This window comes from Paenirhodobacter hankyongi (assembly GCF_003664585.1).
Classification (GTDB): domain Bacteria; phylum Pseudomonadota; class Alphaproteobacteria; order Rhodobacterales; family Rhodobacteraceae; genus Rhodobacter; species Rhodobacter hankyongi.
This window is the reverse complement of the sequence record NZ_RCHI01000023.1, coordinates 1-43,042: the sequence shown is the minus strand read 5'-3', so window position 1 is coordinate 43,042 and position 43,042 is coordinate 1. Positions and strand designations below refer to the sequence as shown.

Here is a 43,042-nt window from a genome sequence, read left to right as displayed (position 1 = left end):
TTTTTCACTTTTCCCGACGATTTCTCGCCCAGGAGCCAAAATCCCCTGCTTTCATTGACCCCAGACAGAACGGCGCCCGGAACCGAAATCCGGAAAAACTGCCTGCAGGAAAGATCGTTGCGCGAACAGGCCGTCAAACGAAAGAAATTCAGCAGCCCCGGCCGCTCACCCCCGACTCGACCACCGAAACCCCGGGAATCGAACCGCCAGAAGAACACCAAAAGCACCACACCACGCCCAGCCAGGGGAGAATCGCGCCCTTGCGGCGCTGTCCGGTGCCCGGTGATTCCGGGCCACGGGAATCACCGGGCGGGCGCCCCGCGCTCGGACGGTCATCCCCCGGATGGCGGCAGGAAGCTTGCGCGGGCCTGCGCCGCGCTCGCCCGCAGGAAGCCCTGATCCGATCCGGTGAGGAAGCCCGTCGCCCCGCGCTCGCGCAGATGCGCCAGCTCGACCGGATTGGCGGCCAGGATCAGCACCGGCAGACCCACGGCCACGGCCGCCGCCATCACCCGGTGCACCGCCGCCTCGAGCTCCCCCGCCCTGGCCGCGGCGCCCATCGACACCGCCAGATCGGCGCGCCCGATGAAGATCGCATCGAGCCCCTCGACCGCGACGATCTCGTCGATCGCCCCGATCGCTGCGGCATCCTCGATCATCGCGATCACCGCACAGCGCGCATCCTGCTGCGCGATGTGCTGCGCCATGCCAATCGCACCGAAGGCTCCCGCCCGCGTGGTCGGGGAGAAGCCCCGCTCGCCGCAATAGCGCGCCCGCGCCACCGCGAGACGCGCGGCCGGCGCGTCGGTCACATGCGGCACCAGAACACCATCGGCACCGCTGTCGAGCACGCGCAGGATCTCGGCCGGGCTGCGCACGCGCACCAGCCCGGCCATGCCCTGTGCCCGGCAGGCAAGCACGATGGCATCCGTGGTCTCGGGGTTCAGCGGGGCGTGCTCCTCGTCGATCACCGCGAAGTCGAAGCCGAGCTGACCGAGAATCTCGGCCGGCTGCGTCGAGGGGATCTTCAGGAAGGTGCCCAGCAGCGGCTCGGCGGCGCGCAGGCGGGCGCGGAAACCGGTCAGCCTGGCGGCACCGGCATTGGGGTGGGTCGGCATGGTCACTCCTTTCGGCGAGGACCGGCCCGGAAGGTTCCGGGCCGGCCGGGGTCAGAACACCTTGACGAGGCGCAGCTGCACGGCGCTGTCGTATTTGAAGCCACCCTCCACGTTGAAATCGCGCGCCAGCATCCCCTGGATCTGGGTCGTGGGATCGACGAAATGCGTCAGGTAGAGACGCAGCTGGTCGCGGTGGGTCTTCAGGCCGGTCTCGACGCCATCCACCTTCTGCTCGCCGCCGCGCTGGCCGGAATAGCCGACCGTCAGCGAGGTCGCCGGCCCCCATTGCTTGCGCAACATCGCCTGCAGCTGCCACGACGGGCGGCGCGACTGCTCGGCCCCGGCCTCGGTGTGATCGCCCTGGAAGGCGACATCGAGCGCCCCGTCGAAGAAGAAGCCGCCGCCCAGCCCCTGGATCACGCCGATCTGCGGCGTCAGCGACCAGGTGCCCTCGCCGATGCCGATGCGCCCCGCCTCATGGCCGCCGGTGGGCAGCGTCGCGAAGAGCGAGACGCCGAAGCTGGTGCCGGTCTCGGGCGCGTCGGGTTGCACCGGCCAGACGGTCAGGCCGAGCGTGGTGTCGCCAAGGCCGCTGGTGGTGGGCTGATCCGCGCCGCCGATCCGGGCGGTGCCGATCTCGGCAAAGGGGATGACGAGGTGATAGGCCGCCGGCAGATCGCCGAAGGCGGTGTAATAGAGGCCGCGCAGGATCCCCACATTCGCCTCGAAGGACGAGCCGGGCACGGCGGTGCCGTTCACCTCGAGGCTGTCGGCGCTCAGGTGCTGCAGATAGAGCATGGCAAGCGCCGTGCCGCTTGGCAGGATCGTGTAATCGGCCGGGCCGACGTCGATCGCGCGGGCGGGCGGCGCGGCAAGCGCAAGCGCAACCGCGCCGGCGCCCAGGGTACAGGTCATCTTCATCAAGGTCTCCTCCCTTATGATGTGCGACGAAGGTCAGGGCGCGGCGGCCTGCGGGTGCGGCTGCGCCAGCGAATAGGCGCCGCGGTGGTACAGCAGCGGGTCGGCGTCGGTCTGCGCAAAGCCGGTGACCCGCCCGATCAGCAGCCAGTGGTCACCGCCGTCGAGAACCGCCTCGCGCGCGCATTCGATGCTGGCGCAGGTGCCCGGCAGCAGCAGGCAGCCGCCCTGCCCCTCGCGCAGGGCAAGGCCGGCGAACTTGTCCCCGCCCCGCGCGGCAAAGGCGCGGCACAGCGCGATCTGGTCATGGGCAAGAATGTTCACCGCGAAATGGCTGGCGGCCTCGAACACCGGATAGCTGGCCGAGGTCTTCACCAGGCTCCACAGGATCAGCGGCGGATCGAGGGAAAGCGAATTGAAGCTGTTCGCGGTGACGCCGACACGGCGACCGCCGGCCTGGGCGGTGATCACCGTGATGCCGGTGGCAAAGCAGCCAAGCGCGGCGCGGAAGGCGCGCGGATCGAACCCGGTCGCGGCGGGGGAAGAAAGATCGGTCATGGGAACTCCTGTCAGGACGACGCGCGCAGGGCGCGCCGGCGCGGGGGCCCGGCCCGGGGGGAGGCCGGGCCGGACGGGCTCAGAACAGGGACGGGTCCGGCTCGAGCCCCATCAGCGCACGGCCGAGGATCTGCGCGCAGATGTCATAGTCGGTATAGGCATGGGCGGCGGTCATGTGGCTGTTGCGGAACAGCCGCTGCGCCTCGGCGTCGTCGAACCAGGCCGAACCGCCCGAGGCCTCGAACAGCCGGTCCACCGCGGCGACGAACATCTTCACCGCATAGGCCTGGTTGGTGCGCCAATAGGCCATCTTCTGCGCATCGGGGAAAACCCGGCGCTCGGCGTGGTCGCGCATGTCCTCCCAGGTCTTTTCCAGGAAGGCGCGGCCCGCCGCCACCTGATGCGCGCTTTCGGCCAGACGCATGCAGGCGGGGATCGACTGGCCGACCTTCGCGCCGGTATAGGCGCGCACGCGGCCCTGGGTGCGCTCGGTGTAAAGCGCGATCATCCGCTCCGCGATGCCGAGGCTGACCGAGGAGAAGCAGCTTGCGAAGACATAGATGAAGGGGACGTGGAAGATCTTGCTGTCGGGATACAGATGCCCCCCCGCCGAGGTCAGGCTCATCAGCGCCGGGACGCTCTCGATGCGGTGGTTCGGCACGAAGGCGTCCTTGACCACCAGCGTCTTCGAGCCGGTGCCGCGCATCCCCTGGGTGAACCAGGTGTCGCGGATCTCGTAATCGGCGCGCGGCAGGATCGCGAAGCTGTAGACCTTGCCGCCCTCGGGCGCGTCGCGCAGGAAGCCGAGGATCGCCCATTGCGCATGGTCGCAGCCCGAGGACCAGCCGAATTCCCCCGAAAAGCGCACCCCGCCCTCGACCTCGACCGACTTGCCATAGGGCGCGATCGAGGAGGAGGCGACGGTGTCCGGGTCCTCGCCCCAGATCTCGTCCTGCAGTTCGCGCGAATAGAGCGCGATCTGGTGGTTGTGCTCGGCCAGCAGCGAGAAGGCCCAGGCGGTCGAGCCGCAGGCGGTGGCGATCAGCGCGATGCAGTTCTCGAACTCGGGCACCCGCATCTCGAGCCCGCCATAGGCCCTGGGCTGGAAGGCGCGGTGCAGACCGGTGGCCTTCAGCAGGTCGATGTTCTCCTTCGGGACCATGCGGTCCCCTTCGGCCTGCACGGCATTGGCCGCGATCTGCGGCAGGATCGCGCGGATGCGCTCGATCATGGTGGTGGACGCGTCGAACATGGGTCTCCTCCCTTTGGTTGGTGTCGTGGTCTGCCGGCGGCGTCAGCCCCGGCTCAGAAAGGCAAGCGCGGCGTCGCGGAAGCGGATGTCGGAGGTCAGGCCGACATGGCCGGTGCCGTCGATCAGCCGATGCGTGGCGCCGGGCAGCGCGGCACACAGGCGGGTGTCGGGCTGCGCCACCGCGTCGGCGCGGCTGTTGAAGATCAGAATCGGCGTGCGCACCTGCGCGAGCCGAGCCTCGGTCAGCACCGGATTCGCCGGCCGCTCCAGCACGGCCGCAAGGCAGGCCGGGTCGGAGCCGCTGCGCCGCGCATAGTCGAGCAGCGCCGCGACCTGCGGCGTGGGCGGTTCCTGCGCCGCGCCGCGCAGCGCGGCGACAAGCACGGGGCCGGCCTGTTCCGGCGCGAAGAGATTGTCGCCGATGCCGCCCAGCACCAGCCGCCCGTTCGCCCCCGGCCGCCGCACTTCCAGCTCGAGCAGCAGCTTCGTGCCCAGCGAGAAGCCGATGGCGCCGAACAGATCGTCCGGCAGCCGCGCCGCCAGATCGCCGGCGAGATCGGCGTAATCGGCCGGATCGTGCGAGCCGCCCTGCGGCCCATGCCCGGCGATGTCGAACCCCACCGGCTCGAACCCCGCCGCGCGCAGCGCGTCGTCCCAGCCGTCGGCCTGCCAGGTCGCGGCGTAGGAGCCGCCCCAGCCATGGATCAGCGCAACCTTTCTCATGTCGTCTCTCCCCTTGCCGCGGCGGCGGCCTGCTTCAGGTCGGGCGTGTCGGCGCCGGCGAAGATCAGCGCGCCGGTGACGCGGGCAAGGCGCCAGCCCGCGGCCGTCTCGACACAGTCGAAGGTGAAATCGGCCAGCGACGAGGGCGGCCCAAGCGCGACCGGGCGTGCCCCGCTGCCGGAAAACACCGTGATCGTCGCCGCCAGTCGCACACCCGCGCCGGGCAGCAACCGCAGGTTGGTGCACAGATGGCGGGTGAGGCGCCCGCGCTCGGCCGAGAGCGCGCGGCGCGCGGTGAAATAGCGCGCCAGCGCCGCCTGCCCCTCGGCGCGGAAGCTCTCGATGACCAGCGCACCGTCCGCGGTGAACAGCTCCGGCCCCTCGATCGGCGCCGTTTCATCGACGCAGGCCCAGAAGCGCAGGACCAGATCCTCGAGCGCATGGAACTGCTGCCAGGTGATCGTCATGGAATGCCCTCCGTCGGGCGTCTCCCCGCACGGGGAGACCGCCCTGCGCCCGTGGTCAGGACCCGACCGTCATGAAGGTCTCGGCCATCTCGTAGCCCCAGCCGTTCATCACCTCGGGCATCTGCGCCGGCACGATGTCGACGCTGAGCGGCGTCGCGTCGTCGGCGAACTGCTCCATCCCCGAGGAGAACTCGTTGCGGTTGCCGAAGGGGTCGAAGATGTAGGCGTAATTGTTGGTGCCGAAGCCGGTCGAGGAGCCAAGCCCCGCGTTGTGGCGCCCGGGGCCGAATTCCCAGCGGTGGCCGGTGTCCATCAGCCGGTCCGAGAGGCGGAAATAATGGTTGCCGTCCTCGACCGCGAAGGCGACGTGGTGCAGCCGGTGCGCCGGGTTCACCGCCTTCATGTAGGCGATGTCGTGGTCATAGGCCGAGCCGCGCAGCCAGATCCCGGCGAGCTTGCCCTCGACCGAGATGTTCAGCGACGACTTGAACCCGATCATCATCAGGAAGTCGCGCATCACCTCGGGCTCCACCTCGCCGAGCAGGTTGATGTGGTCCATGTCGCACGGCACATGCGAGCCGCGGGCGTCGAAATCCGAGATCCCGGCGCGCCGCTCGGCCCCGCCGGTGGCCAGGCGCAGCTGATGCCCCGAGGGCAGGTGGAATTTCAGCGCCGCGCCCTCGCCCGGGCGGCTGTCGCCGGCGAAACGTTCATGCGCCACGCCCTCGCGCGTCAGGATCGCGCCGACCCGGTCGAGATCCTCCTCGTCGTCGACGCCGAAGGTGAAATTGTCGAGCGAGCAGGTGCCCTTCACCAGCGTCAGATCGGCGGCCGCGCCGCGGCAGGCCAGATGCGCGCTGTCGTCGCTGCGGCTCAGCACCGTCAAGCCCAGCACGTCCTCGTACCAGCTCAGCGCCTTGCCGATGTCGCCCACGTAGATCGCGGCGTGATCGATGCGGTTGATCCCCATGTCTTGGTCCTTCCCGTGTTCAGTCAATGATGCTCGCTGCGGCGGCCACGGGATGTGGCGCCGGATGTCGCAAGTGGCGGTGGCAGAGGGCCCGCCCGGGGCACACCCCGGCCGTCACACGTCATGTGCGCGCAGCCCACTGCGAAATGTCATGGAATGTTCAGCCCGCAGCCCCGCACCGACCGGCGCAGGCCCCACGCGGCACGGACCGGCTCAGCCCGGTCGCGGTGCGTCAGCCATCGTGATCTCCTCCGTTCGGCTCTCCCGGGCCGATCCTCTCCCTCGCAGCCCTCCAAGCTGCCTGGAAAGACTACGACAGAATGTCAAAATGACAAATCGTCATTTTACAAATTCCACCAGACGGAATAACTTCTGGGAACATTCCATCTTCCACCGCCCTCAGAGGGGCCTTGGGGCGCTTTTGCAGGACGTGATTTCAAATGGTTGACAGAACACGGCCGCGCCGGGGCGAGCCGCCAGCCACCCCCACCCGGGACGGCCCTCCCCCTGCGCGCGGCGGGGCCTCCGGGCCTGTCCCGCCTGCGCAAAGCTGGACCTCGGAGACAATCCAGACCATACCGGAGGGGGCGGCCGGCACCGCGCCGCAATGCGGCAAGCCGGGCGATTCTCCCGCGCAGATGCAAGGGCAGCAAGACCGGTTCATGGCGGAAAACGACGACAGCCAGCTTTCGACCCTCGGTTACCGGACCGCCGGCAGCGGGCGCCGCGCCGAGATCGGCGCCGCCCGCCGGGCGCGCTCGCGCAACACCCTCCTGACCGCCGCCTTCACCTGCTTTGGCCAGGAGACCGGTCAGGCCTCGCGCATCGAGGACATCTGCAAATGCGCCGGCGTCGCGCGCGGCACCTTCTACAATCACTTCGACGATCTCGAGCAGCTGAAATACCAGCTTCAGGAGGAACTGACCGGCGAGTTCGACCGCGCCGTTCACCTGATGCTCGCCGCACTCGACAGCCCGGCCGAACAGACCGCCGTGGCGATTCGCTACTATCTGCACGCGGCCGAGAAGAACCCGGCCTGGGGCTGGGCGATGATCCATTCGAGCGCGCCGGGCCACACCTTCGGCGAAACGGTCTGGCACAATTCGCTGGTGACGATCCGGCGCGGTCTCGATCAGGGGGTGTTCTCGATCAGCACCGCCGAGATCGGCCGCGACATCCTGATGGGGGCGGTGGCGGCGGCCATGGTCTCGATCACCCAGGGGTGCACGCCCGCGGATTACCCCGAGCAGATCGCGCGCCACATCCTGCTTGCCTTCGGCATGAGTGCAGCCGAAGCGCAGCAGATCTGCACCCGGCCGCTGCCGGCGCTGCCGGCGATCGCGCATGAAAAGATCGTCATCGCCAGCATGCCCGCGCTTGGCGAGATCGGCGGCCCGGAGCCGCCCGGCGGCGGGCGCTGAGCGCCGCGCGCTATTCGATCTCGGTGCGCGCCATCGGATAGTCCTCCGCATTCAGGACCCAGCCCGCGCGCTGCGAGAAATCCATCCGCGGCGGCGCGAAGATGTCGACGATCTGCGACTCGGGCGACAGCCAGAGCGTGGTGTGCAGCGCCGGCGGCGGCAGCACCGTGGCCGAGGGGCTGGAACAGGCGATGCGCAGATCGGGCAACCAGTGCGCCTGATCCGGCGTCCAGGGCCAGCGCAGGAAATGCTCGAACTCCCCCGCCAGCGTCAGCGAGACCTGTTCGAAGCTCGCGTGGAAATGCGGCGAGACCTTCGCGGCGTCGCGCGGCGCGGTGAAGCGCGGCAAGATGTTCACCATCAGCGTCGTGCAGCGGAAGATGCGGCCAAAGCGCCCCTCCTGCACCGGCACATCCAGATCATAGGCCCGCAGCCGGAAGCCGCCGGGCGGGTCGGGCCAGGGCTGGAACGGCGGGATGCAGGGATTGGGCGCGGCGGGCCGCGCCGCGGGCGGACATTGCGCCACTAGGTCGGCGGAACGGGCGGTGAAGACGAAGGTCACCGTGCCACGGCCCTGCAGCGTCACCCGGCTGTCGCCCGGCGGCACGATGAACAGATGGTTGCCCGGGTGATCCTCGACCGCGCCCGCGCCGGTGGTGATGGTGAAGCGCACCGAGGGTTCGAGCGCGAACACCATGTATTCGTCAAGCTGCCCCGAGCGCGCGAACTCGGCCGTGCCATCCAGCTCGACCACCCGCAGCACCATCCGCGACGCGCCGAGCATCCACGCCCGCCAGCCGGTGCCCGTCGCAAGCGGCGGGTCCTCGTGGAAGCGCCCGACCTGCGGCAGGCAGAACGGACCGGTCGCCGTCGCCTCGGCCGGGGCGGTCCTGAGAAGCGCCTTGCGCGGATCGCTGTCGTCGAACATGGCCATCTCCCTGCATCGTCCTGTCCGCTCCACAGCTCTCACGGGAGCGCATGCGGCGCACGCGAAACCTGCGCCAGTTCCACGAGGCGGAATTGGCGTCCGGCCCGCTTGAGCCACCGTCCGCGCGGTGAGACGGTGCCCCGAACGAGGGGAGAAGAGAGATGGCAGGCACGCTGGTGATCGTTGCGCATCCGGACCTGGCGCACAGCCGGGTCAACGCCGCCTGGGCCGCGGCGGCCCGCGACTGCGCGACCTGCACGGTCCACGACCTTTACGCAACCTATCCGGACGGCCCGATCGACGGCGCGCACGAGCGCGCGCTGCTCGAGGCCCACGACCGGATCGTGCTGCAATTCCCGCTGACCTGGTATTCCTGCCCGCCGCGACTGTCGGAATGGATGGTCACGATCCTGAAACGGGGCTGGGCCTATGGTCCGGGGGGGCGGGCGCTGCAGCTCAAGACGCTCGGCATCGCGGTCTCGACCGGCTCGAACGGCGCGGATTACAGCCCCGATGGCCGCTACGGGCACACGCTCGACGCGGTCACCCTGCCCTTCGAGCTGCTCGCGATCCATACCGGGATGCACTACCTGCCCGCCTTCACCCTGACGGGGGTGCGCGACTGCGACGACGCGGCGCTGGCGCAATCGGCTATGCACTATGTCCGGCATCTGCGTCATGCCGCGCCCCGCCGCTGCGCCTCGGGGCAGGACGACGACCGCGCGAAGACCCGTTACCCGACCGGCTGAGCGCCGGTTTCGCAAGCCGCAACGGCGGCCCGCAACTCGGCCTTCAGCGCCGGCACATCGACCTGCGCACGGGCGAAATAGGTGACGCCCAGCGTGCCGACGAGCTTTGCCCCAAGCCGCAGCGGCAGCGCGAGGGAATGGGTCTCGGGCTGGACATTGCCGCTGCGCTCGCCAAAGCCGCTGGCGCGGGTCATCGCCACCACCGCCGCCGCGCGTTCCTCGATCGCCTGCGACTCGGCCGGGGTCGCGGCCGATTGCTGCAGCAGCGCGACCAGATGGCGCCGCTCGGCCGTCGGACAGAAGGCGAGATAGGCGCGGCCATGGGCGTAGTCGAGCAGCGTCATCCGCCGGTTGATCGTCGACTGATAATGCGACAGCGGGCTCATCGGGATGGTGCTGAAGCGGATCACCAGCGCGTCGACGTCCAGCGTGGCAAGCGCTGCCGGCCACAAAGTGCGCCGGGTCAGCGCCTCGGCGGCCTGTCGCGCGGCATCGAAAACCTGCGGCAGCCCGTGATGCCCCGCCCCGAGCGCCGCAACCCTCTCGGTCACGCAATAGCCAGCCGTCCGGCCCAGCTTGCGCACATAGCCCGCGGCGATCAGTGTCTCGAGCAGACGCACCACCGTCGGCGCCGGCAGGCCGGTCTGCGCCGCCAGATCCTGAACCCGGGCCACGGCGACCCGGTTCATGAATTCGAGCAGTTGCAGGGTGCGTTCGACCGAGCGCACGGTTTTCGAGGGCGTTGGCGTCATCGGATCGGTCCGGGCAGGGCATCGGAACTCTGATTCGATACTCCGGACGCAAAAATTGCAAGCTGCCCGGCTTTTCGGGGAAGCAATGCCGATCGCGCGGCCGCGCCGCGCGTCGGCCCGGGCCGCTCAGGCGCCGACGAATCCCCAGCCGTCGGGGATGAAGCCATAGACCGCGGCGAGCAGGGTGAGCTTCTCTTCCTCGGCCCAAAGCCCCTCGGCCGTCAGCGCCATCTCGGGCGTGATGATCTCGAGGCAGTCTTCCTCGTCTTCGTCCACCGCCTCGAAGCCCTCGGCGTCATAGCCCAGGTCCTCGACCGCCTCGCCGAATCCGTCCCAATCGGCGCCCGGATCCTCGGCGACGAACTGGAAGGCCACGCGGCCACGCTCGGGCAGCGGCTCCATCGCAGCGATCTCGCGGAAGGTCCGCAGCGTCTCCGCCTTCTGCTGTGCCATGTCCATCACCGTCTCCTTCGTCGTGCGGGCAGGTTCCAATGAAAAACGCCCCGGCCTGGCCGGGGCGCTTTCGTTCGTCGCGAAGGGCGCTCAGCCGCGCTCTTCGATGATCTTCACGAGGTGCGAGATCTTGGTGACCATGCCGCGGATCGCCGGGGTATCTTCCAGCTCACGGGTGCGGCGGATCTTGTTCAGGCCGAGACCCTTCAGGGTCGCGGTCTGGATCGCGGGACGGCGGGCGGCCGAGGCCACCTGCTGCACGACGATGGTTTTCTTCGTCATCGGTCAGTCTCCTCAGGCTTCGGCCGAAGCGTCGGCTTCGGGCTTGGCGAGGATGTCCGCCACCTTCTTGCCGCGGCGAGCCGCAACGTGACGGGGCGAGGCTTCCTTCTTCAGGCCGTCGAGCGTGGCCCGGATCATGTTGTACGGGTTCTGCGAGCCGATCGACTTCGCAACCACGTCCTGCACGCCCAGCATCTCGAAGACGGCACGCATCGGGCCGCCGGCGATGATCCCGGTACCGGCAACGGCGGTGCGCATGACCACCTTGCCGGCGCCGTGACGGCCCTCGACGTCGTGGTGCAGCGTGCGGCCGTCGCGCAGCGGAACGCGGACGAGCGAACGCTTCGCCTGTTCGGTCGCCTTGCGGATCGCTTCCGGAACTTCCTTGGCCTTGCCCTTGCCGAAGCCGACGCGGCCGCGCTGGTCACCGACCACCACGAGCGCGGCGAAACCGAAGCGCTTGCCGCCCTTCACGGTTTTCGACACACGGTTGATCGCAACCAGACGATCGGCGAATTCCGGGGTTTCCTCGCGCTCGGCGCGGCGGTCCCGGCGATGTTCACGTTCTGCCATGAGGCATTCCTTTTCGTGATGGCGTGCGCACACGCCGTTTTGTCCAATCCTGGTGAACGACCCGAAGCGGCGAACCGCCGGGCCATTCCCGGATCATCGGGGGGACGCGGACGTCCCCCACCGGATCAGAACTTCAGGCCGCCTTCGCGGGCCGCATCGGCAAGCGCCTTGATCTTCCCGTGGAAGAGGAAGCCGCCACGGTCGAAGTAGCATTCTTCGACACCCGCCGCCTTCGCGCGCTCGGCAATCGCCGCACCGATCTTCGCCGCCGCTTCGACGTTGTTCTTGCCAACGACGCCGAGCTCTTTTTCGAGAGTCGAGGCCGAGGCAAGGGTCACGCCCTTGACGTCGTCGATCAGCTGGACGCTGATGTTCTTCGAGGACCGATGGACCGAGAGGCGCAGGCGCCCGTTGGCCATCGAACGAAGCTTGTTCCGCACGCGCAGGCGGCGCTTGAGGAACAGTTCGCGTTTGTTGTTCGCCATTTTTGCCACCCTTACTTCTTCTTGCCTTCCTTGCGGAAGACGTACTCGCCCTTGTAGCGGATGCCCTTGCCCTTGTAGGGCTCCGGCTGCCGCCACTCGCGGATGTTGGCCGCGACCTGACCGACCAGCTGCTGGTCGATGCCTTCGACGGTGATTTCCGTGGGCTTCGCCGACGTGACGGTCACGCCTTCGGGCACCTCGAAGTTCACTTCGTGCGAATAGCCGAGCGAGAGCTTCAGAATCTTGCCCTGCACCGCGGCGCGGTAACCCACGCCCTGGATCTCGAGCTCTTTCTTGAAGCCGGTGGTGACGCCGACGCCGAGGTTTTCGATCATCGAGCGGGCCATGCCCCACTGCTGACGCGCCCGCTTGGACGTGCCACGCGGGGTGACCTTGACGGTGTTGCCCTCGAGCGTGAGGGTCACGTCGTCGGTGGCGGTGAAGCTGCGGCTCCCTTTCGGGCCCTTCACTTCGATGGTCTGACCGTCCAGCGTGGCAGTGGTGCCAGCGGGCAGCTCGACCGGTTTTTTACCAATACGAGACATGCTTCCCTCCTTAGAACACGGTGCAGAGCACTTCACCGCCAACGTTGGCAGTGCGCGCAGCCGCGTCCGTCATGACGCCCTTGGGCGTGGAGACGATCGAGATGCCCAGGCCCTGACGGACCGTCGGGATCTCCTTGACCGAAGCGTAGACGCGACGGCCGGGGGTCGAGACGCGCTTGAGTTCGCGGATCACCGGGGTGCCCTCGAAGTACTTGAGCGAGATCTCGAGTTCCGGCAGGCCGAGCGTGCCTTCCTTCTTCTCGTAGCCACGGATGTAGCCTTCCGCCGCCAGCACGTCGAGCACCCAGGCACGAAGCTTGGACGCGGGGGTGCGCACGGTGGACTTGCCGCGCATTTGCGCGTTGCGGATGCGGGTCAGCATATCGCCGAGAGGATCGTTCACAGACATTCCCGTCTCTCCCTTACCAGCTCGACTTCACCATGCCCGGGATCCGGCCGAACGAGGCCAGGTCACGGAGCATGATCCGCGAGAGTTTGAGCTTACGATAGTAAGCATGCGGACGACCGGTCAGCTGGCACCGGTTGTGCAGCCGGGTCGCCGACGAGTTGCGGGGCAGTTCCGCGAGCTTCAGAGTCGCCTTGAAGCGCTCTTCCATCGGCTTGGACTGATCTTCGATGATCGCTTTCAGCGAGGCGCGCTTGGTGGCGTACTGTTTCACCAGCTTCGCGCGCTTCACTTCGCGTTCAACCATGGATTTCTTGGCCATAAATTCTCTCCGGCGATCAGCTGTTGAACGGCATGTTGAAATGCTTCAACAGCGCCTTCGCTTCCGCGTCCACGCTCGAGGTGGTGCAGATGATGATGTCCATGCCGAGCACCTCGTCGACCTTGTCGAAGTCGATTTCGGGGAACACGATCTGCTCTTTGAGCCCCATCGCGTAGTTGCCACGGCCATCGAACGAAGAGCCCTTCACGCCGCGGAAGTCGCGGACGCGCGGCAGGGCCACGTTGATCAGGCGGTCGAGGAATTCATACATGCGGTCACCGCGCAGGGTCACCTTGCAGCCAAGCGGCATCTCTTCACGAACGCGGAAGCCGGCGACCGACTTCTTGGCGTGGGTGATGACAGCCTTCTGACCGGCGATGAGCGTCAGCTCTTCGGCGGCCTGCTTGACCTTCTTGGTGTCCTTGACGGCTTCGCCGACGCCCATGTTCAGGACGATCTTGTCCAGACGCGGGATCTGCATGTCGTTCTTGAAGCCAAACTCTTCCTTCATCGCCGGACGGATCGTGTCCTTGTACAGCGTTTTCAGGCGGGGCGTGTAGGTTGCCTGGTCGAGCATCAGATCGCCTCCCCGGTGGTCTTGGCGTAACGGACCTTGGCCTCGCCTTCGATACGGAAGCCGACGCGGGTCGCCTTGCCGTTGGCATCGACGAGCGCGAGGTTCGACAGGTCGATCGGCATCGCCTTGGCGATGCGGCCACCCTGCGAGGTCTGGGTCTGGCGGGTATGGCGGATCGCCATGTTCACGCCTTCGACGACGGCCTTGTTGTCCTTCGGCATGACAGCGGTGATTTCACCCTGCTTGCCTTTGTCCTTGCCGGCGAGAACGACGACCTTGTCGCCTTTGCGGAGCTTCGCAGCCATTACAGCACCTCCGGAGCGAGCGAGATGATCTTCATGAAGTTCTTCGCGCGCAGTTCGCGAACGACCGGCCCGAAGATACGGGTGCCGACCGGTTCGCCCTGGTTGTTCAGGATGACGGCGGCGTTGCGGTCGAAGCGGATGGCGGTGCCATCTTCGCGACGGACTTCCTTGGCGGTGCGAACGACGACGGCCTTGCGGACGTCCCCCTTCTTCACGCGGCCCTTCGGAATCGCCTCCTTGACCGACACCACGATGATGTCGCCCACGGATGCGTAGCGGCGATGCGAGCCGCCCAGGACCTTGATGCACTGAACTCGGCGTGCGCCGGAGTTGTCAGCGACATCCAGATTGGTCTGCATCTGGATCATTTGGTTACTCCCGACCTTTGGGGACGAGCCCCAGGGTTTCGATAAACTGAACGTTTATCGCCGGGACCTGACAGAAGTCAGGCCTCGACGACAACCTTCCAGCGTTTCGTTTTCGAGATCGGCGCGCACTCTTCGATGCGAACGGTGTCACCGGTCTTGAAAGTGTTCTCCGCGTCATGGGCGCGGTATTTCTTCGACTTCCGCACCGTCTTCTGGAGAAGCGGATGCTTGAAGCGGCGTTCCACGAGGACGGTGACCGTCTGGTCATTCTTGTCCGAGGTGACGACGCCTTGCAGGATACGTTTGGGCATCGGAAGACTCCTTACTTCGCGGCTTCAGCGGCTTTGGCGTTCAGCACCGTCTGGATGCGGGCGACGTCGCGACGGACATTGCGCATGCGGGCGGTGTTCTCGAGCTGGCCGGTGGCCTGCTGGAAGCGGAGGTTGAAGGCTTCCTTCTTCAGCGCGATCAGCGCGTCGCGGAGCTCATCAGGCGTCTTCGCCTTGAGTTCTTGGGCTTTCATGCCACGGTCCTTTTTTGGCACCAGAGGGCCCCTTGGGGTGACCCTGATCCTGGTGGGTTATGTATGTCCGGAGGTCCGGACCCGCGGCCTATAGCACCACACCCCCAATCTGGCAATGCCAAATGCCCCGAATTCACGGAAGCGCGACAAAATGCAATTTCCCGGTTGACGTCGGTCGCACAACCCCTTACTTGGGCCCGCAAGAAGACCGAAGCCGCTCGCGGCGAAGCACTTCTCCCTGTTGCCCTCTCGTCTAGCGGCAGGACGCCTGATTCTGACTCAGGTAAGCGTGGTTCGAATCCACGGAGGGCAGCCAACCTTCCCCAGCATCTATGTTGATCTGCTTGGCTCCGGCTCACCCGCGATTCGTCGCGGGTTTTCGCGTTTTCGCGCCTGCACCGCCGCCAGGCCCCCGGCCCCCGGCCCCCGGCCCCGCAGCCCCCGGAACATCGAACCGCCAAAAGAAAAGGCCCCCCGATTCGCTCGGGGGGCCTGATCTCCTGACGGGAAGACCGGATTACCAGTCTTCGCGCGCCACGATGCGGGTCAGCACCGGCAGCTTGTTGGCGCCAAGGCGCAGGGCCTCGCGCGCAACGACTTCCGACACACCGTCGATCTCGAACATGATCCGGCCCGGCTTCACCTTGGCCGCCCAGTAATCGACCGAGCCCTTACCTTTACCCATACGGACTTCGGTGGGCTTCGACGACACCGGCACATCCGGGAACACGCGGATCCAGACCCGGCCCTGACGCTTCATGTGACGGGTGATCGCACGACGCGCAGCTTCGATCTGGCGCGCGGTCACACGCTCCGGCTCGGTGGCTTTCAGCGCGAAGGACCCGAAGTTCAGGTTGAAGCCGCCCTTGGCTTCACCGTGAATACGGCCCTTGTGCTGTTTGCGGAACTTCGTCCGTTTCGGTTGCAGCATCTCTCATACCCCTCAACGAGCGTCGCGACGCGGGCCACGCGGCGCCGGGCCTTCCTGGGCCTCGGCGGCCTTGCGGTCGCGTGCTTGCGGATCATGTTCCATGATCTCGCCTTTGAAGATCCAGACCTTCACGCCGATGATCCCGTAGGGGGTCGACGCTTCGGACAGCGCATAGTCGATGTCGGCACGCAGGGTGTGCAGCGGCACGCGACCTTCACGGTACCATTCGGTACGGGCGATTTCCGCGCCGCCGAGACGGCCGGCAACGTTCACCCGGATGCCGAGGGCGCCCATGCGCATCGCGTTCTGCACGGCGCGCTTCATCGCACGACGGAAGGACACGCGGCGCTCGAGCTGCTGCGCGATCGATTCGGCGACCAGCTGGGCGTCGAGTTCGGGCTTGCGGACCTCGACGATGTTGAGGTGCAGTTCCGACTTCGTGAAGTTCGCCAGCTTCTTGCGCAGGACTTCGATGTCCGCGCCCTTCTTGCCGATGATGACGCCCGGACGCGCAGCGTGAATGGTCACGCGGCACTTCTTGTGCGGACGCTCGATGATCACGCGGCTGATGCCGGCCTGCTTGGCTTCTTCATGGATGAAGTCGCGCATCTTCAGGTCTTCGAGCAGCATGTCACCATAGTCTTTCGACTCGGCGAACCAGCGGCTGTCCCAGGTGCGGTTGACCTGGAGGCGCATCCCGATCGGGTTGACCTTCTGTCCCATTACGCACGCTCCTCGATCTGACGCACCTTGATGGTGATTTCCGAAAACGGCTTCATGATCTTGCCGAAACGACCACGGGCGCGCGGACGACCGCGTTTCATGACCAGGTTCTTGCCGACCCAGGCTTCCGCGACGACCAGGTTGTCGACGTCGAGGCCGTGGTTGTTCTCGGCATTGGCGATGGCCGACTGCAGGCACTTCTTCACGTCACCGGCGATGCGGCGCTTCGAGAAGGTGAGATCGGCGAGAGCCTTGTCGACCTTCTTGCCGCGGATCATCGCAGCGACGAGGTTCAGCTTCTGCGGCGAGGTGCGAAGCATCTTCGTCTTGGCGAAAGCTTCGTTGTCCGCCACGCGGCGCGGATTGTTTTCCTTACCCATGGCTCTTACTTCCTCTTGGCTTTCTTGTCGGCGGCGTGACCGTAATAGGTCCGGGTCGGCGAATATTCACCGAACTTCTGGCCGATCATTTCCTCGGTCACGTTGACCGGGATGTGCTTCTGGCCGTTGTAGACGCCGAAGGTCAGACCGACGAACTGCGGCAGGATGGTGGAGCGGCGCGACCAGATCTTGATCACGTCCGATTTGCCCGAAGCTTTCGCCTTCTCCGCCTTCTTCAGCAGATAGGCGTCGACGAAGGGGCCTTTCCAGATAGAACGTGCCATGTGTTAGCGACCCTTCTTGGCGTTGCGCGAACGGAGAATGTACTTGTCCGTCTTCTTGTTCGAGCGAGTCTTCTTGCCCTTGGTGTCCTTGCCCCACGGGGTCACCGGGGTACGGCCACCCGAGGTCCGGCCTTCACCACCGCCATGCGGGTGGTCGATCGGGTTCATCGCGACGCCGCGGACGGTCGGACGCACGCCCTTGTGGCGCATACGACCGGCTTTACCGAAGTTCTGGTTCGAGTGGTCGGCGTTCGACACGGCACCGATGGTGGCCATGCACTCCTGACGCACGATGCGCAGCTCGCCCGACGAGAGGCGGATCTGAGCATAGCCGCCGTCACGGCCGACGAACTGGGCGTAGGTGCCGGCGGCACGGGCCAGCTGACCGCCCTTGCCCGGCTTCAGCTCGACGTTGTGCACGATCGTGCCGATCGGCATGCCCGAGAACGGCATCGCGTTGCCCGGCTTGATGTCGTGCTTCGGGCCCGAGTAGACGGTGTCGCCGACAGCGAGGCGCTGCGGCGCCAGGATGTAGGCGAGCTCGCCGTCCTGGTACTTGATCAGCGCGATGAAGGCGGTACGGTTCGGATCGTATTCGATCCGCTCGACGACCGCCGGAACGTCGAACTTGCGACGCTTGAAATCGACGACGCGGTAGAGACGCTTGGCGCCGCCACCCTTGTGCCACATCGTGACGCGCCCGGTATTGTTCCGGCCACCGGTCTTGATCAGGCCCTCAGTGAGGGCTTTGACCGGACGGCCTTTCCAAAGCTCCGAACGGTCGATCAGAACCAGCCCACGCTGGCCCGGCGTCGTCGGCTTATACGACTTGAGTGCCATGCTTTCTGTCTTCCGTTAGCTTGCGGCGGGTTGCCCCGCCTGTCTGTGTGTAAAGGGCCCCGAAGGTCCCCGAGTTCAATAGTCAAGCGCCCCGGAACGAATCCGGGGCTGCGGGACTGGCGCGATGTAGCAGGGTTGGGGGGGCGAGTCTATAGGTTAGATAGAACCGCCCCCAACGGATCGGGCCGTGAGCAAAGAGCACCGCCCCGAAGTAGCTATCCGGCGCTTCTCGAGACTCCGAGAAACCTCGACATCAACTCTCGCCGATCACCAGGGGTGCCTACCCTCCACCTCGCAGTGAGACGAAACAGCACGCCGACAAAGACTAAGCAGACCAAAATAGCCGCCCCGACATTCCTTTCCTGCAGCGTGAACCCAAGAAAAGTCGGCGCGGGAGCAATCCCCAGAAACTTCGCCACTCCATCAAGCCCGACAGCCACCAGCCACGTCCCCACACTGGCGGAAATGCCCGACATTGCGTCCATGATTGCAGCGCCACAGAAGATCTTTCCAAACAGTGCGGTCAACGCACTCACCAAAGTGGCTAGCAGAGAAAAATTCCCAAGAATAAGCGCACCGACATAGGTGGACGAAAGCGTTCCGGCCACATACCCGCCGACGGAAGTAGACGCGATCCATGCGCCTGAAGAGTGCAAAACCGGGTATGCTATAGGGAAGAATGGCAAGGGCATGGGAAATCTCCTGCGGTGATATAGCCAATTCCACACGCGTCAGTTGGGAGCGCATAACGCCCCCTTCAAGTCCTCGACGCTTTTCCTGATGACAACGACATGGGCCCATCCACCTTAGGAAGACAGACACGCCTCCCCAAACGAAAAGGCCCCCGCTCACGCGAGGGCCTTTCCAGGTTCTGACAGATCGGCTCAGAGGCCGGTCGAGACGTCGATCGTCTGACCGTCTTCCAGCGTCACATAGGCCTTCTTCACGTCCGAGCGCACGCCGGCCATGCCGCGGAAACGCTTGGTCTTGCCCTTGGTGATGGTGGTGTTGACCGCCTTCACCTTGACGCCGAAGAGGGTCTCGACGGCTTCCTTGATCGCCGGCTTCGTAGCCGTTTTCGCGACCTGGAAGACCACCGCGCCGTTCTCCGAGGCCATGGTGGCCTTTTCGGTGATGATCGGCTTCACGATCACGTCGTAGTGTTCGGGTTTCGCGCTCATTTCAGGCGAGCCTCCAGAGCTTCGACACCCGCCTTCGTGAGGACCAGGGTCTCACGCTTGAGGATGTCATAGACGTTGGCGCCCATCGACGGCAGCACGTCGATGCCTTCGATGTTGCGCGCGGCTTTGGCGAAGTTCTCGTTCACGGCGGAGCCGTCGATCACCAGAACCTTCTTCCAGCCAAGCTCCTTCGCGGCCTTGGCAAGCAGCTTGGTCTTGGCTTCGGCCATGTCGGCCGCGTCCAGAACCACGAGGTTGCCGGCTTTCGCCTTGGCCGAGAGCGCGTGGCGCAGGCCGAGCGCGCGGAACTTCTTCGTCAGGTCATGGGCGTGCGACCGCGGGGTCGGGCCCTTGTAGACGCCACCGTGACGGAAGATCGGGGCCTTCTTGGACCCGTGGCGAGCGCCGCCGGTGCCCTTCTGGCGATAGATCTTCTTGGTCGAGTAGCTGACGTCCGACTTGCCGAGCACCGAGTGGGTGCCGGCCTGGGCCTTCGCGCGCTGCCAGCGCACGACGCGATGCAGGATGTCGGCGCGCGGCTCGAGGCCGAACAGCGCATCGTCCAGATCGATCGAGCCGGCCTTGCCGCCGTCAAGCGTGATCACATCGAGTTTCATGCTTCACCCCCTTCGACCGAGACTTCTTCGGCCGGAGCAGCGGCAGCCGTCTTCAGACCGGCCGGCATCGGAACGTCCGACGGCAGCGGCTTCTTGACGGCGTCCTTGATGGTGACCCAGCCACCCTTGGCGCCGGGCACGGAGCCCTTCACCAGGATCAGGCCGCGGTCGGCATCGGTCTTGACGACCTGGATGTTCTGCGTGGTGACACGCACGGCACCCAGATGGCCAGCCATCTTCTTGCCCTTGAACACCTTGCCCGGGTCCTGGCACTGGCCGGTCGAACCGTGCGAACGGTGCGAGATCGACACGCCGTGCGAGGCGCGCAGACCGCCGAAGTTGTGGCGCTTCATGACGCCCGCAAAGCCCTTACCGATCGAGGTGCCGGCGATGTCGACGAACTGGCCGGCATTGTAGTGCTCGGCCGAGATCTCGGCACCGACGTCGATCAGGTTTTCCGGGTCCACGCGGAACTCGGCCAGCTTGCGCTTCGGAGCGACGTTCGCCTTCGCGAAGTGACCACGCATCGCAGCCGACACGCGCTTCGCCTTGGCTTCGCCGGCGCCGAGCTGAACGGCGGTGTAGCCGTCGGTTTCGACGGTGCGCTGCGCGACGACCTGGAGGTTGTCGAGCTGCAGCACGGTCACCGGGACCTGCTTGCCGTCTTCGAGGAACAGCCGGGTCATGCCCAGCTTCTTGGCGATAACACCAGAACGTTGAGTCATGGCGTGCCTCCTCAGACCTTGATCTCGACGTCGACGCCAGCGGCGAGGTCGAGCTTCATCAGCGCGTCCACGGTCTGGGGGGTCGGGTCGACGATGTCGAGCAGACGCTTGTGCGTGCGGATTTCCCACTGGTCGCGCGACTTCTTGTCGATGTGCGGACCACGGAGAACCGTGAATTTCTCGATCTTGTTGGGCAGCGGGATCGGCCCGCGGACCTGTGCACCGGTACGCTTGGCGGTGTTCACGATTTCCTGGGTGCTGGCGTCCAGCACGCGGTAATCGAACGCCTTGAGCCGGATGCGGATGTTCTGACCACTCATTTAGTCTTGCCTCTCGCAGGGGCTATCAGGTTGAGAGGCAGACACCGCCGAATGCGACGCCTGCATCGAACCACAATCTCTTGGAGATCCGGGGCGCTCTACGGGAGGCACCCGAGTCTGTCAAGAGCAAATGGTGCGCCCGCAGGCGCACCATTCATTCGCATCTCGATGTCGGTGGCGGGTTGCCCCGCCGCCCGATCACTTGAGGATCTTGGAGACGACGCCAGCGCCGACGGTGCGGCCGCCTTCACGGATGGCGAAGCGGAGCTTCTCTTCCATCGCGATCGGGGCGATCAGCTCGACGGTGAACTTCAGGTTGTCGCCCGGCATCACCATCTCGGTGCCTTCCGGCAGCTTCACGGTGCCGGTGACGTCGGTGGTGCGGAAGTAGAACTGCGGACGGTAGTTCGCGAAGAACGGCGTGTGACGGCCGCCTTCTTCCTTCGTCAGGATGTAGGCTTCCGCCTCGAACTCGGTGTGCGGGGTCACCGAGCCCGGCTTCGCCAGGACCTGACCACGTTCCACGCCCTCACGGTCGATGCCGCGCAGCAGCGCGCCGATGTTGTCGCCGGCTTCACCGCGATCCAGCAGCTTGCGGAACATCTCGACGCCGGTGCAGGTCGTCTTCTTCGTCGGACGGATGCCGACGATTTCGAGTTCGTCGCCCACGTTCACCGCGCCACGCTCGACACGGCCGGTCACAACCGTGCCGCGGCCCGAGATCGAGAACACGTCTTCGATCGGCATCAGGAACGGCTGGTCGACAGCGCGCACCGGGGTCGGGATGTAGTCGTCGACAGCGGCCAGCAGCGCGCGGATCGAGTTCTCGCCGATTTCCGGATCACGGCCTTCGAGCGCGGCCAGAGCCGAGCCCTTGATGATCGGGGTGTCGTCGCCCGGGTAGCCGTAGGCCGACAGAAGTTCGCGGATTTCCATCTCCACGAGCTCCAGCAGCTCTTCGTCGTCAACCTGGTCGACCTTGTTCATGTACACCACGATGTACGGGATGCCGACCTGACGGCCGAGCAGGATGTGCTCGCGGGTCTGCGGCATCGGGCCGTCGGCCGCCGAAACCACCAGGATCGCGCCGTCCATCTGCGCCGCGCCGGTGATCATGTTCTTCACGTAGTCCGCGTGGCCGGGGCAGTCGACGTGCGCATAGTGACGCGCAGCCGTCTCGTATTCCACGTGCGCCGTCGAGATCGTGATCCCGCGGGCTTTCTCTTCCGGCGCGCCGTCGATCTGGTCGTAGGCCTTGAATTCACCGAAGTACTTGGTGATCGCAGCCGTCAGCGTCGTCTTGCCGTGGTCAACGTGGCCGATCGTGCCGATGTTGACGTGCGGTTTCGTCCGTTCAAACTTTGCCTTTGCCATACTGGCCTCCTGTAGTCCGTGAACCTGGGAAGAGGCGCCCGGGGTCACCCCCGGACGCCGTCAGCCTCAGGCGTATTTCTTCTGGATCTCGTCCGAGATGTTCTGCGGCACGGCTTCGTAGTGATCGAAGATCATGGTGAAGACCGCGCGGCCCGAGGACATCGACCGCAGGTTGTTGATGTAGCCGAACATGTTCGCGAGCGGCACGAAGGCGTTGATCACGTTCGCGTTGCCGCGGGTGTCCTGGCCCTGCACCATGCCGCGACGGCTGGTGAGGTCACCGATGATGCCGCCGGTGTATTCTTCCGGGGTCACCACTTCGACCTTCATGATCGGCTCGAGCAGCTTGGCGCCGGCCTTCTTCAGGCCTTCGCGCATCGCCGCGCGGGTCGCGATTTCGAAGGCGAGCACCGAGGAGTCGACGTCGTGGAACGCACCGTCGATCAGCGCGACCTTGAAGTCGATCACCGGGAAGCCCGCGAGCGGACCCGAGTCCATCACCGACTTGATGCCCTTTTCGACGCCGGGGATGTATTCCTTCGGCACCGCACCGCCCACGATCTTCGACTCGAACGAATAGCCTTCGCCCGGTTCGGTCGGGGTGATGACGAGCTTGACGCGCGCGAACTGGCCGGTACCACCGGTCTGCTTCTTGTGCGTGTAGTCGATTTCGGCTTCGCGCGAGATCGTCTCGCGATAGGCCACCTGCGGCGCACCGATGTTCGCCTCGACCTTGAACTCGCGCCGCATGCGGTCGACGAGGATGTCGAGGTGGAGTTCGCCCATCCCCTTCATGATCGTCTGGCCCGATTCGAAGTTGGTCTCGACGCGGAAGGACGGATCCTCGGCCGCGAGACGCGCCAGAGCGATGCCCATCTTTTCCTGGTCAGCCTTCGACTTCGGCTCGACGGCGATCTCGATCACCGGCTCGGGGAAGGTCATGGTTTCCAGCACGACCGGTTTCGCCGGATCGCACAGGGTGTCGCCCGTGGTGGTTTCCTTCAGGCCGGCCAGCGCGATGATGTCGCCCGCGAAGGCTTCTTCGATTTCCTCGCGGTTGATGGCGTGCATCATCATCATACGGCCGACGCGTTCGCGCTTGCCCTTCGTCGCGTTCATCATCTGGTCGCCCTTCTTGAGGACGCCCGAGTAGATGCGGGTGAAGGTCAGCGAGCCGACGAAGGGGTCGTTCATGATCTTGAACGCCAGAGCGGAGAAGGGCTCTTCGTCCGCGGCATGACGCTCGATGTTGCGGGTTTCGGTCTCGTCGCCCGGCATGAAGCCGACATAGGCCGGCACGTCGAGCGGGCTCGGCAGATAGTCGACCACGGCGTTCAGCATCGGCTGCACGCCCTTGTTCTTGAACGACGAACCGGCGAGGACCGGAACGAAGGCCATGGCGAGGGTGCCCTTGCGGATCAGCTTGCGCAGTTCCGCCTCTTCGGGCTCGGTGCCCTCGAGATAGGCTTCCATCGCGGCGTCGTCCTGCTCGACGGCGAGCTCGACGAGCTTGCCGCGCCATTCGTCGGCGAGGTCCTTCAGCTCGTCACGGATCGGCTGACGAACCCAGCTTGCGCCGAGGTCTTCACCCTTCCAGACCCATTCGTCCATGGTGATCAGGTCGACGATGCCTTCGAGCTGGTCTTCGGCGCCGATCGGCAGCGCAACCGGAGCCGGGGTGGCGCCGGTGCGGTCCTTGATCATCTTCACGCAGTTGAAGAAGTCGGCACCGATCTTGTCCATCTTGTTGACATAGACGATGCGCGGAACCTTGTAGCGGTCAGCCTGACGCCACACGGTTTCGGTCTGCGGCTCGACGCCAGCGTTGGCGTCGAGCAGACACACAGCACCGTCGAGCACCGCCAGCGAGCGTTCGACTTCGATGGTGAAGTCGACGTGGCCGGGGGTGTCGATGATGTTGAAGCGGTATTTCGGCCCCTCATGGGTGCCGGTCTCGGTGCGCTGCCAGAAGGTGGTCGTCGCAGCCGAGGTGATGGTGATACCGCGTTCCTGCTCCTGCTCCATCCAGTCCATCGTCGCGGCGCCGTCGTGGACTTCGCCGATCTTGTGGGACTTGCCGGTGTAGTAGAGGATGCGCTCCGTCGTCGTGGTCTTGCCCGCATCGATGTGGGCCATGATCCCGAAGTTGCGATAGAGCTCCAGCGGATATTCGCGTGCCATGAGGGGTTCCTCTCTTACCAGCGGTAGTGGCTGAACGCCTTGTTGGCGTCGGCCATCTTGTGGGTGTCTTCCCGCTTCTTCACGGCAGAGCCGCGCGAGTTCACCGCATCGAGAAGTTCGCCCGCAAGGCGTTCTTCCATGGTGTGCTCGTTGCGGTTCTTCGCCGCGGTGATCAGCCAGCGAATCGCCAGCGCCTCACGACGGGTCGGACGCACTTCGACCGGAACCTGGTAGGTGGCACCGCCGACGCGACGCGAACGCACTTCGACCGAAGGCTTCACGTTGTCGAGAGCCTCGTGGAAGACTTCCACGGGCTCGCGCTTAAGCTTGCCTTCGATCCGTTCGAGGGCATTGTAGACGATCCGCTCGGCAGTGGACTTCTTGCCGTCGATCATCAGGTTGTTCATGAATTTGGTCAGCACGCGATCGCCATATTTGGCGTCGGGCAGAACTTCGCGCTTCTCAGCGGCGTGACGACGAGACATGCTTCACACTCCTCACTTCGGCCGCTTCGCGCCGTATTTCGAACGACGCTGACGACGATCCTTGACGCCCTGGGTATCCAGAACACCGCGCAGGATGTGATAGCGCACACCCGGAAGGTCCTTCACACGACCGCCGCGGATGAGCACAACGGAGTGCTCCTGCAGGTTGTGCTTTTCGCCCGGGATGTAGGAGATGACCTCGAAGCCGTTCGTCAGGCGCACCTTGGCGACCTTACGCATAGCCGAGTTCGGTTTCTTCGGCGTCGTGGTGTAGACGCGCGTGCAGACGCCGCGCTTCTGCGGGCACTGCTGAAGGTGCTGCGATTTCGATCGCTGCACCTTGGGCTGCCGCGGCTTGCGGATCAGCTGCTGGATGGTAGGCATTCCGGTTCCCCGTGTTTGCTCTGTCAATACTCTCAACCCGGCCCGGTGGGATCCCCGCGCGAGGCTGAGCCGCTTCTCGACGGCGCTTCACGCAGATCGTGAAACGCCAAACCGCACCCTTCCCGTCTTGCGGCGGGGCGAATGCGTCGTCGTCTTCAGGGAAAGAGGCCGGTTGGCCGGTCCTGACCGCTGAAATCCACCTTCAGGACACACTGCGCCCATCAGGTAGCGGCGGCTATAGGAGGAGTCGGACCCCTTGTCAACAGCGCCCTCAGGGCGCCCCGGCGGCATTGCGCCGCGTCCCGAGCTGGCCGGCGAAGAGGGCGTAAAGCCCCCAGGCGAGCGTCAGGGTGATCAGCGCGGCAAAGACCGCGTCCGAGGCGAAGTGCCGCCCCGTCGCCACCCGCTGCACGATGACGAAGGCGGGGATGAACAGTGCGACAGCGCGCAGATAGACCCGCTGCCAGCCCTCGATCCGGGTCCAGAGCACCGAGGCAAGCCACAGCGCCACGGCAAGCGCCACCGCAGCCGAAACCTCGCCCGAGACGAAGGAGCAGTTGCGCGCGCACTGGTCGGTGAACGTGCCCGCCGGGGTGAACAGCTTGGTGCCACCGAATTCGGTCACGAAGGCCGGGCGGGCGCGGCCGGAATAGGCCTTGAGAAAGCCGTTCACGATCAGCCCCGGGCCGACGACATAAAGGGCCACGACGAATCCCCAGGCCCGCGCCGGCATCCCCCAGACGGCGCGTCCCTTGGCAAAGGCACGCAGCCCGGCGACGATCGCCACCGCCAGCACGATCAGCGCCAGATCCCACAACCGCTGGCGCAGCCATTCCCACAGCGGGTTGGCGATCACGTCGAACCCCGATCCCGCATGCCAGAACAGCCCCGAGATCGCCAGATCGACCGAGGGCGCGCCGCGAAACAGCATCACCGCGGCGAACCAGCCGGCCAGCAGCCAGCGTCCGGTCAGGCTCAGGTCAAGGCGCGGCATTCAGGCACTCTCCCGGCACGACGTAGGGGGTGACCCCCTTCCCTTCCCAGGTGCCCGAGCCGTTCAGCATCCCCGCCGGCGGCACGGGCCCGGCGCCACAGTCGATCGGGCTGCGGCGGATCACCAGAATGCGGCCGGCGAACCCGTCAGGCAACGGGAAATTCTGCTCGTAATAGTTCATCGGCCGACCGACCGGACGGGGCGCATAGATCGTCACCCCGGCATCGCGGCCGGTGTAGAACAGATCGGCGAGGATATCGCGGTCGCTGGTGTAGACCGGCACGCCCTCGGCGGTGGCAAGGGCCAGGATCCGCCGGCTCAGCTCGGTGCGGCCGAGATAGCGGTTCAGCAGCGGCTTGCCGCCCGGCGCGGGCCAGGGGGCGAGCACCGTCAGCGCCGCGACCGCCGTCACCGCGACAAGATTCGTCAGCAACGCAAGCCACCGGCCCCACCGCGGCAGCACCAGCACGGCGAGGATCACCCCCGCGAGATAGGCCGAGACCGCCCAGTTCGCATAGGCCTTCTCGAGCAGCGCCTGCCCCGTTACCACGACCAGCGGCGGCAGGGTCAGCGCGGCCAGCACCCGCCGCTCTGCGGTGCGTGCGCGCAGCACGCCGAGGATCAGCGCGCCCATCGTCACCGGGCCGAAGACCGCGATCTGCGCCGCAAGCCAGCCGCCCATCGAGCCCCAGTTCAGCCCCGCGCTCTCGCCCTCGCGCACCCAGCCGACGTTGTCCATCGTGTGCTCGAGCGTGGCGAACTGATGCGTCACGTTCCACGCGACATTCGGCGCGATCACCAGCGCGAAGGCCAGCACCGCAAGCAGCGCATTGCCCCAGCCGATCCGCCGCGCGGGCGCCACCAGCACCGCCAGCACGATCCCCGCCGGCAGGAACAGCGCCACGTATTTCGCCATGAAGGCAAAGCCCGCGCAGAGGCCAAGCGCCAGCGCATCGCCCGCCCGCCGGCTCTCGCCAAGGCGCCAGAAGAACAGCATGCCGCCCGCGAAGAAGGGTGCCATCACCGTGTCGGTCGAGATCATCGCCGAGCCGACGGCGGTGAAGGGCAGCGTGACATAGAGCGCCGCTGTCCAGATCGCCGCGCCGCGCCCGGCGATGCGGGCAGCAAGCGCCGCAAGGATCACACCGGTCAGCCCGTGCAGGACGGGCGCCGGCAGACGCACCCAGAACGGCGCACTCGATCCCGCGAGATCGGTCACCGCCCGGATCAGCCAGCCGATCAGCGGCGGCTTCGAATAATAGCCGAAGTCGAAGCGCTGGCCCCAGAGCCAGTATTGTGCCTCGTCGACGAAAAGATCGGTGCGGTCGAAGGCCAGCGCCAGCACCCGCGCCGCGGTCACTGCGGCGACGATTGCCAGCACCGGGCCAAGCCAGCCCCCGGCCTCGGGCCGCGACGGCTCAGGCTTCACGGCGACGCTTGGCATAGATCAGCCACAGGTTGCGGGCATAGATCACCACGCCCAGAGCCTGCCCCAGGATGAACACCGGGTCGGCGCGGTAAAGCGCATAGGCCAGCAGCATCACCCCGCCCGCGAGCGAGAAATACCAGAACGCCACCGGCATCACCGAATCCTTGGCGCGCTCCGACGCGATCCACTGCAACAGGAAGCGCGCGGTGAACATCAGCTGCGCGGCCAGGCCGAAGATCACCCACAAAAGCTCGGTCATCGAGCCGACATGGAGCAGCTTTTCCAGCCATTCGGTCATTTCGTCACCTCGGTCGGGCGCGCCGTCTTGCGGCGCCGGATCAGCCAGGCAACGCCCGCCAGATCGACGATGCCGACAAGTCCGCGCTGCAGGTTCGAATAATGCGAGCGCCCGCCGCCGCGCGGCCGATGGCTCACGTCGACATGCGCCACGCCCCAGCCGTCACGCGCAAACAGCGCCGGCAGATAGCGGTGCATGTGATTGAAATAGGGCAGCTCCAGATAGGCCGCGCGGCGGAAGGCCTTGAGCCCGCAGCCGGTGTCGCGGGTGTGGTCATTGAGTACCCGCGCCCGCAGCCCGTTCGCGAATTTCGACGCCAGCCGCTTCGACAGCGTGTCCTGCCGCGCCACGCGCTGCCCGGCGACCAGCCCGATCGCCGCGGCCCCCGGCGCCTCGAGCGGCGCGATCAGCTTCGGCAGTTCCTCGGGCGGGTTCTGCCCGTCGCCATCGAGCGTCGCGCAGATCGCGCCACGCGCCGCCCGCACGCCCGAGCTCACCGCCGCCGACTGTCCGCCCGACACGTCATGGCGCAGCACCCGCAGTCGCGGCGCCCGCACGAGCCTTGCGCGCAGGATCTCGGCCATGCCGTCATCCGAGGCATCGTCGACCACGATCACCTCGTAGTCGCGGCCCGCCAGCGCCGCGTCGATCCCGTCGAGCAGCGTCTCGATGTTTTCCGCCTCGTTCTTGGCGGGGATCACGATGGAAACTTCGGTCATCTGTCGCGGCCCTTTCCGCCCGGCACGGGCCGCCACCTCTTACCCGCAGGCCCCGAAGTTGTAAACGGAGCACGCGCCGGGGGCCTGCCCCGGCGCGGCGCTCGGCACGGTTCAGCCGAACTGGGCGAAGAGCTTGGAATAGGGCACCTTCAGTGCGCCGCGGGCGGCCAGGGCGGCCGCCATATCCCCGCTGTCGGCCGCGGCCCGGAACGCCCTGGCCGAGGCGGCAAAGGCCTCGATCAGCGGCGCATAGGCGGGGTTTGCCGCCTCGGGTGCCGGGTTCGCGACGATCTGCGCGGCGAGATAGTCAAGCACCGCCGCATCCCCCGCCAGCGCCGCCGCGGCCCCCGGCCCCATCGCCGCATAGTCGCGGCCCAGAACCTCTTCCATCGCCGTGTGATAGGCGTTCATCCGGTCGGAAAAGCCGATCAGCCCGGCGCGTTCGTGCAGCCCGGCAATCTCGGCCCGCACGCCCTCGAGCGTCTCGTGCGCCGCCGGCAGCTTGCCCGCCGCGACCTCGTCGCGCGCCTTGCCGATCAGCGCCGAAACCGCGTCGAAGGTCTGCGTCAGCGCAGCATCGGCGGCGTATTGCGGCGGCGGCGTGGTGCCCCATTGCGCCGACATCTCGCTCCAGGCGGTGTCGAACCCCGCCAACGCCTTCGCCGTCTCGGGTGCCTTTCCGGCATTCGACAGGAACAGCGCCGCGCGATAGTCGCCATAGACCGCACGCAGCTGCGCCTCGGCATCGGTGAAGGGGCTCGCCAGCGCCGGCAGCGCCAGCGTGCCAAGGACGGCCGCAAGGGCGGCCTGGGTGATCCGGTTCATTCTGTCCTCCGTGTTCCGCACGGCACCTGCGCGCCGTTCTCCCATGGAACGGCTCAGTCCTGCGCCTCTGTCGGGGCTGCGTCAACCCGCCGCGGAAAACGGAAAACCCCCGCGCGATCACTCGCGCGGGGGCTGATCTTTCAGGCCCTGGCCACGATCACTCGCGGCTTTCGGGGGTGTCCACCGGACCGAAGTCGTCTTCGCCATAGGAGGTGTCGATCGGCGCCGCGAGGGCCGCCGCCGCTTCCGCCTCGGCGCGACGCGCCTCGATGACCTTGCTGTCGCGATCGGTCGCGATCTTGCGCACGCGGGTGGTGGCGCCACCCGTGCCCGCCGGGATCAGACGGCCGACGATCACGTTCTCCTTCAGGCCGACAAGCTTGTCGCGCTTGCCCTGAACCGAAGCCTCGGTGAGCACGCGGGTGGTCTCCTGGAAGGAGGCCGCCGAGATGAACGAGCGCGTCTGCAGCGAGGCCTTGGTGATGCCCAGAAGCACCGGCTCGCCCGAGGCCGGACGGCCACCGCGGGCCTCGACCTTCGCGTTCTCTTCCTCGAACTCCTGCCGGTCGACGTTCTCGCCCTTCAGCAGCGTGGTATCGCCCGAGTCGCGGATCTCGATCTTCTGCAGCATCTGGCGAACGATCACCTCGATGTGCTTGTCGTTGATCTTCACGCCCTGCAGACGATAGACGTCCTGCACCTCGTCGATGAGGTAGTCGGCCAGAGCCTCGACCCCCATGATGCGCAGGATGTCGTGCGGCGCCGGGTTGCCGTCCATGATGTAGTCACCCTTCTGCACGAAGTCGCCTTCCTGCACCGGGATGTGCTTGCCTTTCGGCACCATGTATTCGACCGGCTCCAGACCTTCCTGCGTCGGCTCGATCGCGATCCGGCGCTTGTTCTTGTAGTCCTTGCCGAAGCGCACATAGCCATCGATCTCGGCGATGATCGCGTGGTCCTTCGGACGACGCGCCTCGAAGAGTTCGGCCACACGCGGCAGACCGCCGGTGATGTCCTTCGTCTTCGCGCCCTCGCGCGGGATACGCGCGACGGTGTCACCGGCCTTCACCTCGTGCCCGTCATCGACCGACAGAATCGCGTCGACCGACATCGGGTAGGTGACCGGGTGACCGGCGTCGTTGCGGACCGGCTCGCCGTCGGCGTCGACGATCAGGATCTCCGGCTTCAGGTCGTTGCCCTTCGGCGCCGAGCGCCAGTCGGTCACGATCTTCTGCGTCATGCCGGTCGCCTCGTCGGTATCCTCGCGCACCGAGATGCCCGAGACGAGGTCGACGAACCGCACCATACCCGCCTTTTCGGCAATGATCGGCAGGGTGTAGGGGTCCCATTCGAAGAGCTTGGCGCCGCGCTTGACCGCATCGCCTTCCTTGACGTGCAGCTTCGAGCCGTAGCTGAGCTTGTAGGACACGCGCTCGGTGCCGTGATCGTCAACGATCGCGATCTGCATGTTCCGGCCCATGACGATCTGATCGCCGTTCTCGGCCACCAGAAGGTTCGGGTTGCGGAACTCGATCTTGCCTTCCTGCGACGCTTCCTGGAACGACTGCTGGCCGCCCTGGGCGATGCCGCCGATGTGGAAGGTACGCATGGTCAGCTGCGTGCCCGGTTCGCCGATCGACTGGGCGGCGATGATGCCGACCGCCTCGCCGATGTTGACGAGCGTGCCGCGCGCCAGGTCGCGACCGTAGCAGAGCGCGCAGACGCCCTCCTCGGCCTCGCAGGTCAGCGCCGAGCGGATCCGCACCGACTGCACGCCGTTGACCTCGATCAGGTCGGCCTTGCGTTCGTCGATCAGCTCGTTCTTGCGCACGATCACGTCGTCGGTGCCCGGAACCAGCACGTCATCGGCCGCGACACGGCCGAGGACGCGCTCGGAGAGCGGCGCCACCACTTCGCCGTCGTTGACGGCCGCGGTCGCGGTGATCGCGTGCTCGGTGCCGCAGTCGTGCGAACGCACGATGCAGTCCTGGGCGACGTCGACCAGACGACGGGTCAGGTAGCCCGAGTTCGCGGTCTTCAGCGCGGTATCGGCCAGACCCTTACGGGCGCCGTGGGTCGAGTTGAAGTACTCGAGCACGGTCAGGCCTTCCTTGAAGTTCGAGATGATCGGCGTCTCGATGATCTCGCCCGAGGGCTTGGCCATCAGGCCGCGCATCCCGCCGAGCTGCTTCATCTGCGCCGGCGAACCACGCGCACCGGAGTGCGACATCATGTAGACCGAGTTCGGTTCCTTCTCCATGCCCGCGTCATCGACGCGAACGGCGGAGATTTCCTTCATCATCTCGCCGGCGACTTCGTCCGAGCACTTCGACCAGGCATCGACCACCTTGTTGTACTTTTCGCCCTGAGTGATCAGGCCGTCCATGTACTGCTGCTCGAATTCCTTCACCTGATCGCGGACGCGGTTGACGATCGTCCACTTGGTGTCCGGAACGACCATGTCGTCCTTGCCGAAGGACACGCCGGCCTTGAACGCCTCGCGGAAGCCCATCGACATGATCTGGTCACAGAAGATCACCGATTCCTTCTGGCCGCAGTAGCGGTAGACGGTGTCGATGACGTTCTGCACGTCCTTCTTGCGCAGCAGGCGGTTCACCAGGTCGAAGGGCGCCTTGGCGTTCAGCGGCAAGAGCGCGCCAAGCCGCAGACGGCCGGGCGTGGTCTCGAAGCGCTTGAAGACCTCGTTGCCTTCCTCGTCGATCTGCTTCACCCGCGCCGAGATCTTCGAGTGCAGGTGCACCGCGCCCGAGAACAGGGCGTGCTCGACTTCCTCGATGGTGCTGAAGACCATGCCTTCGCCCGGCAGGCCCTTGCGCTCCATCGTGGTGTAGTAGAGGCCGAGAATCATGTCCTGCGACGGAACGATGATCGGCGAGCCGTTGGCCGGCGACAGAACGTTGTTCGTCGACATCATCAGCACGCGCGCTTCCAGCTGGGCTTCCAGCGAAAGCGGCACGTGGACGGCCATCTGGTCACCGTCGAAGTCGGCGTTGAAGGCCGAGCAGACGAGCGGGTGCAGCTGGATCGCCTTGCCTTCGATCAGCGTCGGCTCGAACGCCTGGAAGCCCAGACGGTGCAGCGTCGGCGCGCGGTTCAGGAAGACCGGGTGCTCGCGGATGACTTCGTCGAGGATGTCCCAGACCTCGGGACGCTCTTTCTCGACCAGCTTCTTCGCCTGCTTCACGGTGCTCGACAGGCCCTTGGCCTCGAGGCGCGAATAGATGAAGGGCTTGAACAGCTCGAGCGCCATCTTCTTCGGCAGGCCGCACTGATGCAGCTTGAGTTCCGGCCCGGTCACGATGACCGAACGGCCCGAGAAGTCGACGCGCTTGCCGAGCAGGTTCTGACGGAACCGGCCCTGCTTGCCCTTGAGCATGTCGGAGAGCGACTTCAGCGGACGCTTGTTGGTGCCGGTGATGACGCGGCCGCGACGGCCGTTGTCAAACAGCGCATCGACCGATTCCTGCAGCATGCGCTTTTCGTTGCGCACGATGATGTCGGGCGCACGCAGCTCGATCAGCCGCTTCAGACGGTTGTTGCGGTTGATGACGCGACGATAGAGGTCGTTCAGGTCCGAGGTGGCAAACCGGCCGCCATCGAGCGGCACCAGCGGGCGCAGTTCCGGCGGGATCACCGGCAGCACCGTGAGGATCATCCACTCGGGACGGTTGCCCGACTCGATGAAGCTCTCGACGATCTTCAGACGCTTGATGATCTTCTTCGGCTTCAGCTCGCCAGTGGCTTCCTTCAGCTCCTCGCGGAGCTGTTCGGCGGTCGCCTCGAGGTCGATCGCGGCCAGCATCTCGCGGATCGCCTCGGCGCCGATATTGGCGGTGAAGGCGTCCGACCCGAACTGGTCCTGCGCGTCCATGTACTCGTCTTCGGTCATCAGCTGGCCATAGGACAGATCCGTCAGGCCGGGTTCGATGACGACGTAGTTTTCGAAGTAGAGGATGCGCTCGAGATCACGCAGCGTCATGTCCAGCATCAGGCCGATGCGCGAGGGCAGCGACTTGAGGAACCAGATATGGGCGACGGGCGAGGCCAGCTCGATATGGCCCATGCGCTCGCGGCGGACCTTCTGCAGCGTCACTTCGACGCCGCATTTCTCGCAGACGACGCCGCGATACTTCATCCGCTTGTACTTGCCGCACAGGCACTCATAGTCCTTGATCGGCCCGAAGATGCGGGCGCAGAACAGGCCGTCGCGCTCGGGCTTGAAGGTCCGGTAGTTGATGGTCTCGGGCTTCTTGATCTCGCCATAGGACCACGACAGGATCCGCTCGGGCGAGGCCAGCGAGATCTTGATCTCGTCAAAGGCCTTCGGCGACACGAGCGGGTTGAACGGATTCTGGGTCAGTTCCTGGTTCATCTGCTATTCCTTGAGTGAGAGGTCAGAGGGGTGGTGAGCGCCGTGGCGCTCACTCCTCTTCCTCCGAGTCCAGGAGTTCCATGTTGAGGCCGAGGCCCCGGACCTCTTTCACGAGAACGTTGAACGATTCGGGCACGCCCGCCTCGAAGTTGTCCTCGCCCTTGACGATCGACTCGTAGACCTTGGTCCGGCCCGCCACGTCGTCCGACTTCACCGTCAGCATTTCCTGCAGGGTGTAGGCGGCGCCGTAGGCTTCGAGGGCCCAGACTTCCATCTCGCCGAGACGTTGGCCGCCGAACTGCGCCTTACCACCAAGCGGCTGCTGGGTGACGAGCGAGTACGGACCGGTCGAACGCGCGTGCATCTTGTCGTCGACAAGGTGGTGCAGCTTGAGGAAGTACTTCACGCCGACGGTGACCTTGCGGGCGAACTTCTCGCCGGTGCGGCCGTCATAGACGTCCGACTGACCCGAGGTATCGAAGCCCGCGCGCGTCAGCGCATCGTTGACGTCCGCTTCCTTGGCGCCGTCGAAGACCGGGGTCGCGATCGGCACGCCGCCGCGCACGTTCTCGGCGCATTCGACGAAACGGTCGCTCTCCATCTCCGAGAAGACCTCTTCATAGGTCTCGTCGCCATAGCCGTAGCGCATCGCGTCGCGCACCGGGGTCAGGTCGCCCGAACGGCGATACTCGCGCAGCGCCTCGTCGATCTTCAGCCCGAGGCCGCGGGCCGCCCAGCCCATGTGCGTCTCGAGGATCTGACCGACGTTCATGCGCGACGGCACGCCGAGCGGGTTCAGCACGAGGTCGACCGGAGTGCCGTCCGCGAGGAAGGGCATGTCTTCCTTCGGAACGACCTTCGAGACGACGCCCTTGTTGCCGTGACGGCCTGCCATCTTGTCGCCGGCCTGCAGCTTGCGCTTCACCGCGACGAAGACCTTGACCATCTTCATCACGCCCGGAGGCAGATCGTCGCCCTGACGGACCTTCTCGACCTTGTCCTCGAACCGCAGATCGAGCGCACGCTTCTGCGCGTCGAACTGGTCGTTCAGCGCCTCGACTTCCTTGGCGTCGGCTTCGTTCTCAAGCGCGAGCTGCCACCACTGGCCCTTCGAGAGGGTGCCCAGCAGTTCCGGCGTCACTTCCGAACCGGCCTTCACGCCCTTCGGCCCCTTCACCGCGACCTTGCCGAGGATCAGCGAGCGCAGACGCGCATAGATGTTGCGCTCGAGAATGGCGAGCTCGTCGTCCCGGTCACGGGCCAGACGTTCGACTTCCTCGCGCTCGATCTGCAGCGCACGCTCGTCCTTGTCGACGCCGTGACGGTTGAAGACGCGCACTTCAACGATCGTGCCATAGGCCCCCGGCGGCAGGCGCAGCGAGGTATCGCGCACGTCCGACGCCTTTTCGCCGAAGATGGCGCGCAGAAGCTTTTCTTCCGGCGTCATCGGGCTTTCGCCCTTCGGCGTGATCTTGCCCACGAGGATGTCGCCCGGCCCCACTTCGGCGCCGATGTAGACGATGCCCGCCTCGTCGAGGTTGCGCAGCGCTTCCTCGCCGACGTTCGGGATGTCGCGGGTGATCTCTTCCGGCCCGAGCTTGGTGTCACGCGCCGCGACTTCGTATTCCTCGATGTGGATCGAGGTGAACACGTCGTCGTGGTGGATGCGTTCCGAGACGAGGATCGAGTCTTCGTAGTTGTAGCCCTGCCAGGGCATGAAGGCGACGACCACGTTGCGGCCAAGCGCCAGTTCACCGAGTTCGGTCGACGGACCGTCGGCGATCACCTGGCCCTTCGCCACCTGGTCGCCCACCTTCACGATCGGGCGCTGGTTGATGGTCGAGGACTGGTTCGAGCGCTTGAACTTGCGCAGACGGTAGATGTCGACGCCGGCGTCGCCGATGCCCAGATCTTCCGTCGCCCGGATCACGATACGCTGCGCGTCGACCTGGTCGACGATACCGCCGCGGTTCGCCATGATCGCGGCGCCCGAGTCGCGCGCCACGGTCGCTTCCATGCCGGTGCCGACGAAGGGCGCCTCGGCACGCAGCAGCGGAACCGCCTGACGCTGCATGTTCGCGCCCATCAGGGCGCGGTTGGCGTCGTCGTTTTCAAGGAAGGGAATGAGCGCCGCACCGACCGAAACCAGCTGTTTCGGCGACACGTCGATCAGGTCCACCGCCTCGGCCGGGTTCAGCATGAACTCGCCCGACTGACGGGTCGAGATCAGCTCGTCGACGAAACGGCCCTCGGCATCGAGCTTGGCGTTCGCCTGCGCGATGGTGTGGCGCATTTCCTCGGTGGCCGACATGTAGACGACCTCGTCGGTCACCTTGCCGTCCACGACCTTGCGGTAGGGAGTCTCGATGAAGCCATACTTGTTCACCCGCGCGAAAGTGGCGAGCGAGTTGATCAGACCGATGTTCTGACCTTCCGGCGTCTCGATCGGGCACATGCGGCCGTAGTGCGTCGGGTGCACGTCGCGCACCTCGAAGCCGGCGCGTTCGCGGGTCAGACCGCCCGGCCCGAGGGCCGAGAGGCGCCGCTTGTGCGTCACTTCCGACAGCGGGTTGGTCTGGTCCATGAACTGGCTGAGCTGCGACGAGCCGAAGAACTCGCGCACCGCGGCGGCCGCGGGCTTCGCGTTGATCAGGTCCTGCGGCATCACCGTGTCGATCTCGACCGAGGACATGCGTTCCTTGATCGCGCGCTCCATGCGCAGCAGGCCGACGCGATACTGGTTTTCCATCAGCTCGCCGACCGAGCGCACGCGGCGGTTGCCGAGGTGGTCGATGTCGTCGATCTCGCCCTTGCCGTCACGCAGCTCGACCAGGCCCTTGATGCAGGCGATGATGTCGTCGCGACGCAGCGTGCGCTGCGTGTCGGGCGCGTCGAGGTCGAGGCGCATGTTCATCTTCACGCGGCCGACGGCCGAGAGATCATAGCGCTCGCTGTCGAAGAACAGCCCGTCGAACATCGTCGAGGCGGCTTCCACGGTCGGCGGCTCGCCCGGACGCATGACGCGATAGATATCCATCAGCGCCGTGTCGCGGTTCCAGTTCTTGTCCGCAGCCATGGTGTTGCGGATGTAGGGGCCGACGGTGACGTTGTCGATGTCGAGCACCGGCACCTCGGTGATGCCGTTGTCGATCAGCGTCTTGATCGAGCCACCCGAGAGCTGGCCTTCCTTGTCGTATTCCGCGGTCAGCTCTTCGCCGGCCTCGATGTAGATGTAGCCGGTGCGCTCGTTCACCAGGTCCTTGGCGCAATAGCGGCCGAGGATATGCTCGAACGGAACGAGCAGCTCGGTGACCTTGCCCTCGTCGCTCCACTTCTTGACCATGCGCGGCGTGGCCTTCTCGCCGGCATTGAGGATCACCTCGCCGGTGGCGGCGTCGATCAGGTCATAGGTCGGACGGGTGCCGCGCACGCGCTCGGGGAAGAACTTGGTGATCCAGCCACGCTTGCCCTCGGCGCGGAAGGAGACGGTGTTGTAATAGGCATCCATGATGCCTTCCTGGTCGAGGCCGAGCGCATAGAGCAGCGTCGTCACCGGGAGTTTCCGGCGACGGTCGATGCGCGCGAACACCAGGTCCTTCGCGTCGAACTCGAAATCGAGCCACGAGCCGCGATAGGGAATGATGCGGCAGGCGAACAGCAGCTTGCCCGAGGAATGGGTCTTGCCGCGGTCATGGTCGAAGAACACGCCCGGCGAGCGGTGCATCTGCGACACGATGACACGCTCGGTGCCGTTCACGATGAAGGTGCCGTTCGAGGTCATGAGCGGCATGTCGCCCATGTACACGTCCTGCTCCTTGATGTCCTTGACCGAACGCGCGCCCGTCGTCTCGTCGACATCGAACACGATCAGGCGAAGCGTGACCTTGAGCGGCGCGGAATAGGTCAGGTCCCGCTGCATGCATTCTTCGACGTCGAACTTCGGCTTCTCGAGTTCGTATTTCACGAATTCGAGGATCGCGTTGTCGTTGAAATCCTTGATCGGGAAGACCGACTGGAACACACCCTGGAGGCCCTCGCCATCCAGCGGCTTGTCGGCATCGCCCGAGCGCAGGAACAGATCGTAGGATGCCTTCTGAACCTCGATGAGGTTCGGCATTTCGAGGACTTCGCGGATTTTACCGTAGTAACGGCGGATGCGCTTCTGACCAACGTAAGCTTGAGCCATGCTCGTCGTGACCTTTCGTCGTTTCGCGGGCGCACACACCGTCGGGGCCCGGTGCGCGGCGCGTGGCGATCAAGGGGGGCGGTTCCATACCTGCCTTCCGTCCCACCGGAAGGCTCCCGAACCGCGAACGCCGCCTTGGACAGGGTTTCCGTCCGAAACCCTCGCCAAGACAGGTTCGGCTGGGCCCGGGAAGACCCCGGACCCAGCCCATTTTCACAGAAGCGGATGCGGACGCATCCGGCCCGATTACTTGAGCTCGACCTTGGCGCCGGCTTCTTCGAGCTTCTTCTTGATCTCTTCGGCTTCGGCCTTCGCCGCGCCTTCCTTGACCTTGCCGCCAGCTTCGACCAGGTCCTTGGCTTCCTTGAGGCCAAGGCCGGTGATCGCGCGGACTTCCTTGATCACGTTGATCTTGTTCGCGCCGGCGTCGGTCAGGACGACGTCGAACTCGGTCTTCTCTTCGACGGCTTCAGCCGGGCCAGCGGCCGGGCCGGCCATCATGACGGCGCCACCGGCAGCCGGCTCGATGCCGTATTCATCCTTGAGGATGGTTTTCAGTTCCTGGGCTTCGAGCAGGGTCAGGTTAACAATCTGCTCGGCAAGGGCTTTAAGATCGGCCATTTTTCCGTTCCATTCTGATATAGGGTTATCCAACGTCGGTTCCGACGAAGGCAATTGGTTGCGTCAGGCGGCTTCCCGCTCCTCAAGAGTCTTGAGGATACCCGCGATGTTCGAAGCAGGCGCGCCAATGGCACCGGCGATGTTCGAAGCCGGAGCACCGATGCACGAGGCGATCTGAGCGATGAGCTCTTCGCGCGACGGCATGGCAGCCACGGTTTTGACACCGGCCGGATCCAGAGCCTCCGTGCCCATGGCCCCGCCAAGGATTGCGAACTTGTCGTTCGCCTTGGCGTAGTCCACCGAGACCTTGGCCGCAGCCACCGGGTCTTCGGAGAAGGCAAGGACGGTCATCCCCGTCAGAAGTTTCCCCATGCTTTCGCAGGGTTTTCCTTCAAGGGCGATCTTGGCGAGCGTGTTCTTGGCAACGCGGACCGAACCACCGGCTTCGCGCATGCGCGACCGGAGATCCTGCATCTGAGCAACCGTCATGCCTTCGTAGTGGGCAACCACCACGACGCCAGAGCTTGCGAAGATCTGGCCGAGTTCCTCGACCACTTTCTCTTTCTGGGCTCTATCCACGGTTACACTCCAAGTTCGGGGGTTTCCCCCCTGCTCTCATTTCCTGCGGGCGATTGCCCGAAGGTCGGGTCCGATCGGTTCCCGAGAAGATCGCCCGAGGTCACCCCCGGAATTTCTCGTTCCCCATCTCAGGAAGGACATTAAGCCGGGAACCGGCTCCCTCCGTCTCGGACAGGACGGGGCGTCACCGCCCCGTCATTCGCCGGTTTCCCGGCAAATTCTCAGTTGGCGGTCGCCGACGACAGGTCGACGGTCACGCCCGGGCCCATGGTCGAGCTCAGCGACACCTTCTTCAGGTAGGTGCCCTTCGCGCCCGTGGGCTTCGCCTTCGACACGGCTTCGACGAAGGCGCGCACGTTCTGGGCGAGGGCTTCCTCGGTGAACGAGACCTTGCCGATGCCGCCGTGGATCACGCCGGCCTTCTCGACCTTGAACTGGACCTCACCGCCCTTCGCGGCCTTGACCGCGTTGGCGACGTCCATGGTCACGGTGCCGACCTTCGGGTTCGGCATCAGGTTGCGCGGCCCGAGGATCTTGCCCAGACGGCCGACCAGCGGCATCATGTCCGGCGTCGCGATGCAGCGATCGAACTCGATCTTGCCCGACTGGATGGTTTCCATCAGGTCTTCGGCGCCCACGATGTCGGCACCGGCGGCCTTGGCTTCGTCAGCCTTGGCAGCGCGGGCGAACACTGCGACGCGCACGGTCTTGCCCGTGCCGTTCGGCAGCTGAACCACGCCGCGGACCATCTGGTCGGCGTGACGCGGGTCGACACCCAGGTTCATGGCGATCTCGAGCGTCTCGTCGAACTTCGCCGCAGCGGCCGACTTGATCAGCTTGACGGCGTCCTCGACCGAGAGGTTCGCCTTGCCTTCGAAAGCGGCGCGCGCGGCGGCCGTGCGTTTACCCAGCTTGGCCATGGCTTACCCCTTAACCTCGATACCGACCGACTTCGCCGAGCCCAGGATGATGTGCATCGCGGCTTCGACGTCGTTCGCGTTCAGGTCCTTCATCTTGGCTTCGGCGATCGCACGCACCTGGGCGGCGGTCACGGTGCCGGCAACCTCGCGGCCCGGCTTCGCCGAGCCCTTCGGACGGTTGCGCTTGCCGACGGGCTTCAGACCGGCGGCCTTCTTCAGCATGAAGGAGGCGGGCGAGGTCTTGGTCTCGAAGGTGAACGACTTGTCGGCGTAGTAGGTGATCACCACCGGAACGGGCGAACCCTGTTCCATTTCCTGCGTGCGCGCGTTGAACGCCTTGCAGAATTCCATGATGTTGATCCCGCGCTGACCGAGCGCGGGGCCGACCGGCGGGGAGGGGTTGGCCTGCCCGGCCTTGATTTGCAGCTTCAGCTGCCCGATAACTTTCTTGGCCATCTGGCCTGCTCCTTGTCACTGTCACGCCAGAGGGCGCGAAGTTTAGCGGTGCGGCGCGGGTTGCCCCTTGCCTCCCGCAGCTCCCACTCAGGCGCCCTTGGACACCTGGGTGAATTCCAGCTCGACCGGCGTCGGCCGGCCGAAGATCGACACGGTGACCTTCAGGCGGCCCGCCGCGTCGTCGACTTCCTCGACCATGCCCGAGAAGCCCTCGAAGGGCCCGTCGGTCACGCTCACGTTCTCGCCGACCTCGAAGCGGATCAGGTTGCGCGGCGCAACGGCCTCGCCCGATTCGCTGGTCCGGTTCAGCATCGCGTTCACCTCGGCGTCGCGCATCGGCGTCGGCTTGCCCTGCGGGCCGAGGAACCCGGTGACCCGGTTGATCGAGGTGATCAGGTGATAGCCCCGATCGCTCATGTCCATCCGCACGAGCACATAGCCCGGCATGAAGCGGCGCTCCGACGTGACCTTCTTGCCACGACGGATCTCGATCACTTCCTCGGTGGGAACGAGAACCTCTTCGATCTCGTCCTCGAGTCCCTTCTCGGCCACAGCCTGCTTGATCTGTTCGGCGACCTTCTTCTCGAAGTTCGAGAGAACGCTCACCGAATACCACCGCTTCGCCATGCCCACTGCCCTTCCACCGACGGTGACCGCCGAAAATTCCGTTTCCCCAACGGGTTACCCCGATTTCCGGAACAAAAAGGCGCGCACGACCCGAATCGTTGCACGCCGGTTCCGGAAAGGTCCCGCCCCTTTAGCGCCCCAGCCCCATGATTTCAAGCGAATTGCGTGGGGCTGCGGCGCGGCGCCGCCTCAGCCGATCACCGCGGTGACGCCGAGACGGATCACCCAGTCGACGAGCGAGAAGAACAGCGCCGTCAGCGCCGCCATCGCAAAGACCATGACCGTCGTCAGGAAAACCTCCCGACGGGTCGGCCAGGCAATCTTGCCCACTTCCGAGCGCACCTGCTGCAGGAACTGAACGGGGTTTGCCATGCACGTGATCCTCTTTTTCGCGACCGGCTCCAGATACGCGCTCGGCCGCGGGATTACAAGCGGCTTGCCGCCTGTGCGTCCTGTCGCGATGTCCGGAGAGCGGCCTGGCAGGGGTTGGGGGACTCGAACCCACGACCCTCGGTTTTGGAGACCGATGCTCTACCAACTGAGCTAAACCCCTAGGCCGTGTGCGGGTGCTAAAGGAGGCGCCGCGGGAAATCAAGGGGCTTTTTGCACGCCCCGCATTTCCGCGCGCAACACGCTCGTGCAAAACGAAAAAGGGCCACCCGAAGGCGGCCCTTTCCCGAACGGTCAGTCCGAGATCACTTGAGGATCTTGGAGACGACGCCAGCGCCGACGGTGCGGCCGCCTTCACGGATGGCGAAGCGGAGCTTCTCTTCCATCGCGATCGGGGCGATCAGCTCGACGGTGAACTTCAGGTTGTCGCCCGGCATCACCATCTCGGTGCCTTCCGGCAGCTTCACGGTGCCGGTGACGTCGGTGGTGCGGAAGTAGAACTGCGGACGGTAGTTCGCGAAGAACGGCGTGTGACGGCCGCCTTCTTCCTTCGTCAGGATGTAGGCTTCCGCCTCGAACTCGGTGTGCGGGGTCACCGAGCCCGGCTTCGCCAGGACCTGACCACGTTCCACGCCCTCACGGTCGATGCCGCGCAGCAGCGCGCCGATGTTGTCGCCGGCTTCACCGCGATCCAGCAGCTTGCGGAACATCTCGACGCCGGTGCAGGTCGTCTTCTTCGTCGGACGGATGCCGACGATCTCGAGTTCGTCGCCCACGTTCACCGCGCCACGCTCGACACGGCCGGTCACAACCGTGCCGCGGCCCGAGATCGAGAACACGTCTTCGATCGGCATCAGGAACGGCTGGTCGACAGCGCGCACCGGGGTCGGGATGTAGTCGTCGACAGCGGCCAGCAGCGCGCGGATCGAGTTCTCGCCGATTTCCGGATCACGGCCTTCGAGAGCGGCCAGAGCCGAGCCCTTGATGATCGGGGTGTCGTCGCCCGGGTAGCCGTAGGCCGACAGAAGTTCGCGGATTTCCATCTCCACGAGCTCCAGCAGCTCTTCGTCGTCAACCTGGTCGACCTTGTTCATGTACACCACGATGTACGGGATGCCGACCTGACGGCCGAGCAGGATGTGCTCGCGGGTCTGCGGCATCGGGCCGTCGGCCGCCGAAACCACCAGGATCGCGCCGTCCATCTGCGCCGCGCCGGTGATCATGTTCTTCACGTAGTCCGCGTGGCCGGGGCAGTCGACGTGCGCATAGTGACGCGCAGCCGTCTCGTATTCCACGTGCGCCGTCGAGATCGTGATCCCGCGGGCTTTCTCTTCCGGCGCGCCGTCGATCTGGTCGTAGGCCTTGAATTCACCGAAGTACTTGGTGATCGCAGCCGTCAGCGTCGTCTTGCCGTGGTCAACGTGGCCGATCGTGCCGATGTTGACGTGCGGTTTCGTCCGTTCAAACTTTGCCTTTGCCATTCGC

Annotated in this window: 52 protein-coding genes and 2 tRNA genes; 3 read left to right on the top strand and 51 right to left on the bottom strand. The window is 65.6% G+C overall.

Annotated elements, in window-relative coordinates; translation table 11 throughout:
- The 8 genes from DYS74_RS18845 to DYS74_RS17055 form a co-directional block, all read right to left on the bottom strand.
- Positions 1-227 (bottom strand): hypothetical protein (locus DYS74_RS18845; protein WP_220668871.1); only part of this gene is annotated, 227 nt, incomplete at its 3' end.
- A gap of 105 nt (positions 228-332) precedes the next feature.
- Complete coding sequence (locus tag DYS74_RS17085) at positions 333-1,118, bottom strand: HpcH/HpaI aldolase family protein (protein WP_121534873.1); 786 nt, start codon at positions 1,116-1,118, stop codon at positions 333-335.
- A gap of 51 nt (positions 1,119-1,169) precedes the next feature.
- The gene (locus DYS74_RS17080) at positions 1,170-2,039 is read right to left on the bottom strand and encodes a transporter (protein ID WP_121534872.1); all 870 of its coding nucleotides are present in this window, start codon (positions 2,037-2,039) and stop codon (positions 1,170-1,172) included.
- A 33-nt stretch (positions 2,040-2,072) separates the two neighbouring features.
- Positions 2,073-2,594 (bottom strand): flavin reductase family protein, encoded by a 522-nt coding sequence (locus tag DYS74_RS17075; protein ID WP_121534871.1) that lies wholly within the window; start codon positions 2,592-2,594, stop codon positions 2,073-2,075.
- A gap of 79 nt (positions 2,595-2,673) precedes the next feature.
- Positions 2,674-3,846 carry a p-hydroxyphenylacetate 3-hydroxylase oxygenase component gene (locus DYS74_RS17070; RefSeq protein WP_121534870.1) on the bottom strand — a complete coding sequence of 391 codons (1,173 nt, stop codon included), beginning with the start codon at positions 3,844-3,846 and terminating at the stop codon, positions 2,674-2,676.
- A 42-nt stretch (positions 3,847-3,888) separates the two neighbouring features.
- A complete protein-coding gene (locus tag DYS74_RS17065; protein WP_121534869.1) occupies positions 3,889-4,569 on the bottom strand; it encodes an alpha/beta fold hydrolase in 681 nt (226 codons plus the stop codon).
- A complete protein-coding gene (locus DYS74_RS17060; RefSeq protein ID WP_121534868.1) occupies positions 4,566-5,036 on the bottom strand; it encodes a nuclear transport factor 2 family protein in 471 nt (156 codons plus the stop codon). The genes DYS74_RS17065 and DYS74_RS17060 overlap by 4 nt, the downstream gene beginning before the upstream one ends.
- A gap of 55 nt (positions 5,037-5,091) precedes the next feature.
- Complete coding sequence (locus DYS74_RS17055; RefSeq protein WP_121534867.1) at positions 5,092-6,006, bottom strand: VOC family protein; 915 nt, start codon at positions 6,004-6,006, stop codon at positions 5,092-5,094.
- 662 nt (positions 6,007-6,668) lie between these two features.
- On the opposite strand from DYS74_RS17055, the gene DYS74_RS17050 reads away from it, so the two are divergent.
- Positions 6,669-7,427 carry a TetR/AcrR family transcriptional regulator gene (locus tag DYS74_RS17050; protein ID WP_121534866.1) on the top strand — a complete coding sequence of 253 codons (759 nt, stop codon included), beginning with the start codon at positions 6,669-6,671 and terminating at the stop codon, positions 7,425-7,427.
- A gap of 10 nt (positions 7,428-7,437) precedes the next feature.
- On the opposite strand, the gene DYS74_RS17045 is transcribed toward DYS74_RS17050, so the two are convergent.
- Positions 7,438-8,355 carry a hypothetical protein gene (locus DYS74_RS17045; RefSeq protein WP_121534875.1) on the bottom strand — a complete coding sequence of 306 codons (918 nt, stop codon included), beginning with the start codon at positions 8,353-8,355 and terminating at the stop codon, positions 7,438-7,440.
- Between the two features lie 161 nt (positions 8,356-8,516).
- On the opposite strand from DYS74_RS17045, the gene DYS74_RS17040 reads away from it, so the two are divergent.
- A complete protein-coding gene (locus tag DYS74_RS17040) occupies positions 8,517-9,104 on the top strand; it encodes an NAD(P)H-dependent oxidoreductase (protein WP_121534865.1) in 588 nt (195 codons plus the stop codon).
- Here DYS74_RS17040 and DYS74_RS17035 read toward each other — a convergent pair.
- The 13 genes from DYS74_RS17035 to rpmC form a co-directional block, all read right to left on the bottom strand.
- The gene (locus DYS74_RS17035) at positions 9,089-9,856 is read right to left on the bottom strand and encodes a DNA-binding transcriptional regulator (protein ID WP_121534864.1); all 768 of its coding nucleotides are present in this window, start codon (positions 9,854-9,856) and stop codon (positions 9,089-9,091) included. The two genes, DYS74_RS17040 and DYS74_RS17035, sit on opposite strands and share 16 nt — an antisense overlap.
- 126 nt (positions 9,857-9,982) lie before the next feature.
- Positions 9,983-10,315, bottom strand: a complete 333-nt coding sequence (locus DYS74_RS17030; RefSeq protein WP_121534863.1) for a ribonuclease E inhibitor RraB — start codon at positions 10,313-10,315, stop codon at positions 9,983-9,985.
- Positions 10,316-10,399: 84 nt separating this feature from the next.
- The gene (gene rpmD, locus DYS74_RS17025) at positions 10,400-10,591 is read right to left on the bottom strand and encodes a 50S ribosomal protein L30 (protein WP_121534862.1); all 192 of its coding nucleotides are present in this window, start codon (positions 10,589-10,591) and stop codon (positions 10,400-10,402) included.
- Positions 10,592-10,603: 12 nt separating this feature from the next.
- On the bottom strand, positions 10,604-11,164 hold the full coding sequence (rpsE, locus tag DYS74_RS17020; protein WP_113902056.1) for a 30S ribosomal protein S5: 561 nt from the start codon (positions 11,162-11,164) through the stop codon (positions 10,604-10,606).
- Positions 11,165-11,289: 125 nt separating this feature from the next.
- Entirely contained in the window at positions 11,290-11,649 is a 360-nt protein-coding gene (rplR, locus tag DYS74_RS17015; RefSeq protein ID WP_121534861.1) for a 50S ribosomal protein L18, read from the bottom strand.
- 11 nt (positions 11,650-11,660) lie between these two features.
- A complete protein-coding gene (gene rplF / locus DYS74_RS17010) occupies positions 11,661-12,194 on the bottom strand; it encodes a 50S ribosomal protein L6 (protein ID WP_121534860.1) in 534 nt (177 codons plus the stop codon).
- Between the two features lie 10 nt (positions 12,195-12,204).
- Positions 12,205-12,603: a 30S ribosomal protein S8 gene (rpsH, locus tag DYS74_RS17005; RefSeq protein ID WP_121534859.1), complete on the bottom strand. Its 399-nt coding sequence runs from the start codon at positions 12,601-12,603 to the stop codon at positions 12,205-12,207.
- A 13-nt stretch (positions 12,604-12,616) separates the two neighbouring features.
- The gene (gene rpsN / locus DYS74_RS17000) at positions 12,617-12,922 is read right to left on the bottom strand and encodes a 30S ribosomal protein S14 (protein ID WP_121534858.1); all 306 of its coding nucleotides are present in this window, start codon (positions 12,920-12,922) and stop codon (positions 12,617-12,619) included.
- A gap of 16 nt (positions 12,923-12,938) precedes the next feature.
- Positions 12,939-13,499, bottom strand: a complete 561-nt coding sequence (gene rplE / locus DYS74_RS16995; RefSeq protein ID WP_121534857.1) for a 50S ribosomal protein L5 — start codon at positions 13,497-13,499, stop codon at positions 12,939-12,941.
- The gene (gene rplX, locus DYS74_RS16990; RefSeq protein WP_121534856.1) at positions 13,499-13,804 is read right to left on the bottom strand and encodes a 50S ribosomal protein L24; all 306 of its coding nucleotides are present in this window, start codon (positions 13,802-13,804) and stop codon (positions 13,499-13,501) included. The genes rplE and rplX overlap by 1 nt, the downstream gene beginning before the upstream one ends.
- Positions 13,804-14,172, bottom strand: coding sequence for a 50S ribosomal protein L14 (gene rplN / locus DYS74_RS16985; RefSeq protein WP_013066055.1), 369 nt, complete (start codon positions 14,170-14,172; stop codon positions 13,804-13,806). Before rplN ends, rplX begins: the two co-directional genes overlap by 1 nt.
- A gap of 77 nt (positions 14,173-14,249) precedes the next feature.
- Positions 14,250-14,483: a 30S ribosomal protein S17 gene (gene rpsQ / locus DYS74_RS16980; protein WP_113902045.1), complete on the bottom strand. Its 234-nt coding sequence runs from the start codon at positions 14,481-14,483 to the stop codon at positions 14,250-14,252.
- 11 nt (positions 14,484-14,494) lie between these two features.
- The gene (gene rpmC / locus DYS74_RS16975) at positions 14,495-14,695 is read right to left on the bottom strand and encodes a 50S ribosomal protein L29 (RefSeq protein WP_121534855.1); all 201 of its coding nucleotides are present in this window, start codon (positions 14,693-14,695) and stop codon (positions 14,495-14,497) included.
- 242 nt (positions 14,696-14,937) lie between these two features.
- Here rpmC and DYS74_RS16970 point away from each other — a divergent pair.
- Positions 14,938-15,011: transfer RNA gene (locus tag DYS74_RS16970), tRNA-Gln, on the top strand.
- Between the two features lie 201 nt (positions 15,012-15,212).
- Here the strand turns inward: DYS74_RS16970 and rplP are convergent.
- The 29 genes from rplP to tuf (DYS74_RS16825) all read right to left on the bottom strand — a co-directional run bounded on the left by rplP (position 15,213) and on the right by tuf (DYS74_RS16825) (position 43,038).
- Positions 15,213-15,626 (bottom strand): 50S ribosomal protein L16, encoded by a 414-nt coding sequence (rplP, locus tag DYS74_RS16965; RefSeq protein WP_113901739.1) that lies wholly within the window; start codon positions 15,624-15,626, stop codon positions 15,213-15,215.
- Between the two features lie 12 nt (positions 15,627-15,638).
- The gene (rpsC, locus tag DYS74_RS16960) at positions 15,639-16,349 is read right to left on the bottom strand and encodes a 30S ribosomal protein S3 (protein WP_113901738.1); all 711 of its coding nucleotides are present in this window, start codon (positions 16,347-16,349) and stop codon (positions 15,639-15,641) included.
- Positions 16,349-16,729, bottom strand: a complete 381-nt coding sequence (gene rplV, locus DYS74_RS16955; protein WP_121534854.1) for a 50S ribosomal protein L22 — start codon at positions 16,727-16,729, stop codon at positions 16,349-16,351. Before rplV ends, rpsC begins: the two co-directional genes overlap by 1 nt.
- Before the next feature lie 5 nt (positions 16,730-16,734).
- On the bottom strand, positions 16,735-17,013 hold the full coding sequence (gene rpsS, locus DYS74_RS16950; RefSeq protein WP_113901736.1) for a 30S ribosomal protein S19: 279 nt from the start codon (positions 17,011-17,013) through the stop codon (positions 16,735-16,737).
- Between the two features lie 3 nt (positions 17,014-17,016).
- A complete protein-coding gene (gene rplB / locus DYS74_RS16945) occupies positions 17,017-17,853 on the bottom strand; it encodes a 50S ribosomal protein L2 (protein ID WP_121534853.1) in 837 nt (278 codons plus the stop codon).
- Positions 17,854-18,068: 215 nt separating this feature from the next.
- A complete protein-coding gene (locus DYS74_RS18530; RefSeq protein WP_147435534.1) occupies positions 18,069-18,545 on the bottom strand; it encodes a hypothetical protein in 477 nt (158 codons plus the stop codon).
- A gap of 192 nt (positions 18,546-18,737) precedes the next feature.
- Positions 18,738-19,034: a 50S ribosomal protein L23 gene (locus tag DYS74_RS16935; RefSeq protein WP_121534851.1), complete on the bottom strand. Its 297-nt coding sequence runs from the start codon at positions 19,032-19,034 to the stop codon at positions 18,738-18,740.
- Complete coding sequence (gene rplD / locus DYS74_RS16930) at positions 19,031-19,651, bottom strand: 50S ribosomal protein L4 (protein ID WP_113901732.1); 621 nt, start codon at positions 19,649-19,651, stop codon at positions 19,031-19,033. Before rplD ends, DYS74_RS16935 begins: the two co-directional genes overlap by 4 nt.
- Positions 19,648-20,376: a 50S ribosomal protein L3 gene (rplC, locus tag DYS74_RS16925; protein ID WP_113901731.1), complete on the bottom strand. Its 729-nt coding sequence runs from the start codon at positions 20,374-20,376 to the stop codon at positions 19,648-19,650. Before rplC ends, rplD begins: the two co-directional genes overlap by 4 nt.
- A gap of 11 nt (positions 20,377-20,387) precedes the next feature.
- Entirely contained in the window at positions 20,388-20,696 is a 309-nt protein-coding gene (rpsJ, locus tag DYS74_RS16920; protein ID WP_013066043.1) for a 30S ribosomal protein S10, read from the bottom strand.
- Positions 20,697-20,894: 198 nt separating this feature from the next.
- Positions 20,895-22,070 carry an elongation factor Tu gene (gene tuf, locus DYS74_RS16915; RefSeq protein WP_121534836.1) on the bottom strand — a complete coding sequence of 392 codons (1,176 nt, stop codon included), beginning with the start codon at positions 22,068-22,070 and terminating at the stop codon, positions 20,895-20,897.
- A 66-nt stretch (positions 22,071-22,136) separates the two neighbouring features.
- A complete protein-coding gene (fusA, locus tag DYS74_RS16910; RefSeq protein ID WP_121534850.1) occupies positions 22,137-24,251 on the bottom strand; it encodes an elongation factor G in 2,115 nt (704 codons plus the stop codon).
- Positions 24,252-24,265: 14 nt separating this feature from the next.
- Positions 24,266-24,736: a 30S ribosomal protein S7 gene (gene rpsG / locus DYS74_RS16905; RefSeq protein WP_121534849.1), complete on the bottom strand. Its 471-nt coding sequence runs from the start codon at positions 24,734-24,736 to the stop codon at positions 24,266-24,268.
- Positions 24,737-24,748: 12 nt separating this feature from the next.
- Positions 24,749-25,120, bottom strand: a complete 372-nt coding sequence (gene rpsL / locus DYS74_RS16900; RefSeq protein ID WP_096433949.1) for a 30S ribosomal protein S12 — start codon at positions 25,118-25,120, stop codon at positions 24,749-24,751.
- Between the two features lie 271 nt (positions 25,121-25,391).
- A complete protein-coding gene (locus DYS74_RS16895; RefSeq protein ID WP_121534848.1) occupies positions 25,392-26,114 on the bottom strand; it encodes a phosphatase PAP2 family protein in 723 nt (240 codons plus the stop codon).
- On the bottom strand, positions 26,101-27,543 hold the full coding sequence (locus DYS74_RS16890) for an ArnT family glycosyltransferase (protein WP_183077576.1): 1,443 nt from the start codon (positions 27,541-27,543) through the stop codon (positions 26,101-26,103). The genes DYS74_RS16895 and DYS74_RS16890 overlap by 14 nt, the downstream gene beginning before the upstream one ends.
- The gene (locus DYS74_RS16885) at positions 27,533-27,841 is read right to left on the bottom strand and encodes a lipid-A-disaccharide synthase N-terminal domain-containing protein (protein WP_121534874.1); all 309 of its coding nucleotides are present in this window, start codon (positions 27,839-27,841) and stop codon (positions 27,533-27,535) included. Before DYS74_RS16885 ends, DYS74_RS16890 begins: the two co-directional genes overlap by 11 nt.
- The gene (locus tag DYS74_RS16880) at positions 27,838-28,560 is read right to left on the bottom strand and encodes a glycosyltransferase family 2 protein (protein ID WP_121534846.1); all 723 of its coding nucleotides are present in this window, start codon (positions 28,558-28,560) and stop codon (positions 27,838-27,840) included. Before DYS74_RS16880 ends, DYS74_RS16885 begins: the two co-directional genes overlap by 4 nt.
- 111 nt (positions 28,561-28,671) lie before the next feature.
- On the bottom strand, positions 28,672-29,385 hold the full coding sequence (locus DYS74_RS16875; protein ID WP_121534845.1) for a hypothetical protein: 714 nt from the start codon (positions 29,383-29,385) through the stop codon (positions 28,672-28,674).
- 157 nt (positions 29,386-29,542) lie between these two features.
- Positions 29,543-33,778, bottom strand: a complete 4,236-nt coding sequence (gene rpoC / locus DYS74_RS16870) for a DNA-directed RNA polymerase subunit beta' (protein ID WP_121534844.1) — start codon at positions 33,776-33,778, stop codon at positions 29,543-29,545.
- Positions 33,779-33,827: 49 nt separating this feature from the next.
- Positions 33,828-37,964, bottom strand: coding sequence for a DNA-directed RNA polymerase subunit beta (rpoB, locus tag DYS74_RS16865; protein ID WP_121534843.1), 4,137 nt, complete (start codon positions 37,962-37,964; stop codon positions 33,828-33,830).
- A 246-nt stretch (positions 37,965-38,210) separates the two neighbouring features.
- A complete protein-coding gene (gene rplL, locus DYS74_RS16860) occupies positions 38,211-38,585 on the bottom strand; it encodes a 50S ribosomal protein L7/L12 (protein WP_121534842.1) in 375 nt (124 codons plus the stop codon).
- A 63-nt stretch (positions 38,586-38,648) separates the two neighbouring features.
- Entirely contained in the window at positions 38,649-39,164 is a 516-nt protein-coding gene (gene rplJ / locus DYS74_RS16855; RefSeq protein ID WP_121534841.1) for a 50S ribosomal protein L10, read from the bottom strand.
- Positions 39,165-39,385: 221 nt separating this feature from the next.
- Positions 39,386-40,084: a 50S ribosomal protein L1 gene (gene rplA / locus DYS74_RS16850; protein WP_121534840.1), complete on the bottom strand. Its 699-nt coding sequence runs from the start codon at positions 40,082-40,084 to the stop codon at positions 39,386-39,388.
- Positions 40,085-40,087: 3 nt separating this feature from the next.
- Complete coding sequence (gene rplK / locus DYS74_RS16845) at positions 40,088-40,540, bottom strand: 50S ribosomal protein L11 (protein WP_121534839.1); 453 nt, start codon at positions 40,538-40,540, stop codon at positions 40,088-40,090.
- 87 nt (positions 40,541-40,627) lie between these two features.
- Complete coding sequence (gene nusG, locus DYS74_RS16840) at positions 40,628-41,167, bottom strand: transcription termination/antitermination protein NusG (protein ID WP_121534838.1); 540 nt, start codon at positions 41,165-41,167, stop codon at positions 40,628-40,630.
- Between the two features lie 189 nt (positions 41,168-41,356).
- Entirely contained in the window at positions 41,357-41,539 is a 183-nt protein-coding gene (gene secE, locus DYS74_RS16835; RefSeq protein ID WP_121534837.1) for a preprotein translocase subunit SecE, read from the bottom strand.
- Positions 41,540-41,644: 105 nt separating this feature from the next.
- A tRNA-Trp gene (locus tag DYS74_RS16830) sits at positions 41,645-41,720 on the bottom strand.
- 142 nt (positions 41,721-41,862) lie between these two features.
- A complete protein-coding gene (gene tuf, locus DYS74_RS16825) occupies positions 41,863-43,038 on the bottom strand; it encodes an elongation factor Tu (protein WP_121534836.1) in 1,176 nt (391 codons plus the stop codon).
- Between the last annotated feature and the right edge of the window lie 4 nt (positions 43,039-43,042).

What these genes read in the sequence shown, in the direction of transcription:
- DYS74_RS17085 (WP_121534873.1), bottom strand. Translation starts at nt 1,118, where the DNA reads ATGCCGACCCACCCCAATGCCGGTGCCGCCAGGCTGACCGGTTTCCGC.
- DYS74_RS17080 (WP_121534872.1), bottom strand. Translation starts at nt 2,039, where the DNA reads ATGAAGATGACCTGTACCCTGGGCGCCGGCGCGGTTGCGCTTGCGCTT.
- DYS74_RS17075 (WP_121534871.1), bottom strand. Translation starts at nt 2,594, where the DNA reads ATGACCGATCTTTCTTCCCCCGCCGCGACCGGGTTCGATCCGCGCGCC.
- DYS74_RS17070 (WP_121534870.1), bottom strand. Translation starts at nt 3,846, where the DNA reads ATGTTCGACGCGTCCACCACCATGATCGAGCGCATCCGCGCGATCCTG.
- DYS74_RS17065 (WP_121534869.1), bottom strand. Translation starts at nt 4,569, where the DNA reads ATGAGAAAGGTTGCGCTGATCCATGGCTGGGGCGGCTCCTACGCCGCG.
- DYS74_RS17060 (WP_121534868.1), bottom strand. Translation starts at nt 5,036, where the DNA reads ATGACGATCACCTGGCAGCAGTTCCATGCGCTCGAGGATCTGGTCCTG.
- DYS74_RS17055 (WP_121534867.1), bottom strand. Translation starts at nt 6,006, where the DNA reads ATGGGGATCAACCGCATCGATCACGCCGCGATCTACGTGGGCGACATC.
- DYS74_RS17050 (WP_121534866.1), top strand. Translation starts at nt 6,669, where the DNA reads ATGGCGGAAAACGACGACAGCCAGCTTTCGACCCTCGGTTACCGGACC.
- DYS74_RS17045 (WP_121534875.1), bottom strand. Translation starts at nt 8,355, where the DNA reads ATGTTCGACGACAGCGATCCGCGCAAGGCGCTTCTCAGGACCGCCCCG.
- DYS74_RS17040 (WP_121534865.1), top strand. Translation starts at nt 8,517, where the DNA reads ATGGCAGGCACGCTGGTGATCGTTGCGCATCCGGACCTGGCGCACAGC.
- DYS74_RS17035 (WP_121534864.1), bottom strand. Translation starts at nt 9,856, where the DNA reads ATGACGCCAACGCCCTCGAAAACCGTGCGCTCGGTCGAACGCACCCTG.
- DYS74_RS17030 (WP_121534863.1), bottom strand. Translation starts at nt 10,315, where the DNA reads ATGGACATGGCACAGCAGAAGGCGGAGACGCTGCGGACCTTCCGCGAG.
- rpmD (WP_121534862.1), bottom strand. Translation starts at nt 10,591, where the DNA reads ATGACGAAGAAAACCATCGTCGTGCAGCAGGTGGCCTCGGCCGCCCGC.
- rpsE (WP_113902056.1), bottom strand. Translation starts at nt 11,164, where the DNA reads ATGGCAGAACGTGAACATCGCCGGGACCGCCGCGCCGAGCGCGAGGAA.
- rplR (WP_121534861.1), bottom strand. Translation starts at nt 11,649, where the DNA reads ATGGCGAACAACAAACGCGAACTGTTCCTCAAGCGCCGCCTGCGCGTG.
- rplF (WP_121534860.1), bottom strand. Translation starts at nt 12,194, where the DNA reads ATGTCTCGTATTGGTAAAAAACCGGTCGAGCTGCCCGCTGGCACCACT.
- rpsH (WP_121534859.1), bottom strand. Translation starts at nt 12,603, where the DNA reads ATGTCTGTGAACGATCCTCTCGGCGATATGCTGACCCGCATCCGCAAC.
- rpsN (WP_121534858.1), bottom strand. Translation starts at nt 12,922, where the DNA reads ATGGCCAAGAAATCCATGGTTGAACGCGAAGTGAAGCGCGCGAAGCTG.
- rplE (WP_121534857.1), bottom strand. Translation starts at nt 13,499, where the DNA reads ATGCTCGACCAGGCAACCTACACGCCCCGCCTGAAAACGCTGTACAAG.
- rplX (WP_121534856.1), bottom strand. Translation starts at nt 13,804, where the DNA reads ATGGCTGCGAAGCTCCGCAAAGGCGACAAGGTCGTCGTTCTCGCCGGC.
- rplN (WP_013066055.1), bottom strand. Translation starts at nt 14,172, where the DNA reads ATGATCCAGATGCAGACCAATCTGGATGTCGCTGACAACTCCGGCGCA.
- rpsQ (WP_113902045.1), bottom strand. Translation starts at nt 14,483, where the DNA reads ATGCCCAAACGTATCCTGCAAGGCGTCGTCACCTCGGACAAGAATGAC.
- rpmC (WP_121534855.1), bottom strand. Translation starts at nt 14,695, where the DNA reads ATGAAAGCCCAAGAACTCAAGGCGAAGACGCCTGATGAGCTCCGCGAC.
- rplP (WP_113901739.1), bottom strand. Translation starts at nt 15,626, where the DNA reads ATGCTGCAACCGAAACGGACGAAGTTCCGCAAACAGCACAAGGGCCGT.
- rpsC (WP_113901738.1), bottom strand. Translation starts at nt 16,349, where the DNA reads ATGGGACAGAAGGTCAACCCGATCGGGATGCGCCTCCAGGTCAACCGC.
- rplV (WP_121534854.1), bottom strand. Translation starts at nt 16,729, where the DNA reads ATGGGTAAGGAAAACAATCCGCGCCGCGTGGCGGACAACGAAGCTTTC.
- rpsS (WP_113901736.1), bottom strand. Translation starts at nt 17,013, where the DNA reads ATGGCACGTTCTATCTGGAAAGGCCCCTTCGTCGACGCCTATCTGCTG.
- rplB (WP_121534853.1), bottom strand. Translation starts at nt 17,853, where the DNA reads ATGGCACTCAAGTCGTATAAGCCGACGACGCCGGGCCAGCGTGGGCTG.
- DYS74_RS18530 (WP_147435534.1), bottom strand. Translation starts at nt 18,545, where the DNA reads ATGCCCTTGCCATTCTTCCCTATAGCATACCCGGTTTTGCACTCTTCA.
- DYS74_RS16935 (WP_121534851.1), bottom strand. Translation starts at nt 19,034, where the DNA reads ATGAGCGCGAAACCCGAACACTACGACGTGATCGTGAAGCCGATCATC.
- rplD (WP_113901732.1), bottom strand. Translation starts at nt 19,651, where the DNA reads ATGAAACTCGATGTGATCACGCTTGACGGCGGCAAGGCCGGCTCGATC.
- rplC (WP_113901731.1), bottom strand. Translation starts at nt 20,376, where the DNA reads ATGACTCAACGTTCTGGTGTTATCGCCAAGAAGCTGGGCATGACCCGG.
- rpsJ (WP_013066043.1), bottom strand. Translation starts at nt 20,696, where the DNA reads ATGAGTGGTCAGAACATCCGCATCCGGCTCAAGGCGTTCGATTACCGC.
- tuf (WP_121534836.1), bottom strand. Translation starts at nt 22,070, where the DNA reads ATGGCAAAGGCAAAGTTTGAACGGACGAAACCGCACGTCAACATCGGC.
- fusA (WP_121534850.1), bottom strand. Translation starts at nt 24,251, where the DNA reads ATGGCACGCGAATATCCGCTGGAGCTCTATCGCAACTTCGGGATCATG.
- rpsG (WP_121534849.1), bottom strand. Translation starts at nt 24,736, where the DNA reads ATGTCTCGTCGTCACGCCGCTGAGAAGCGCGAAGTTCTGCCCGACGCC.
- rpsL (WP_096433949.1), bottom strand. Translation starts at nt 25,120, where the DNA reads ATGCCTACCATCCAGCAGCTGATCCGCAAGCCGCGGCAGCCCAAGGTG.
- DYS74_RS16895 (WP_121534848.1), bottom strand. Translation starts at nt 26,114, where the DNA reads ATGCCGCGCCTTGACCTGAGCCTGACCGGACGCTGGCTGCTGGCCGGC.
- DYS74_RS16885 (WP_121534874.1), bottom strand. Translation starts at nt 27,841, where the DNA reads ATGACCGAATGGCTGGAAAAGCTGCTCCATGTCGGCTCGATGACCGAG.
- DYS74_RS16880 (WP_121534846.1), bottom strand. Translation starts at nt 28,560, where the DNA reads ATGACCGAAGTTTCCATCGTGATCCCCGCCAAGAACGAGGCGGAAAAC.
- DYS74_RS16875 (WP_121534845.1), bottom strand. Translation starts at nt 29,385, where the DNA reads ATGAACCGGATCACCCAGGCCGCCCTTGCGGCCGTCCTTGGCACGCTG.
- rpoC (WP_121534844.1), bottom strand. Translation starts at nt 33,778, where the DNA reads ATGAACCAGGAACTGACCCAGAATCCGTTCAACCCGCTCGTGTCGCCG.
- rpoB (WP_121534843.1), bottom strand. Translation starts at nt 37,964, where the DNA reads ATGGCTCAAGCTTACGTTGGTCAGAAGCGCATCCGCCGTTACTACGGT.
- rplL (WP_121534842.1), bottom strand. Translation starts at nt 38,585, where the DNA reads ATGGCCGATCTTAAAGCCCTTGCCGAGCAGATTGTTAACCTGACCCTG.
- rplA (WP_121534840.1), bottom strand. Translation starts at nt 40,084, where the DNA reads ATGGCCAAGCTGGGTAAACGCACGGCCGCCGCGCGCGCCGCTTTCGAA.
- rplK (WP_121534839.1), bottom strand. Translation starts at nt 40,540, where the DNA reads ATGGCCAAGAAAGTTATCGGGCAGCTGAAGCTGCAAATCAAGGCCGGG.
- nusG (WP_121534838.1), bottom strand. Translation starts at nt 41,167, where the DNA reads ATGGCGAAGCGGTGGTATTCGGTGAGCGTTCTCTCGAACTTCGAGAAG.
- secE (WP_121534837.1), bottom strand. Translation starts at nt 41,539, where the DNA reads ATGGCAAACCCCGTTCAGTTCCTGCAGCAGGTGCGCTCGGAAGTGGGC.
- tuf (WP_121534836.1), bottom strand. Translation starts at nt 43,038, where the DNA reads ATGGCAAAGGCAAAGTTTGAACGGACGAAACCGCACGTCAACATCGGC.